52 protein-coding genes and 1 pseudogene (1 of these 53 only partly in view) are annotated in these 56,412 nt (G+C 71.4%); 15 read left to right on the top strand and 38 right to left on the bottom strand.

Translation table 11 applies throughout. The features are described from left to right. On the bottom strand, positions 1–67 hold the 5' end (the start) of the coding sequence (locus ABZ154_RS23185; RefSeq protein WP_356835507.1) for a GDP-L-fucose synthase. It extends 917 nt beyond the left edge of the window; the window shows 67 of its 984 coding nt (coding positions 1–67); the start codon lies at positions 65–67; its stop codon lies off the left edge, out of view. A gap of 116 nt (positions 68–183) precedes the next feature. Between ABZ154_RS23185 and gmd the strand changes: the two genes are divergently transcribed. The 5 genes from gmd to ABZ154_RS23160 are packed head-to-tail and all read left to right on the top strand — an operon-like array spanning position 184 to position 7,843. After that, positions 184–1,197, top strand: coding sequence for a GDP-mannose 4,6-dehydratase (gene gmd, locus ABZ154_RS23180; RefSeq protein WP_356835505.1), 1,014 nt, complete (start codon positions 184–186; stop codon positions 1,195–1,197). Then, the gene (locus ABZ154_RS23175) at positions 1,194–4,010 is read left to right on the top strand and encodes a LamG-like jellyroll fold domain-containing protein (RefSeq protein ID WP_356835503.1); all 2,817 of its coding nucleotides are present in this window, start codon (positions 1,194–1,196) and stop codon (positions 4,008–4,010) included. The genes gmd and ABZ154_RS23175 overlap by 4 nt, the downstream gene beginning before the upstream one ends. Next, on the top strand, positions 4,007–6,262 hold the full coding sequence (locus tag ABZ154_RS23170; RefSeq protein ID WP_356835501.1) for a LamG-like jellyroll fold domain-containing protein: 2,256 nt from the start codon (positions 4,007–4,009) through the stop codon (positions 6,260–6,262). Before ABZ154_RS23175 ends, ABZ154_RS23170 begins: the two co-directional genes overlap by 4 nt. A gap of 4 nt (positions 6,263–6,266) precedes the next feature. Beyond that, positions 6,267–7,007 carry a hypothetical protein gene (locus ABZ154_RS23165; RefSeq protein ID WP_356835499.1) on the top strand — a complete coding sequence of 247 codons (741 nt, stop codon included), beginning with the start codon at positions 6,267–6,269 and terminating at the stop codon, positions 7,005–7,007. Next, positions 7,004–7,843, top strand: coding sequence for a glycosyltransferase family 2 protein (locus tag ABZ154_RS23160; protein ID WP_356835497.1), 840 nt, complete (start codon positions 7,004–7,006; stop codon positions 7,841–7,843). Before ABZ154_RS23165 ends, ABZ154_RS23160 begins: the two co-directional genes overlap by 4 nt. A gap of 12 nt (positions 7,844–7,855) precedes the next feature. Here ABZ154_RS23160 and ABZ154_RS23155 read toward each other — a convergent pair whose 3' ends face one another. Beyond that, the gene (locus tag ABZ154_RS23155) at positions 7,856–9,019 is read right to left on the bottom strand and encodes a glycosyltransferase (RefSeq protein WP_356835495.1); all 1,164 of its coding nucleotides are present in this window, start codon (positions 9,017–9,019) and stop codon (positions 7,856–7,858) included. Positions 9,020–9,131: 112 nt separating this feature from the next. Between ABZ154_RS23155 and ABZ154_RS23150 the strand changes: the two genes are divergently transcribed. Further along, positions 9,132–10,706: a hypothetical protein gene (locus ABZ154_RS23150; RefSeq protein WP_356835493.1), complete on the top strand. Its 1,575-nt coding sequence runs from the start codon at positions 9,132–9,134 to the stop codon at positions 10,704–10,706. On the opposite strand, the gene ABZ154_RS23145 is transcribed toward ABZ154_RS23150, so the two are convergent. From ABZ154_RS23145 to ABZ154_RS23135, 3 genes are read right to left on the bottom strand one after another with little or no spacing between them, the layout of a single operon-like run. Continuing rightward, the gene (locus tag ABZ154_RS23145) at positions 10,675–11,919 is read right to left on the bottom strand and encodes a hypothetical protein (protein WP_356835491.1); all 1,245 of its coding nucleotides are present in this window, start codon (positions 11,917–11,919) and stop codon (positions 10,675–10,677) included. The genes ABZ154_RS23150 and ABZ154_RS23145 overlap by 32 nt on opposite strands. Beyond that, positions 11,916–13,607: a CpsD/CapB family tyrosine-protein kinase gene (locus ABZ154_RS23140; protein ID WP_356835489.1), complete on the bottom strand. Its 1,692-nt coding sequence runs from the start codon at positions 13,605–13,607 to the stop codon at positions 11,916–11,918. The genes ABZ154_RS23145 and ABZ154_RS23140 overlap by 4 nt, the downstream gene beginning before the upstream one ends. Next, positions 13,604–14,866 (bottom strand): glycosyltransferase, encoded by a 1,263-nt coding sequence (locus ABZ154_RS23135; protein WP_356835487.1) that lies wholly within the window; start codon positions 14,864–14,866, stop codon positions 13,604–13,606. Before ABZ154_RS23135 ends, ABZ154_RS23140 begins: the two co-directional genes overlap by 4 nt. Before the next feature lie 150 nt (positions 14,867–15,016). On the opposite strand from ABZ154_RS23135, the gene ABZ154_RS23130 reads away from it, so the two are divergent. Further along, a complete protein-coding gene (locus ABZ154_RS23130; protein WP_015612087.1) occupies positions 15,017–15,466 on the top strand; it encodes an adenylyltransferase/cytidyltransferase family protein in 450 nt (149 codons plus the stop codon). On the opposite strand, the gene ABZ154_RS23125 is transcribed toward ABZ154_RS23130, so the two are convergent. The 9 genes from ABZ154_RS23125 to ABZ154_RS23085 all read right to left on the bottom strand — a co-directional run bounded on the left by ABZ154_RS23125 (position 15,435) and on the right by ABZ154_RS23085 (position 24,767). Beyond that, complete coding sequence (locus ABZ154_RS23125) at positions 15,435–16,181, bottom strand: CDP-alcohol phosphatidyltransferase family protein (protein WP_356835485.1); 747 nt, start codon at positions 16,179–16,181, stop codon at positions 15,435–15,437. The genes ABZ154_RS23130 and ABZ154_RS23125 overlap by 32 nt on opposite strands. Positions 16,182–16,421: 240 nt before the next feature. Then, positions 16,422–16,775 (bottom strand): monovalent cation/H(+) antiporter subunit G, encoded by a 354-nt coding sequence (gene mnhG / locus ABZ154_RS23120; RefSeq protein ID WP_356835483.1) that lies wholly within the window; start codon positions 16,773–16,775, stop codon positions 16,422–16,424. Further along, on the bottom strand, positions 16,772–17,119 hold the full coding sequence (locus tag ABZ154_RS23115; protein ID WP_356835481.1) for a monovalent cation/H+ antiporter complex subunit F: 348 nt from the start codon (positions 17,117–17,119) through the stop codon (positions 16,772–16,774). Before ABZ154_RS23115 ends, mnhG begins: the two co-directional genes overlap by 4 nt. After that, positions 17,116–17,742 carry a Na+/H+ antiporter subunit E gene (locus ABZ154_RS23110; protein WP_356835479.1) on the bottom strand — a complete coding sequence of 209 codons (627 nt, stop codon included), beginning with the start codon at positions 17,740–17,742 and terminating at the stop codon, positions 17,116–17,118. The genes ABZ154_RS23115 and ABZ154_RS23110 overlap by 4 nt, the downstream gene beginning before the upstream one ends. Continuing rightward, the gene (locus tag ABZ154_RS23105) at positions 17,739–19,391 is read right to left on the bottom strand and encodes a Na+/H+ antiporter subunit D (RefSeq protein WP_356835477.1); all 1,653 of its coding nucleotides are present in this window, start codon (positions 19,389–19,391) and stop codon (positions 17,739–17,741) included. Before ABZ154_RS23105 ends, ABZ154_RS23110 begins: the two co-directional genes overlap by 4 nt. Next, positions 19,388–20,008, bottom strand: a complete 621-nt coding sequence (locus ABZ154_RS23100) for a Na(+)/H(+) antiporter subunit C (RefSeq protein ID WP_356835475.1) — start codon at positions 20,006–20,008, stop codon at positions 19,388–19,390. Before ABZ154_RS23100 ends, ABZ154_RS23105 begins: the two co-directional genes overlap by 4 nt. Further along, positions 20,005–22,908 (bottom strand): Na+/H+ antiporter subunit A, encoded by a 2,904-nt coding sequence (locus ABZ154_RS23095; RefSeq protein ID WP_356835473.1) that lies wholly within the window; start codon positions 22,906–22,908, stop codon positions 20,005–20,007. Before ABZ154_RS23095 ends, ABZ154_RS23100 begins: the two co-directional genes overlap by 4 nt. Before the next feature lie 300 nt (positions 22,909–23,208). Further along, entirely contained in the window at positions 23,209–23,610 is a 402-nt protein-coding gene (locus ABZ154_RS23090; RefSeq protein WP_356835471.1) for a RidA family protein, read from the bottom strand. Next, a complete protein-coding gene (locus ABZ154_RS23085) occupies positions 23,607–24,767 on the bottom strand; it encodes an acyl-CoA dehydrogenase (RefSeq protein WP_356835469.1) in 1,161 nt (386 codons plus the stop codon). The genes ABZ154_RS23090 and ABZ154_RS23085 overlap by 4 nt, the downstream gene beginning before the upstream one ends. A gap of 114 nt (positions 24,768–24,881) precedes the next feature. On the opposite strand from ABZ154_RS23085, the gene ABZ154_RS23080 reads away from it, so the two are divergent. Together ABZ154_RS23080 and ABZ154_RS23075 are read left to right on the top strand one after the other, a co-directional pair. After that, entirely contained in the window at positions 24,882–26,561 is a 1,680-nt protein-coding gene (locus tag ABZ154_RS23080) for an AMP-binding protein (RefSeq protein ID WP_356835467.1), read from the top strand. A 9-nt stretch (positions 26,562–26,570) separates the two neighbouring features. Continuing rightward, positions 26,571–27,398, top strand: coding sequence for a PaaX family transcriptional regulator C-terminal domain-containing protein (locus tag ABZ154_RS23075; protein ID WP_356835465.1), 828 nt, complete (start codon positions 26,571–26,573; stop codon positions 27,396–27,398). Here the strand turns inward: ABZ154_RS23075 and ABZ154_RS23070 are convergent. The 5 genes from ABZ154_RS23070 to ABZ154_RS23050 all read right to left on the bottom strand — a co-directional run bounded on the left by ABZ154_RS23070 (position 27,388) and on the right by ABZ154_RS23050 (position 32,680). Then, positions 27,388–28,296, bottom strand: a complete 909-nt coding sequence (locus ABZ154_RS23070; RefSeq protein ID WP_356835463.1) for a transporter substrate-binding domain-containing protein — start codon at positions 28,294–28,296, stop codon at positions 27,388–27,390. The genes ABZ154_RS23075 and ABZ154_RS23070 overlap by 11 nt on opposite strands. 9 nt (positions 28,297–28,305) lie before the next feature. Beyond that, on the bottom strand, positions 28,306–29,040 hold the full coding sequence (locus ABZ154_RS23065) for a hypothetical protein (RefSeq protein ID WP_356835461.1): 735 nt from the start codon (positions 29,038–29,040) through the stop codon (positions 28,306–28,308). Continuing rightward, positions 29,037–29,483, bottom strand: a complete 447-nt coding sequence (locus ABZ154_RS23060; RefSeq protein ID WP_356835459.1) for a hypothetical protein — start codon at positions 29,481–29,483, stop codon at positions 29,037–29,039. Before ABZ154_RS23060 ends, ABZ154_RS23065 begins: the two co-directional genes overlap by 4 nt. 81 nt (positions 29,484–29,564) lie before the next feature. After that, positions 29,565–31,847: a bifunctional salicylyl-CoA 5-hydroxylase/oxidoreductase gene (locus ABZ154_RS23055; protein ID WP_356835457.1), complete on the bottom strand. Its 2,283-nt coding sequence runs from the start codon at positions 31,845–31,847 to the stop codon at positions 29,565–29,567. Positions 31,848–31,852: 5 nt separating this feature from the next. Next, a complete protein-coding gene (locus ABZ154_RS23050; protein WP_356835455.1) occupies positions 31,853–32,680 on the bottom strand; it encodes an enoyl-CoA hydratase family protein in 828 nt (275 codons plus the stop codon). A 360-nt stretch (positions 32,681–33,040) separates the two neighbouring features. On the opposite strand from ABZ154_RS23050, the gene ABZ154_RS23045 reads away from it, so the two are divergent. Next, positions 33,041–33,490, top strand: coding sequence for an ATP-binding protein (locus tag ABZ154_RS23045; RefSeq protein WP_030572598.1), 450 nt, complete (start codon positions 33,041–33,043; stop codon positions 33,488–33,490). On the opposite strand, the gene ABZ154_RS23040 is transcribed toward ABZ154_RS23045, so the two are convergent. The 11 genes from ABZ154_RS23040 to ABZ154_RS22990 form a co-directional block, all read right to left on the bottom strand. Next, positions 33,441–34,928: an amino acid permease gene (locus ABZ154_RS23040; protein WP_356835453.1), complete on the bottom strand. Its 1,488-nt coding sequence runs from the start codon at positions 34,926–34,928 to the stop codon at positions 33,441–33,443. The genes ABZ154_RS23045 and ABZ154_RS23040 overlap by 50 nt on opposite strands. Positions 34,929–35,109: 181 nt before the next feature. Further along, a complete protein-coding gene (gene argF / locus ABZ154_RS23035; RefSeq protein WP_356835451.1) occupies positions 35,110–36,114 on the bottom strand; it encodes an ornithine carbamoyltransferase in 1,005 nt (334 codons plus the stop codon). A gap of 135 nt (positions 36,115–36,249) precedes the next feature. Continuing rightward, complete coding sequence (locus ABZ154_RS23030) at positions 36,250–37,482, bottom strand: arginine deiminase (protein WP_356835449.1); 1,233 nt, start codon at positions 37,480–37,482, stop codon at positions 36,250–36,252. Between the two features lie 80 nt (positions 37,483–37,562). Then, positions 37,563–40,142 carry a polynucleotide kinase-phosphatase gene (locus ABZ154_RS23025; protein ID WP_356835447.1) on the bottom strand — a complete coding sequence of 860 codons (2,580 nt, stop codon included), beginning with the start codon at positions 40,140–40,142 and terminating at the stop codon, positions 37,563–37,565. Then, positions 40,139–41,629: a 3' terminal RNA ribose 2'-O-methyltransferase Hen1 gene (locus tag ABZ154_RS23020; RefSeq protein WP_356835526.1), complete on the bottom strand. Its 1,491-nt coding sequence runs from the start codon at positions 41,627–41,629 to the stop codon at positions 40,139–40,141. Before ABZ154_RS23020 ends, ABZ154_RS23025 begins: the two co-directional genes overlap by 4 nt. A 77-nt stretch (positions 41,630–41,706) precedes the next feature. Further along, on the bottom strand, positions 41,707–42,630 hold the full coding sequence (gene mmuM, locus ABZ154_RS23015) for a homocysteine S-methyltransferase (protein WP_356835445.1): 924 nt from the start codon (positions 42,628–42,630) through the stop codon (positions 41,707–41,709). A 70-nt stretch (positions 42,631–42,700) separates the two neighbouring features. Further along, the gene (locus ABZ154_RS23010; protein WP_356835443.1) at positions 42,701–43,624 is read right to left on the bottom strand and encodes an LLM class F420-dependent oxidoreductase; all 924 of its coding nucleotides are present in this window, start codon (positions 43,622–43,624) and stop codon (positions 42,701–42,703) included. Between the two features lie 34 nt (positions 43,625–43,658). Further along, positions 43,659–44,159: a DUF6099 family protein gene (locus tag ABZ154_RS23005; protein WP_356835441.1), complete on the bottom strand. Its 501-nt coding sequence runs from the start codon at positions 44,157–44,159 to the stop codon at positions 43,659–43,661. Positions 44,160–44,283: 124 nt separating this feature from the next. Then, complete coding sequence (locus ABZ154_RS23000; RefSeq protein WP_356835439.1) at positions 44,284–44,643, bottom strand: nucleotide pyrophosphohydrolase; 360 nt, start codon at positions 44,641–44,643, stop codon at positions 44,284–44,286. A 130-nt stretch (positions 44,644–44,773) separates the two neighbouring features. After that, complete coding sequence (locus tag ABZ154_RS22995) at positions 44,774–45,178, bottom strand: cell division protein SepF (protein WP_030572629.1); 405 nt, start codon at positions 45,176–45,178, stop codon at positions 44,774–44,776. Positions 45,179–45,394: 216 nt separating this feature from the next. Next, positions 45,395–46,192, bottom strand: a complete 798-nt coding sequence (locus tag ABZ154_RS22990) for a DeoR/GlpR family DNA-binding transcription regulator (RefSeq protein ID WP_356835437.1) — start codon at positions 46,190–46,192, stop codon at positions 45,395–45,397. A 285-nt stretch (positions 46,193–46,477) separates the two neighbouring features. Between ABZ154_RS22990 and ABZ154_RS22985 the strand changes: the two are divergent. Next, positions 46,478–47,133: pseudogene (locus tag ABZ154_RS22985) on the top strand (DedA family protein). After that, entirely contained in the window at positions 47,130–47,282 is a 153-nt protein-coding gene (locus ABZ154_RS22980) for a hypothetical protein (RefSeq protein WP_356835435.1), read from the top strand. Before ABZ154_RS22985 ends, ABZ154_RS22980 begins: the two are co-directional and overlap by 4 nt. On the opposite strand, the gene ABZ154_RS22975 is transcribed toward ABZ154_RS22980, so the two are convergent. From ABZ154_RS22975 to ABZ154_RS22960, 4 genes are all read right to left on the bottom strand, one after another. Beyond that, complete coding sequence (locus ABZ154_RS22975) at positions 47,264–47,779, bottom strand: hypothetical protein (protein ID WP_356835433.1); 516 nt, start codon at positions 47,777–47,779, stop codon at positions 47,264–47,266. The genes ABZ154_RS22980 and ABZ154_RS22975 overlap by 19 nt on opposite strands. Before the next feature lie 67 nt (positions 47,780–47,846). Then, a complete protein-coding gene (locus ABZ154_RS22970; protein WP_356835431.1) occupies positions 47,847–48,914 on the bottom strand; it encodes an iron chelate uptake ABC transporter family permease subunit in 1,068 nt (355 codons plus the stop codon). Continuing rightward, a complete protein-coding gene (locus ABZ154_RS22965) occupies positions 48,911–49,948 on the bottom strand; it encodes an iron chelate uptake ABC transporter family permease subunit (RefSeq protein ID WP_356835429.1) in 1,038 nt (345 codons plus the stop codon). Before ABZ154_RS22965 ends, ABZ154_RS22970 begins: the two co-directional genes overlap by 4 nt. 50 nt (positions 49,949–49,998) lie before the next feature. Beyond that, positions 49,999–51,048 carry an iron-siderophore ABC transporter substrate-binding protein gene (locus ABZ154_RS22960; RefSeq protein ID WP_356835427.1) on the bottom strand — a complete coding sequence of 350 codons (1,050 nt, stop codon included), beginning with the start codon at positions 51,046–51,048 and terminating at the stop codon, positions 49,999–50,001. Between the two features lie 316 nt (positions 51,049–51,364). Here ABZ154_RS22960 and ABZ154_RS22955 point away from each other — a divergent pair, with 316 nt between their 5' ends. After that, positions 51,365–51,859: a MarR family transcriptional regulator gene (locus ABZ154_RS22955; protein ID WP_356835425.1), complete on the top strand. Its 495-nt coding sequence runs from the start codon at positions 51,365–51,367 to the stop codon at positions 51,857–51,859. A 320-nt stretch (positions 51,860–52,179) separates the two neighbouring features. Here ABZ154_RS22955 and ABZ154_RS22950 read toward each other — a convergent pair whose 3' ends face one another. Both ABZ154_RS22950 and ABZ154_RS22945 read right to left on the bottom strand, forming a co-directional pair. Then, the gene (locus ABZ154_RS22950) at positions 52,180–52,389 is read right to left on the bottom strand and encodes a DUF397 domain-containing protein (protein WP_356835423.1); all 210 of its coding nucleotides are present in this window, start codon (positions 52,387–52,389) and stop codon (positions 52,180–52,182) included. After that, a complete protein-coding gene (locus tag ABZ154_RS22945) occupies positions 52,376–53,212 on the bottom strand; it encodes a helix-turn-helix transcriptional regulator (RefSeq protein ID WP_356835421.1) in 837 nt (278 codons plus the stop codon). Before ABZ154_RS22945 ends, ABZ154_RS22950 begins: the two co-directional genes overlap by 14 nt. A gap of 175 nt (positions 53,213–53,387) precedes the next feature. On the opposite strand from ABZ154_RS22945, the gene ABZ154_RS22940 reads away from it, so the two are divergent. Both ABZ154_RS22940 and ABZ154_RS22935 read left to right on the top strand, forming a co-directional pair. Beyond that, positions 53,388–53,723 carry a hypothetical protein gene (locus ABZ154_RS22940; protein ID WP_356835419.1) on the top strand — a complete coding sequence of 112 codons (336 nt, stop codon included), beginning with the start codon at positions 53,388–53,390 and terminating at the stop codon, positions 53,721–53,723. Then, a complete protein-coding gene (locus ABZ154_RS22935; protein WP_356835417.1) occupies positions 53,720–53,944 on the top strand; it encodes a hypothetical protein in 225 nt (74 codons plus the stop codon). The genes ABZ154_RS22940 and ABZ154_RS22935 overlap by 4 nt, the downstream gene beginning before the upstream one ends. A 2-nt stretch (positions 53,945–53,946) precedes the next feature. Here ABZ154_RS22935 and ABZ154_RS22930 read toward each other — a convergent pair whose 3' ends face one another. Then, complete coding sequence (locus ABZ154_RS22930; protein WP_356835415.1) at positions 53,947–54,990, bottom strand: LuxR C-terminal-related transcriptional regulator; 1,044 nt, start codon at positions 54,988–54,990, stop codon at positions 53,947–53,949. A gap of 464 nt (positions 54,991–55,454) precedes the next feature. Next, positions 55,455–56,412: PLP-dependent aminotransferase family protein (locus tag ABZ154_RS22925; RefSeq protein ID WP_356835413.1), on the bottom strand; the 958-nt coding region annotated here is incomplete at its 5' end.

Genomic DNA, 56,412 nt, shown 5'->3' with positions numbered 1-56,412 from the left:
TGCGGGAGCCCGGGCTCAGTAGGGGACGTGCGGATTCCTGGGGTGGGACGGGGAGTTCGGTCGTCATGGCTCGGATTGTGCCAGCAGTAAGGGACTGTGGTGATGTTTTGCCGCAGAACGCTCCAATTCCGATATATCGGTGACTTGTTCGTCGCACAGGCGGACAGCAGAGAAGGGGGAATCGTGGCGAAGACCGCGCTCATCACGGGAGTGACCGGCCAGGACGGCTCGTACCTGGCGGAGTTGCTGCTCGACAAGGGGTACACGGTTCACGGCCTGATACGCCGCTCGTCGAGCTTCAACACCGAGCGGATCGACCACATCTACCAGGGCCCCGAGGAGCCGGAGCGCTCTTTCATCCTGCACCACGCGGATCTGACCGACGGTGTGACGCTGGTGAACCTGTTGCGCGACATCCAGCCCGACGAGGTCTACAACCTGGGCGCCCAGTCCCATGTGCGGGTCTCCTTCGACGCCCCGCTCTACACCGGTGACGTCACCGGGCTCGGCACCATCCGGCTCCTGGAGGCGGTCCGGGCCAGCGGCATCCAGACCCGGATCTACCAGGCCTCGTCCTCCGAGATGTTCGGCGCCAGCCCGCCGCCGCAGAACGAGAAGACCCCGTTCCACCCGCGCAGCCCCTACAGCGTGGCGAAGGTCTACGCGTACTGGGCGACGGTCAACTACCGCGAGGCGTACGGCATGTTCGCCGTCAACGGGATCCTTTTCAACCACGAGTCTCCGCGCCGCGGTGAGACCTTCGTGACCCGGAAGATCACGCGGGGGGTCGCCCGGATCAAGGCCGGGCTGCAGGACCGGCTGCACCTGGGCAACCTGGACGCGGTCCGGGACTGGGGGTACGCGCCGGAGTACGTGGACGCCATGTGGCGGATGCTCCAGTGCGACACCCCGGACGACTACGTCGTCGCGACCGGCGAGGGGGTCAGCGTCCGGCAGTTCCTGGAGTTCGCCTTCGAGCAGGCGGGCCTCGACTGGGCCGAGCATGTGCGGTACGACCCGAAGTACGAACGCCCCAGCGAGGTCGACGCGTTGATCGGTGACGCCTCGAAGGCGGAGGAGCTGCTGGGCTGGAAGCCCGAGGTGAAGTCCAAGGAGCTGGCCCGGATCATGGTCGACGCGGACATCCGCCTGCTCTCGGACCAGCTGAGCGGGGCCGCCGTGCGGGTGGACAGATGAGGGGGGCGGGAGACCCCCCGGGACGCACCGGCGCGGGGGGCTTGAGCCGTCCGCGCGGCCGGGTCCTCACCGCCGTTCTCGCGCTGGCCGCCGGGGTGCTCGCCCCGGTGGCCGCCGCGCCCCCGGCGGCCGCGCTGACCGACCCGGTCGGCTTCACCGCCGACCACCTGCCCACCTACCAGACCAACGGGATCGTATGGTCGCTGGCCGAGGCGAACGGGGTCGTCTACGCGGGCGGCACCTTCTCCACCGTCCGCCCGGCCGGTACGCCCTCCGGCGGCGCGTCCACGTCCGCCGTCAACTTCGCGGCGTTCAACGCGGCGACGGGCGCTCCGGCCGGCTGCTCGCTCTCCTTCACCCGGAGCAGCGGCACCGCCACCGTACGGGCGCTCGCCGTGTCACCGGACAGGTCGACGCTGTACGTGGGCGGCTACTTCAACGCGGTCAACGGGACCAGCGCCAACGGACTGGTCGCCGTCGACACCGCCACCTGCACGCGGCGGGCGGGGTTCGCGCCGAACTTCTCGGCGACGGTCCGCGCGCTGGACGTGGCGGCGAACGGCACGGTGTACGCGGGCGGCGACTTCCAGTCCGTCAACGGGCAGCCCCGGCGCTACTTCGGCGCGGTGACCCCGACGGGGGCGGTGACCGGGTGGAACCCGGACGCGGACGCCCCGGGCCGGACCCTGAGGGTGACACCGGACAGGCAGTCGGTGCTGATCGGCGGTGACTTCTTCACCGTGGGCGGGGCCAACTCCCATGCGATCGCGGTGACGAGCGCCGGCACCGGAGCCCTCACCCGGGGCTATCCGGACAACTTCATCCCGTCCACCGCCGTCATCAAGGACATCGTCACGGACTCCGCGTCCGGCGGCTGGTACGCGGCCGGCGAGGGCCGGGGCGGCAACTCGTTCGACGGCCGCCTCGCGATGGAGCTGGACGGCTTCGGCCAGCGCTGGCGCGACACCTGCCAGGGCGCGACCCAGGCGCTGCGGGTGTACAAGTCCGTGCTCTACGCGGCGAGCCATGTGCACGACTGCTCGACCATGGGCGGCTTCCCCAACCAGGCGCGCAAGCACCTCACCGCGCAGAGGGTCGACGACCCGGCGCTGCTGGGCTGGCTGCCCGACACGAACGACGGGATCGGGGAGCCGGTCGGGCCGCGCGCGCTGACGGTCTCCACCCGCGACGGCCGTGACTTCCTATGGGTGGGCGGGGAGTTCACCACGGTCAACGGGATGCAGCAGCAGGCGCTGACCCGTTTCGCCAGCACCCCGGACACCGGCGCGCCGAGCCTGCCCGCCGCCAGTGTGTCGGCGCCGCGCGCGGGTGAGGTGCGGGTGAGCTGGCGGAGCTCGCTGGACCTGGACGACAGCCTGCTGACGTACCGGGTGTACCGCAACGGGGGCGCGACGCCGGTGCACACGGCGACCGGCTCGTCCCTCTTCTTCAGCCGCCCCCAACTGACGTTCACGGACCGGAACGTGGTCGCCGGGCAGATGTACTCCTACCGGATCACGGCGACCGACGGCGCCGGCAACACCAGCGCGCTCTCCCCCGCCTCCTCCGTGACCGCCACCTCCTCCGCCTCCCCCTACCAGGAGCGGGTGCGAGCCGACGGGGCGGATCTGTACTGGCGGTACGACGAGCCCGGCGGGGCGTTCGCGGCGGACGCGTCGGACAGCCGGAACGGCGGCGTGTACGTGAACACCCCCACGTACCGGGCCACGCCCTCGGCCGTCGCCGGTTCGGCCGCGCTGTCACTGAACGGCAGCGACGAGTACGTGTACAGCGACCGGCTGCACCGCTACGTCTCGCCCACCCCGTACTCCATCGAGACGTGGTTCCGTACGACGTCGACGAGCGGCGGGCGGATCGTCGGGTTCGGCAACAACATCGGTACGGCGCAAGGCCGCACGAGCTCCATCTCCGACAAACTGCTCTACCTGACGGACAACGGCCGGCTCGCCTTCGGCGTCCAGGTCGGCAACACCAACGGCCGTCCCACCCTGACGAGTTCGGCGAGCTACAACGACGGCCGGTGGCATCACGCCGTCGCCACCCAGGACCCCGGCGGCATGACGCTGTACGTGGACGGGGTACGGGTCGTCTCCAACACCACCGCGGGCAACCGGTCGTACAACGGGTACTGGCGGGTCGGCGGTGACGCGATGAACAACGCCTGGCCGAACCGGCCGTCCAGCACCTATTTCGCGGGGCAGGTCGACGAGACGGCGATCTACCCCTCGGCGCTGACCGCCGCCCAGGTCGCCGCCCACCACCAGCTGGCCCAGGCGCCGGCTCCGCCCGGCGACACCACGGTGAGCCTCCTGCCCTCCGAGGACGCGTACGTGAACGGCGTGGCGGCCAACGCGAACTATGACGACCAGCAGCTGGCCTCCCGGGGCTCCACGCCCTACCTCAGCTATCTGCGCTTCACCCTGCCCGCCGCCCCGGCCGGGCAGGTCCTCAAGAGGGCCCGGCTCCAGTTCCGTACGTCGTCGGATCCGACGGCGGGCTCCACCGACAGCCACACCGTGGCGCCGGTCACCGGCGCCTGGACCGAGTCGACGGTCACCTACAACTCCCGGCCGGCGCTCTCCGCGTCCGCGCTGGGCAGCATCACCGGCGCAACCGCCGTCTCCACCGACTACTCGGTGGAGCTCACCGCGCCGGCACTGGGCGGGGCCCTCGGCTCCGCCTACTCACTCGCCCTGACCAGCAGCGGGACCGACAGTCTGCGCATCTGGTCGAGCGAGGCAGGATCGGCGGCCGTCAGGCCGCAGCTCGTTCTCACCTTCGGAGCTGAATGATGAACGGAAGTACGGGGCAAAGAATGGGAGGTCGCGGCCGTTTTCGGGCCGCCTCCGCCGCTCTCTGCCTGCTGGCCGCAGCCCTGACCGCCACGGCGGTCGGGGGTTCCCCGGCAACGGCGCTGACCCCTCCGGTGGCCATCACCGCGGACGACCTCTCCACCTGGCAGACCAACGGCATCGTCTGGTCGATGGCGGCCGGCGACGGCGTCGTCTACGCGGGCGGCACCTTCTCCACCCTTCGGCCGCCCAAGGCCGCACCCGGGACCAGTGAGCAGCCCGCGGTGAACTTCGCCGCCTTCGACGCGGCGACCGGGGCGCCCACCGACTGCTCGCTGTCGTTCACGATCTCCTCGGGGACCGCGACCGTACGCTCGTTGGCGCTCTCCCCCGACGGGGAAACGCTCTACGCGGGCGGCCAGTTCGGGGCGGTGAACGGGGTCGGGGTCAGCAACATCGCTGCCATCGACACCGCCACCTGCACCGTCCGCAACAACTTCAAGATCGCCGTCTCGGCCACCGTACGAGGGCTCGCCGTCACGTCCGACACGGTCTATCTGGCCGGTGACTTCACCAGTGTCGGCGGCCAGAGCCGGAGCCACTTCGCCGCCGTCTCCACCGCCGGAGCCGCGCTCCTGCCGTTCACGGCCAACGCCGACGAGGTGGCCCGGGCGATCGAGGTGACCCCGGACGGGCAGAACGTGCTGCTCGGCGGGGACTTCTTCCGGATCAACGGCACCACCACCCACGCCCTGGCCGTGGTGAACGCCGCCACCGGGCAACTCACCAAGAGCTACCCGGGGTTCATCCACAACAACTCCACGGTCCAGGACATCACCACCGACGCCACCGGTTTCTACACCGCCAACGAGGGCAGCGGCGGCGGGGTGTTCGACGGCCGGATCGCCCTGAACCTGAACGACTTCCAGCAGCGCTGGCGTGACACCTGCCTGGGCGCCACCCAGGCCGTGGCGGTCTACTCCGGTGTCCTCTACAGCGGCAGCCACGCCCACGACTGCGCCTCCATGGGCGCCTTCCCGGACCAGCCGCGCAAGCACCTGCTGGCCCAGTCGGTCGACGACCCGAAGCTGCTGCCCTGGTTCCCGGACACCAACGACGGCATCGGGGAGCCGGTCGGTCCGCGGGTGATGGCGCAGACCGGCAAGGGTGACCGCCACTACCTCTGGGTCGGGGGCGAGTTCACCACCGTCAACAGCGCCCCCCAGCAGGGGCTGACCCGGTTCGCGGACGGCCCGGACACCGGGGTCCCCTGGGTGCCCAACGTCAGCCTGTCCACGCTGAATCCGGGGACGATCGAGGTGAACTGGCAGACCAGCTTCGACACCGACGACGGTGAGCTGACCTACCGGATCTACAAGGACGGGTCGAACACCCCCGTCCACACCACCACCGGCTACTCGGTCTTCTGGAACCGGCCGCAGCTGAGCTGGACGGACACCGACGTCGTGGCGGGCCAGACCTACTCGTACCGGATCACCGCGAGCGACGGCATCAACACCAGCACCAAGTCCCCCGCCCAGTCCGCCACCGTGGCGACCGCGGCCGAGGCGTACCCCGCGCGGGTCAAGGCCGACGGGGCCGCCCTCTACTGGCGCTACGACGAGGGCACCTCCACCTTCGCCCACGACAGCAGCGGCAACCTCAACAACGGGTTCCTGCGCAACGCCCCCGCCTACCGCCAGACCCCGGCGGCCGTCGCGGGGCCGTCCACCGCGATCGGGTTCAACGGCACCGACGAGTACGCGTACGGCAACCGGCTCCACCCGGCGCCGCCCCGGTTCTCCGTAGAGACCTGGATCAAGACCACCACCACCCGGGGCGGCAAGATCATCGGCTTCGGGAATCTGACCCAGCAGAACAGCACCCGCCACGACAAGCACGTCTACATGCGCGACGACGGACGCCTCACCTTCGGTGTCCGCAGCGGCTCCATCCGGACCATCGCCACCACGGGCGCCTACAACGACGGACAGTGGCACCATGTCGTCGCCACCCAGGGGCCCGGCGGGATGGCGCTCTACGTCGACGGACAGCTGCGCGCGTCGAGCATCCTGTACTCCACCAACGAGAACACCCCGGGGTACTGGCGGATCGGCGGGGACAACCTCGCCGGCTGGCCGAACCGTCCGACGAGCAACTTCTTCGCCGGGCAGATCGACGAGACCGCCGTCTATCCGACCGCGCTGACCACCTCCCAGATCAGCGCCCACTACTCCCTGAGGAACAGCTGATCCGATGAGGAATCCGTTCCTGGCCGGCGCCGCCGTCGTCATGACGGTGGCGGCGCTGGCCGCCTGCGGCTCGTCCGCGGACGGGAACGACCCGGAGGCCGCGGGCGCCCAGCGCCCCGCGGCCTCCGGGCCCACCGTCCCCGGCCCGACCGCCACCACACCCACCACGCCCGCCGCGCCCACGGCACCCGCCATCAAGGAGCCGGCCGTCCCCGGACCGTCCGCTCCCGCCGCGACCGCCGAGGGCCCGAAGACACCCTCCGAAGAGATCACCCCGGCCACCGGGACCTTCACCAGGAAGCAGAAGGAGTATCTGGAGGACCGGGTGCCCAAGGGCATGGACCCGGCCGCCGTGCTCCAGACCGGCCAGGAGACCTGCGACAAGCTGCGCTACCTGGTCAAGGCCGACCGGGACACCGCCGTGGGCGCGATCGCGACGGAGGAGATCCCCGACGCACCGGCCGCGGTGGCGGGGCTCTGCCCGCAGCACCAGGACCTGGTCGACGAGGCCGCGTACGCCTACGTCGACGGCACCCACACGGGCAAGGCCCTGCGGCCCGGCGTCTACCGCTCCGCCTCCCCCACCACGCACTGCTCGTGGCAGATCGAGGGGGTGGGCGGGAAGGAGCTGGGCTCCGGCACCTCCGACACCGGCACCTCCCGGAAGATCACCGTCCCGAAGTCCGCCCGTACGTTCACCTCCACAGGCTGCTACGCCTGGCTGGCCGAAGGAGCCAAAGGATGACCGCTGGTAAGACCAGGCTCCCCATAGCCGTGGCGATCCCGACGAAGAACGAGGGACTGAACATCGCCGAGGCGGTGAAGTCGGTGCTCGGCCACTTCGAGGCGGTCGTCGTGGTGGACTCCCACAGCACCGACGACACGGTGAAGATCGCCGAGGAGTGCGGGGCCGAGGTGGTCACGTACACCTGGGACGGGGGGCATCCGCGGAAGAAGCAGTGGTGCCTGGAGAACGTCCGCACCGATCTGGACTGGATCCTGCTGCTGGACGGCGACGAACGCCTCAGCCCCGGGCTGCTGGCCGAGCTGCGGGAGACCTTCCGGGATCCGGCGGCGCCGAAGCCCGCCGCGTACGACATCCCGCTCGGATACTGGTTCTCGGGGAAGCGGCTGCGGCACGGATACACCATCCGCAAGCGGTCGTTGACCGACCGCACCCGCTCGTACTACCCGGAGGTCGGGGACCTGGACGCGCCGGGCATCGGTGAGGTGGAGGGGCACTACCAGCCCGTCGCCGCGACGGTGGGAACGTTGAACAACCCCATCGAGCACCAGGACCTCGACCCCGTCACCGCCTGGTTCGAGCGCCACAACCGGTACTCCGACTGGGAGGCGTGGCTGGAGCACCATCCCCAGGTGAAGGAACAGGTGCGCCAGGTCAAGTCACGCCAGGGGCAGTTGTTCCACAAGGCACCGTTCAAGCCGGTGGTGTCGTTCGCGTACATGTACCTCTACCGGCGCGGCTTCCTGGACGGCCGGGCCGGGTTCGACTTCGCGCTGGCCATGAGCTTCTACCGCTGGCAGATCGCGCTCAAGTCCCGGGAGAAGCCCGTACGTTGATCTGAGAACCGCTCACCCTCGCCTCCGGCGTACCACGTCCTCGTAGGTCCGCCGGAGGGTGGCCGTGACGACCTCGATGGTGAACTGGTCGTTGACCAGGTCCCAGGCGGCCTTGCCCGCCTGCTCGGCGGCCTCCGGCTCCAGCAGCTCCAGGATCGCGTCGGCGACCTTGCGGGCGTTGGCCGCGTCCTCGCCGACCCGGCTGTCGATGACCCGGCCCGCTCCGGCCGCCGCCACATCGGGGGCCTGCCCGCAGGTGCGGGTGATGACGACGGGGGTGCCGACCGACATCGCCTCCAGGACCGAGACCGGGAACGGTTCCTCGATCGCCGGCAGCACGTACACGTCGGCCTCGCGTCCGGCGGTGAGCACCTCGTCGTGCTCCAGCGGGCCCACATGGTCCAGGGAGTCCGTGACGCCCAGCTTCCGGGCGAGGGCGAGGGTGCCGGGCAGCGAGCCGGTGTCAGGTCCGGCCAGGACGAAGCGGGCGTCGGGGTGACGGGCGAGGACGTGCGGCATCGCGGCGATGAAGTCCTCGGGCCGCTTGCGCTTCTGGATCCGGGCGAGGTAGAGCACGGTCGGCGGCCGGCCCGGGTCGCGGGCGGGCTTGCGCTCCTGGGGGCGGACGCCGTTGACCAGGCGTACGGTGCGGGCGAGCGGGACGGGGGCGGCGACGGCGTTCACATCGAGCCGCTCCATCTCGGTGAGGTGCAGGACGGCGTCCGCGCTGCGCAGCACCTTGCGCACCCCGAGCAGGTCGGTGAGCTGGGCGACCTTCTTCTCGGTCGGGTCGATCATGCCGTGGGTCTGGACGACCAGGGGCGTACGGGTCGCGAGCGCGAGGAGTGCGGCGGGCAGGGTCACCAGGTCCCGCATCAGATGGACGTGTACGAGGTCGGCGCCGCGCATCATGCGGCGTGCGGTGCGCAGCAGTGCGGCGGAGGTGATGCCGCTGACCTCGAACATCGGGAGCAGGTGCCGGGCCTGGAAGAGGTGGACCGGGACTCCCTCGACATGGCTGGGCAGGTCCCCGCCCGGAAAGCCGTCGCCGAGGGCCATGATGCGGGCGTCGTCCCCGGCGGCACGCTGGACCTTGGACAGGTTGAGCGCCACCCGGGTCGGACCGCCGAAGGCGTGGTCCGGGGTGTGGAGCGTGACGACGTGCAGGATTTTCACCAGAGTTCCCCTCGACTACGGCCACTTGTTCACAGGGTAGTCATCGGCCCTCCCCAAGTGGGCTGATTCGTTAGAGTGTTCAGTGATTCACTGATCCCGGGGGGGGGGGCGCATGGCGTCGGTGCACACGTCGGCGCACGGACCGGCCGACGACACGGCCGCCGACGCGGCTGACGACGGGCCTGACGACGGGGCCGCGCGTCCGGAGCGGCCCAGAGCCCGGGGCGGCCCTTTCGAGCCCCCCGAGCGGCCGATCGCCTGGGCGATGTTGTCGCGGGCCGTGTCGGTGCCGCTCATCCTGGGTCTCGTCTGCTTCCTGCCAGCGGTGATCGCCGCGCAGCCGGGCAACGGCGTTCGGGACGCCGCGTACTGGCTCCAGCTCGTCCTGACCTGCTACGCGGGCGCCCGGCTCGCGACGATGATCCTCTCCACCCGGCGGCGGCTGCTCCAGGGCGTCATCTGGATGTTCGTGTACATCGCGATGGGCGTGGCCCCGTTCGCCCAGGTCGTGATCGGGCAGACGCCGACCCCGATGGTGGGGCCGCGCCAGGACCTGGTCACGGCGGTCGCGATGGTCCTGGTGGGGTGTGCCGCCTTCGACCTGGGGGCGCTGCTGGCCTCGCGGCGCCCGCTGCGGCGGCGTACGCCCTCCGCGCGGTCCGCCGTCGGGGCCGCCGTGGCGCATCCCCTGCGGCTGCGGCTGCTGGTGCTGGTGGCGTTCGCGGCGAGCGCGTTCTACGTGATGAAGCTGGGCGGGCCCGCGGTCTTCTTCTCCAGCCGGCAGGAGATCAGCGAGACCGTGGCGGCGAGCGGGGTCGTCTCGGAGGGGTCCAATGTGGGCTCGGCGTTCCTCAAGGGCTTCGGCCAGGTCCCGGCGCTGCTGGCGCTGCTCTTCTACACCCGCCGCCTGGCGACCTCCTACCGGGCCCGCCGCACCCCGTCGACGGTGCTGGTATGGGTGGCGCTGGGGGCGCTGAACCTGGTGGTGAACAACCCGATCTCCAACGCCCGTTACTGGTTCCTGACGGTGCTGATGGCGTTCGTCTTCACTGCGATGCCGAGCAGTGCGGCGGTCTACCGCACGGTGCTGGCGACGGGGGTGGTGGGGGCGCTGGTGGTGTTCCCGTACGCGGACAAGTTCCGGTACGACGACGAAGGGCAGCGGCCCGCGCAGTCGGCCTCGGTCTTCGAGCCGCTGGTTACCAAGGACTACGACCAGATGGTGATGTTCGCCAACACCATCTCGTGGGTCGACACCCGGGGCCACACCTACGGCCGCCAGCTGACGGGCTCGGCCCTGTTCTTCGTGCCGCGCGCGGTGTGGAGCGGGAAGCCGGAGGACACCGGGGTCCGGGTCGGCCAGTGGATGGGGCTGCGGATGACCAACCTGTCGGCCCCACTGTGGACCGAGTTCTGGGTCGACTTCGGCGCGACCGGGATGGCCGGCGGGATGGCGCTGATCGGCTACGCGGCGGCCCGTACCGACCGCCGGTACGCGCGGGCCGTCACGCGGGCGGGACCCGGCCCCGGAAGCGTGCTGGCCGTCGCCGCGCCGCTGATCGCCGGATACACCTTCATCCTGCTGCGCGGCCCACTGCTCCAGGCGGCGGGGAAGCTGGCCATCGCCGCGCTGTGTCTGCTGCTGATCAGCACGTTCAGGGAGCAGAGGGCAAAGCGTCGGCGGTGACGGTCTCCTGCGCGGACGGGGTGCGGCGGCGCAGCCGGGCCACCCTGATCCAGGTGGCGGCTGCCTTGCAGAGCGAGCCGAGGAAGAGCCCCCAGGCGGCGCCCAGGACGCCTCCGACGACGTAACCGCCCGCGAGGAACGCCACGGTGGTGAGGGAGAAGACCACCTGGATGGCGAGCGTGGTGCGCGGGTCCAGCATCCGCAGGGCGAGCAGTCCGCAGGTGCCGACGGCCATCGCCGCGTACTGGCTGCCGGTCGCGGGCAGCAGGGCGGCGGCCACGGGCCAGGTGTCGCCGAGGAGTTGGCGCCCGGCGCGGTCGGAGAGCAGGGCGAGGACGGTGGCCCAGAGCCCTGCGGTGGTGGCGAGTACGGCGGCGAGGACGGCGGTGGCCCGCACCCGGCGGTGCTCGTCGGTGATGCGGCCGAGCAGCGGGGGGCCGAAGGAGGTGGCGGAGGTGAACAGCACGTTCAGCGGTCCGAACAGGGTGGTCGCCCCGCGCAGGGCGCCGACCAGGAGCGGATTGCCGACCGTGCCGAGGCCGAGGACGGAGAGCTGGCTCGTGGCGTTGCCCACGCCGAACTCGACGGTGAACCGCTGCCCGAGGTGCCCGCGCCGGAGCATCGGCCGCAGCAGCAGCGGGGCACCGGCGGTGGAGCGGTGGAGCAGGGCGGCGGAGAGCAGGAGGGCGGGCAGGGCGGAGAGGCCCCAGAGGGTGATCAGGCGGGCGGGAGAGGCCCCGTACACCTGTGTCCCGAGCGCGCCGAGGACACAGGCGAGCCGCAACAGGTCCGACAACAGGGCGAGATGGGGCTGCTGAAGGGAGGAGAAGGCGTACCGTACGGCGTCCTGGCCCAGCACCGCCGGCAGGACGAGGCCGAGCATCACCAGCGCCTGGGCCGTGCCCCCGGGGGCGAGGAGGCAGACGGCGGCCAGGAGCGTGCCGAGCGCGGCCGCGGCGAGCACGGTGAAGGCGACGGCGGAGCGGCAGGCACCCCGCGTCTCCTCCCCTGCCCCGCGCTTGAGGACGAGGGGCTGCCCGGTGTACGCGCCCGAGACGCCGAGCAGCACCGTGAAGACCAGGTAGACCGCGGAGAAGCGGGCGAAGTCGGCGACGGTGGAGAGCCGGGCGGCGGCCACCAGCACCAGGATGTTGGTGAGCGCCGCCACGCCCTGGTCCGCGACCGAGCAGAGGACGGCCGTGCGGGCTCTCACCGCCGCGCCGCCGGAAGGGTCAAGGAGCGCAGGCCGAGGGTTTCGGTCGGGTCGCCGGTGATCTCGGGCGCTTCCGGCTCGGCGGTGGGGGTGGGGCCTGTGCCGCCACCGCTCCGGCGCCGGGTGGACTTCGGGTGGCGCTCGGACCAGGTCAGCCGCCGTCTGCCCGGGTGGAGCAGGGCGCCGAGGACGGAGCCGCCGGAGGCGCCGATGATCTCGCGGATGCGCTCCAGGTCGCTGCGGTGCACCGCGCGCGGGTCGCAGACGACCATCACGCCCTCCACCCGGTCCACCAGGGCGACCGCGTCCGCATAGGAGAGGACGGGCGGGGCGAGGACGATGACGACGCTGCCGGGGCGGTCGGCCTCGGCGACGATGCGGCCGACCGGGGTGGAGGTGAGGGCGCGCGGGACGTTGTCGACGGTGGTGCCCGGGATCAGCGCGAAGGCTCCGGAGCCGGGGACGTCCACGTTGGAGCGGCCGCCGGTGGGCCAGCTGCCGTCGCCCTCCTCGGCGGCCCAGCGCGGCGGGCGGACCTCGTGCGCGGCCGGCCCCAGGGCGCGGGCGAGGGAGGGGGTGCGCAGGTCGGCCTCGACCAGGAGGACATCGCGGCCCATCTCGGCGAAGGCTGCGGCCAGGTTGGCGGCGGCGGCCGCCGCCTCCTCGTTGTCGCCGCGCGGGGCGGTGACCAGCAGGCGGCGGCTCTCGGCGAAGGAGGGGTCGTAGGCGAGCCGGAAGGCGACGGCCCGGTACTCCTCGGCGAGCCGGGAGCCGCTGCGGCCGATGGCGAGCACCGCCCCGGCGGCTTGGCGTTCGCGGGGCAGGGTGCCGAGCAGCGGGGCGCCGAGTGAGCGGACCAGCTCGCGGGTGGAGCGTACGGCGGGGTCGAAGACGAGCCGCACCCAGGAGAGCAGCAGCCCAAGCGCGAGACCGACGACAGCGCCGAGGCCGAGCAGCAGCGGCAGGCCGGGGCCGGTGGGCGAGGTGGGGGCGACGGGCTTCTTGTTGAGGTAGCCGGGGGTGGTGTCCAGTGCCTTGAGCTCGGAGATCTTCCGGCTGAGCTCTGAGATGGAGACGATGATGTTGGCCCGGGCGCTGGTGACGTCGTCGGCCGAGCCCGAGCCGGTCTGCCTCTCCAGCAGGTCGCGCTTCTCCTCCAGCGGATCGAGCTGGGCCCGGTAGCCGTCGGACATGTTCTTGATGGATTCCTCGGTGCGCGCCTTGCGGTGGGCCAGATAGGCGTTGGCCAGGGCTTCGGCGCGGGCCCGGGACTGCTCGGGGGTGGCGCCCGTGTAGGCGAAGCGGAGGGTGAGGGTGTTGGGCGGGTTGGTGACCTGGAGCCCGGCGAGCAGCTCGCGGGCGGCGACGTCGTCGCCCTTCTTGAGCAAGGTGCCCGCCGCCAGGGTGCCGACGGTGTCGCTGACTGCGGTCTGGCGCTCGGAGCCGATGTTGATGCCCTTGTCGGCGGTGGCCCCGCTGGCGAAGGGGTCGGAGATGGCGGAACGGACCAGCACCTCGCCGGTGGCGGTGTAGGTGTCCTCGCCGCTGAGGGCGAGGTAGCCGCCGCCGAGCAGCCCGATGACGACGCCGACCGCCAGCAGCGCCCGGTAGCGCAGGAGTTGGCGGAACTGGTCGCGCAGGAGCGCCGGTTCGTCCTGGTCGTCCAGGACACGGTTCACGGGGGTCATCGGCTCGGGCTCCCTTGTCCGTCCTGCAAGGCCTCGGCGAGCAGGTCGTCGAAACGGGCGAGCCCCGCCTCCCGGCTCAGGTGGCGCGCCACGTACTTCGGGCCCTCGGCCCCCAGGGTGTCGGCCGCGGCCGGGTCGGCGGCCAGCTTCCGCACCGCCTCCAGCAGGGCGGCCGGGTCCTCGGGGGCGACGAGCACCCCGGCGCCCGAGCGGCGCACCTCGTCGGCGGTGCCGCCCTCGTCGGCGACGGAGGCGATGACCGGGCGGCCGGAGACGAAGTACGAGGTGAGCTTGGAGGGGACGCTCATGTCGAGGACGGAGGCCCGCTGGGTCACCGCGAGGACATCGGCGGCGGCGAGGACGTCGGTGAACTCCCCGGCCCCCGCCGGCTCCAGGAAGTCCACGTTGGCCAGCCCCTCGGCGCGGGCGCGCAGGGCGTCGCGCTGGTTGCCGTCGCCCATCAGGACGACCCGGACGTCCGGGGCGAGGCGGGCGGTGCCGATCAGGACGTCGAGGCCCTGCTTGAGGCCCATGTTGCCGGAGTGCAGCAGGACGGGGGTCGCCGGGTCCCAGCCGAGCCGGGCCCGGGTGGCGGCCCGGTCGGCGGTGGGCCCTTGCACATGGGTCCAGTTGGGGACGAGCCGGATGCGGCCGGGGTCGACGCCGAGGGCGGTGACGCCGGGGACGAAGCTCTCGTGGATGACGCCGACGAGGGTGGCGCCGCCCAGGGCGTACCGCTCGGCCGCCGCGGCGACGGCTGCCGCCCGGCCGCCGCCCCGTATGCCGCTCTGCGCGGCGGCGGCGCCCATCAGGTCCTGGACGACGGGTATGTACGGGACGCGGTGGCGGCGGGCGAGGCGGGCGCCGATCACTCCGCCGGCGAGGCTGGGCATCTGCGAGATCACGGCGTCCGGTCTTCCCGGTGGCGGCGCGAACAGCCCGGTGGCGAGGACGGACGCCTCGAACGCCGCACGCCTCACGGCAGTCTGGCGCGGCGGCACGTAGTGCCTGCGCCGGTGCACGCCGACGCCGCCGCGTATCTCCACCGTCCGCCACACGCTCCGGTACGCCTCGTCCAGCCGCCAGGACGGATAGTGCGGCATCCCGGTGAGCGCCCGGACCCGCGCACCCGACGCCGCCCAGTGCTCGGCGAGTTGAGTGGCGTACGGACCGATGCCCGTGACCTCTGGTGCATAGTTCGTCGAGACCACCAGAAGGCGGCGGTTCAGAAACGGCCTGTGCCGTTCGACATCGGACATCGGACGATCGCCTTCCCCCCACAGCAGCCGCTGCTCCCTGCGGGAACAGCCCCTACCGAGCTTATCCGTTCACGGCTTGCACAAGTGTTCTTCACAGTAAGGTCGTTGGAACATCACCGGATCACGTTGACCGTGGGGGGAGAGATACGGATGGTGCAGCACAGGGTGGGGTACGCACCCGGGGTGTACGACCTGTTCCATGTGGGACACCTCAACATCCTGCGGCATGCCCGCAGTCAGTGCGACTACCTGGTCGCGGGGGTCGTGTCGGACGAGATGGCCGCCCTCGCCAAGGGCCACACGCCCGTCATCCCGTTGCGCGAACGGCTGGAGATCGTCCGCAGTGTGCGGTTCGTCGACGCCGCGTTCGTGGAGACCGTGCCGGACAAGGTCGAGACCTGGCAGCAGGTCCGGTTCGACGTGATCTTCAAGGGCGACGACTGGCGGGGCACGGAGAAGGGGAAGAAGCTGGAGCGCGACTTCGCCGAGGTCGGCGTGGAGGTCGTCTACTTCCCGTACACCGTGCACACGTCCAGCACCCAGCTGCGCCGGGCGCTGGACGTGCTCGTCAGCCGGGACGGAGCGCTCTCAGCTCCCTGAACCACTTGGCGAGGAAGGCCGCCAGGAAGAGCGTGTGGACCACCGCGAGCACGGCGTACCCGGCCCGGAAGGCCCCGGGTGCGCCGAGCAGCAGGAACACCAGGCAGAACACCCCGTAGTCGGCGGGCAGCAGGGCGACCGCCCGCACCCGGGAGACCGGTGCGGCGAGTGCCGCCGGTGCGGCCGGCGTGGCAGCCGCCTGTGCGGTGGCCGCCGCCTTTCCGAGCTGTTCGCGCAGCAGCCCCGCGCAGAAGATCACCACGGCGGCCAGCTGGAAGCCCAGCGGCAGCAACAGCCACGCGTCCGACGGCAGTTCACCGAAGCGGTAGAAGGAGATCAGTACGGCGGCGTGGACGAGCACCAGCTTGCCGCAGTCCACGACGTGGTCCAGCCACTCCCCGTCGGGCCCGCCCCGACCGGTGAGCCGGGCGAGCTGACCGTCGGCGGAGTCGAAGGCGAAGCCGACGGCGAGCGCCGCGTAGACGGCGAGCCCCAGCGTCCAGGACGGTTCGACGAGTGCGACCGCCGCGAGCGCGCCGTAGGTGAACCCCGCGCTGACCAGAGTGACTTGGTTGGGCGTCAGTCCGCCCCGGTACGCGCCCGCCGCGAGCACCCGCCCGGCCGGGCGGTTCACGTACCGCGAGTAGAGCGAGACGCCCTTGGCGCTCTTCTGTGCGCCGCGCAGTTCGCGCAGCACTGTGCCCGTGCTTCCCATACGCCCCCCAGCGTCCGGCATTGCCCGCATCATGGCATGCGGACACCGGGGCCGTGGCGTGATTGGCCGGGCCTGAACATCACGATCGGGTGGAGAGGCGCGGGAGATCCGGTCACGGAGCGGCCTCTGCTGCGCCCCGCCGCCTCCCGCGAGGTGGCCTGCCGCTTCCCCGGTGTCTGACGGGAGCCCGCGGAAGGGGAAGGGCCCAAAGACGGAGCCTGAGTTCGAGGAGTGAGCGGGTTACCTCTCGTCGGTGAGCTGCTCGTCCAGTTCGTCGAAGAGCAGTTCCTCGTGCTCGACCTGTCCGGTGCGGTACGCGGAGCGGGCGACCAGGTGCGAGGCGACCGGGCCGGTGAGCATCTGGAAGAAGGCGATGAGCGCGAGCGTGGCGAGGTCCATGCCGGTGCGCAGCCGGAGGGCGACCCCGGCAAGGACCAGGATGATGCCGAGAGTCTGGGGCTTGGTCGCGGCGTGGCTGCGGGAGAGGACGTCGGGCAGCCGGAGCATGCCGATCACCCCGAGCAGGCAGATCGCGGCGCCGAGGAGGACGAGCAGGGCCCCGGCCGTGTCGAGGATCTGGAGCCAGACGTTCACTGCGGGCCCTCCTTGGTCTCGTCGGGGTCCGGTCCCGGGGCCCGGGACGGGACGGTGGCGGCGGGCCGGTCGCGTACGGCGATGAAGCGGGCGATGCCCACCGATCCGGTGAAGCCCAGGAAGGCGAGCACCATCATGATCGGGAAGTAGAACGAGTCCAGCGCGACGGCGGACTTCGCTCCGAGGCCGGCGATGATCAGGGCGGCGATCACGTCCAGCGAGATCGCCCGGTCCAGCATGGAGGGGCCCCGCCAGATCCGGACCAGCAGCAGAAGGCCGGCCACCAGGACCAGGACGATGGCGGCGGTCAGCAGAATACGGTCGACCTGTTCGGGAACGCTCATGGTGCGGGCCTTCCGGCAGGAAGCTGCGGCGGTGGGGGCGGTTCGGCGACACGTGCGATCTCGTCCCGGGTGCCGAAGGCCCGTACGGTCAGTTCCTCCAGCCGCCAGACCTGCCGCCGGGCGGCTTCCAGCTTCTTGGGCCGGTCCGCGTCCAGGACGTGCAGGAAGACGGTGGCGGTGGCCCGGCGCACCTCGATGACGGAGCCGCCCGGCACGTTGGAGACGGCCACCGCGACGGCGGCGAGCATCAGGTCGCCGCGGCAGCGCAGGGGCACGCCGATGACGGCGGCCTGGTGCGGTGTACCGCTGAAGATCTGCCGGGTGACCCGCACGCCCGAGGTGTACATGTCGTAGAGCAGATACGCAGCGAGGCGGATGATGCCCCACGGGTGGAGCCGGAGCCCGAGGTCGACCGGCGGCAGCGGGAAGGCCAGGCAGACCGCGCTCGCGACGACGACGCCCGTGATGATGTTGGCCAGGTTGAAGGTGGACCAGAGCAGCACCCAGATGAGGGTGAGCCAGGCGATCAGCGGCAGGTCCAGCACTCGTCCGCGTCGGCCGACCTTGCAGCTCATCGGCGGCAGGTCGGCGTTCCGGTACGAGAACCGCGGGAGACGGCTCACTTGCCCAGCACCTCCTCGATGTAGGGCGTTCGCTCCAGCAGCTCGACGGCCGAGCGGTCGGTGAAAGCGGTGAGCGGTCCGGCGAACACGGTGAAGGACAGGGCCAGCGCGATGGTCGCGGCGGTCGCCGCCATCATGGGCCGGGGCAGCCGGCTGGTGGTGATGACGGCTCGTCCGTGCTGCGTCGCCGCGACGGTCTGACCCGCCGGGCGGTGCACCGGCTCGATGCCCTCATCACCGGTGCCGGGGATGTTGTCGGGGCCCTCGTCGGTGTCGTCGTCGGTGTCGTCCCCGGACTCCAGCAGCGTGCCCGCCTCGGCCTGTCCGGGCGGGGCCGCCCGCCAGAACGCCAGGTTCCACACCTTGGCGGTCACGTACAGCGTCAGGAGGCTGGTGACCACCGATCCCGCGACCAGGATCCAGGCCCAGGCGGAGCCCTCGGCGACGCCCGCGCGCATCAGCCCGAGCTTGCCGATGAAGCCGGAGAGCGGGGGGATGCCGGCCAGGTTCATCGCGGGGACGAAGAAGAGGAGGGCCAGTAACGGCGCGGCCTTGGCGAGTCCGCCGAGCCGGGTCAGCTCGTTGGTGCCGCCCCGGCGTTCGATCAGCCCGGCGACCAGGAACAGGGTCGTCTGCACGGTGATGTGGTGGACGACGTAGACGATGGCGCCGCCGTACGCCTCGCGGGTGGCGAGCCCGATCCCGAAGACCATGAAGCCGATGTGGCTGACCAGGGTGAAGGAGAGCAGCCGTTTGAGGTCGGTCTGGGCGACCGCGCCCAGGATGCCGATGATCATCGAGGCCAGGGCGACGGCCATGAGCAGGTCGCCGATCCGGTTGCCGGGGAAGAGCAGGGTCTCGGTCCGCATCATGCAGTAGACGCCGACCTTGGTGAGAAGTCCGGCGAAGACGGCGGTGACCGGCGCGGGCGCCGTCGGATAGGAGTCGGGGAGCCAGGCGGCGACCGGAAACGCGGCGGCCTTGATGGCGAAGACGGTGATCAGCATCGCTTCGATCAGGGTCTGCACACCGAGCGGGAGTCCGGGCAGCCGCTCGGCGAGCTGCGCGAAGTTGACGGTGCCGAGGGCCGCGTACGTCATGGCGATGGCGATGAGGAAGACCATCGACGAGAACAGCGAGATGATCACGTAGGTGGAGCCGGCCCGCATCCGGGGCCCGGTGCCGCCGAGGGTGAGCAGCACGAAGCTGGCCACCAGCATGATCTCGAAGCTGACGAAGAGGTTGACGAGGTCACCCGCGAGGAAGGTGCAGGAGACCCCGGCGACGAGGATCAGATAGGCCGGGTGGAAGACCGCAACCGGGGTCTCCTTGTCCCGGTCGGTCATGCCCTGCCCGATGGAGTAGATCAGCACGCAGAGCGTGACGGCCGAGGAGACGGTGAGCATCAGCCCGGTGAGACGGTCGGCGACGAGGGTGATGCCGAGCGGCGGGGCGAAGTCGCCGAGGTGGACGGAGAGCGGGCCGTGGCGGTCGGCGGCGATCATCAGGATGATCGAGAGCGCCAGGACGGCGGTGAGTACGGCGACGCTGACGAAACGCTGGAAGCGCTGCATCCTGGTGCCGAAGGTGAGGCTGAGGCCGGTGGCGCACAGCGGCAGGAGCACCGGCAGCGGGACGAGCGCGTTCATCCGGTGGCTCCTCGTTCGTCGCGGGGATTGCGGTCGTCGGCCTCGGTGTCGCCGTCGCGCTCGTAGTCCTCGGGGTCGGCACCGATGACGTCGTTCCAGAGGTCGCCCGAGGCGTCACGGCCACGGGCCTGGCGGGCGCGGTCGGCGCGCAGCCGGTCGCGGAGTCTGCGGCGCTCCTCCCGGTAGCGTTCGCGCTCGTCCGCGGTGGGCTCCGAACCCGAGCGGAACTCCTCGCGCAGCTGGGCGCGCTCCGAGAACACTTCGGCGCGGAGCACGATGCGCCGGTCCTCCAGGTCGTCGTGCACCTCGTCGGTGCCGGTGATCTGGTGGCTGCGGTAGGCCATGGCGAGCAGGAACGCGGTGGTGCCGAGGGTGATGACGATCGCGGTGAGGGCGATGGCCTGCGGCAGCGGGTCGGTGACCCGGCGCAGGTCGACCCCGTAGAGGAGGGGTGCGGCGCCGGCGGTACCGGTCGAGGCGAGGATCAGCAGGTTGACCCCGTTGCTCAGGATGACGGCGCCGAGCAGGATGCGGGTCAGCGGGCGGGTCAGCATGAGGATGGCGCCCACGGCGCAGAGCACCATGGCCGTGAGGAGGAGTGAGGCGCTGACGGTCATCGGGGGTTCCCTTCCGCCGTCGTGCTGTCGGAGGCGGCGAGGGCGCCGGCGGCCCGTTCGATCTGCCGGTCGATCTTGGCGCCGAGGGCCCGGACGATGTCCAGGACGACGCCGAGCACCAGCAGGTACACGCCGAAGTCGAAGAGGACCGGCGTACTCATGTGGAAGTCGCCGAAGAACGGCAGGTGCCCGTGGTAGGTGAAGGCGTGCAGCACGGTGCCGTCCACGAGGCCCAGGAGCCCCACCCCGGTCGAGATGAACAGGCCGAGTCCGGTGAAGAGCCCCGGTTGCAGGGGCGCGGCCTGGGCCAGTTCGAATCGGCCGCCGGCCAGATAGCGGGTGATGAGGGCGACTCCGGCGACGAGCCCTGCGACGAAGCCGCCGCCGGGCATGTTCTCGGCGCAGAACAGCAGGTAGACCGAGAGAATCAGGATCGGGTGGAAAAGCAGCCGGGCCACCACTTCGAAGACGATCGAGCGGTGCTCGGGGGCGAGGGTGGAGCCGGCGGCCAGCCAGCCGCGCTCGGGCGCCGCCTCGTCGCCCTGCGGCAGGCGCGCGGTGTGCTGTGCCGCGATCGACCAGGCGGTGCGGCCCTTCAGTTCCTCCGGGAGCATCGGACCGTCGCTGCGGCGGTGCAGGTAGATGAGGCTGGTGACACCGATCGCGGCGGTGGCCAGCACGGCGGACTCCCCCATGGTGTCCCAGGCGCGCAGGTCGACGAGGATCGTGGCGACGACGTCCTTGTACCCGTGGTCGGCGACCTCCTCGACCATGGCGGCGCCTGCGGGTTCGGCGGTCCGCGCGGCGGCGGCCACCCAGACGGCGACGCCGACGGTGCCGGCCGCGAGGAGGGCCACCGGAATATGGATAGCGCGCCGCCAGGGGGAGACGGTCTCCTCGAAGTGGACCGGCATCCGGCGCAGCACGAGGACGAAGACGATCATCGCCACGGTCTCGACGCAGAACTGGGTGAGCGCCAGGTCCGGTGCGCCCTGGACGACGAAGAGCAGGGCGGTGCCGTAGCCGATCAGGCCGCTGAGGACGACCGCCTTCATGCGGCGGCGTACGGTCAGGCAGAGCAGCGCCGCGATGCAGGTGAGCAGGGCCACGCCGCCCTGGAGCCCGTTGTCCCAGAGCCGGGGGGGCGGAGCGCCCTGCCAGGGCTGGTCGGTGGCGAGCACGGCGAGCTGCCCGCCGGCCATGACGAGCAGCGTGGTCGCCAGGTAGACCGAGAGGGAACCGCGCTGGATGAAGCCGGTGATCTGGAGGGCGAGCCGTTCCTGACCGAGCAGCAGATGGCCGAAGACACTGTCGGCGGTGGGCCAGGCGATGCGGCGGGAGACCTTGGTCACGGTGTCGCGCCCGGCGAAGAGGACGGCACCGGCCGCCCAGGCGAGCGCCGACAGGAGCAGCGCGACGCCGAACCCGTGCCAGAGCGCGAGGTGGTAGGGGTCGGCGGGGACCGGATAGGTGTCGGCGTAGGCGCTGAACAGCCGGTCGGTCAGACCGACGCCGGGGCCGAGCACCAGGCCGAGGACGGCGAGCAGGGCGGGCGGGGCGAGGAAGGACCAGCCCACGCGGTGTACGGGGGTGTCGGGGACGCCGGGCTTGCGGGCGAAGGCTCCCCAGACGAAGCGGAGGGTGTACGCGGTCGTCAGCGCCGAGCCCAGCACGACGACGGCCAGCGCCCAGCGGTCGGCGGCCGAGCCGTGCAGCAGCGCCTCGAACGCGGCCTCCTTGGCGGCGAAGCCGAGGAGCGGCGGCAGGGCGGCCATGGAGGCGGCGGCGAGGACGGCGACGGCGGCGACGTACGGCAGGGACCGGCCGATACCGGAGAGGTTCCGCAGGTCGCGGGTGCCGGTGGAGTGGTCGACGATGCCGGTCACGAGGAAGAGCGGCGCCTTGAACAGGGCATGCCCGAGGATCATGGCGACGGCGGCGAGGGCCGCGTTCCGGTTTCCGGTCCCGGCGAGCAGGGTGAGGAAGCCGAGCTGGCTGACGGTCCCGTAGGCGAGGACGAGCTTGAGGTCGTTGAGGCGCAGCGCACGCCAGCCGCCGAGCAGCATGGTCGCTCCGCCGAGGACCAGGATGACGGGCTTCCAGACGGGTACGTCGGCGAAGGCCGGGGAGAGCCGGGCGACCAGGTAGACACCGGCCTTGACCATCGCGGCCGCGTGCAGATAGGCGCTGACCGGGGTGGGCGCGTCCATGGCGTTCGGCAGCCACATGGAGAACGGCCAGATCGCGGACTTCGACAGTGCCCCGGACAGGACCAGCACGAGGGCGACGGAGATGGCGAGGCTCGTCTCCGGGGGATCGGCGACGATCTCGGAGATCCGGTAGGTGCCGGCGGCCTGACCGACGATCAGGAAGCCGACCAGCATGGCGAGGCCGCCGAGTGTGGTGACCGTGAGCGCCTGGAGCGCGGAGCGCCTGCTGTGGCGGTTTTCGCTGCCGTGGCCGATCAGCAGGAAGGAGAAGACCGTGGTCAGCTCCCAGAAGACGTACAGCGTGATCAGGTCGTCGGCGAGGACGAGGGCGAGCATCGCCCCCGCGAAGGCGAGCAGGTTCCCGGCGAACCGGGCCAGCTGCGGCGTGTCGTCGCGGAAGTAGGAGGCGCAGTAGACGAGGACGAGGGCGCCGACGCCCGCGGCCATCAGGGCCATCAGCTCGGAGAGCGCGTCCAGGCGGAGGTCGGCGGAGACGTCGTAGTCCGCGATCCACTGCCAGGACCAGGTGACGGCCTCACCGGAGGCGGCGGTGTTCCACTGGGTGAGTGCCCAGACGGTGGCGGCGACGGGAGGCAGCGCCAGCACGAGGAAGGCGCGCCTGCCGAGCCGGTGGACCAGCGGCCCCGCGAAGGCGGCCAGGACTAAGTGGCCGATGATGAGCCCGATCACAGCGTGGCGTCCGGGTCGAGCGGCGAGACAACCGAGATAGAGGGCACCAAATACAGATATATCGCCCCAGTGGATTCATCGGACCGGCACGCCGCACGCGATCCGGCACACCGAGGCCCGCGTCGGGCCCGAGGAAGCGTCAGCCGGGGACGCGGGGGCCGCTGTGAACGCAGGTGAAGGCGTTCCATGTGGTGCCACACTCGGAGAGTCCGGTAGCGACTGTCTTGACGCGATACTGAGGAAGAGTGTGGTTTCGGGTCCTGTGCGCGCATGCGGCATGACGTCGGGGCCGCCGCCGGCTCAGGGCAGCACGGCGATCCCGTCGATCTCGACCATCGCCTGTTCGTCCCAGAGCCGGGCCACCCCGATGACGGCCATCGCCGGGTAGTCGCGCCCGGCCGACCGGCGCCAGATCCGGCCGAGTTCGGCGGCGTGGGACCGGTAGTCGGCCACATCCGTGGCGTACACCGTGACGCGGGCCAGGTCGGCGGGGGCGCCGCCCGCCGCGTGCAGGGCGGTCAGCAGATTGGTGAGGGCGGTGGCGAACTGTTCGGGCAGGGTGGCGCCGACGACCTTGCCTTCCGGGTCGAGGGAGGTCTGCCCGGCCAGGAAGACCAGGTGGCCCCCAGTGGCGACGACGGCGTGCGAGAAGCCGGTGGGCGGCGGGAGTTCGGGCGGATTGATCCGGTGGGACGGGCTCATACGGGCGGCTCCTGAGTCTCCTCGGCCGCCGGCTGCCGGGCGGCGGCGGACGCGTACAGCTCCTTGGCGATGATGGCGCGCTGGACCTCGCTCGCACCCTCGTAGATCCGGGGCGCGCGGACCTCTCGGTAGAGGTGTTCGAGCAGATGGCCGCGGCGCAGGGCCCGGGCGCCGTGCAGCTGGACGGCGGTGTCGACGACGTACTGCGCGGTCTCCGTGGCGTACAGCTTGGCCATGGCGGCGCGGCGCGGCACGCCGCTCTCCCCCGCGTCGTAGGCCGCGGCCGCCGCGTACACCAGGAGGCGGGCGGCCTCGGTGCGGACGGCCATCTCGGCGACCTGGTGGGAGACGGCCTGGAGGTCGCTCAGGGGGCCGCCGAACGCGGTGCGGCGGGCGGTGTGGTCCACGGTGGCGTCGAGGGCGGCGCGGGCCATCCCGACGGCGAAGGCGCCGACGCTGGGGCGGAAGAGGTTGAGGGTGTCCATCGCGACCCGGAAGCCCCGGTCCCGCTCGCCGAGGACGTCGTCGGCGGTGACCGGAACGCCGTCGAACTCCAGGGTGCCGATGGGGTGCGGGGAGAGCATGTCGAGGGCGGAACCGGTCAGTCCGGGGCGGTCGGAGGGGACGAGGAACGCGGTGATCCCGCGTGAGCCGGCGCCGGGGGTGGTGCGGGCGAAGACGGTGGCGAAGTCGGCCTCGGGGGCGTTGGAGATCCAGCACTTCTCGCCGGTGAGCCGCCAGCCGCCGGGGGTGGGTTCGGCGGCCAGGCTCAGGGCCCCGGCGTCGGACCCCGCGCCCGGCTCGCTCAGCGCGAACGCCGCGACCGCCCGCCCCGCCCGGACCCCGGGGAGCCAGCGTGCGCGGTGGGCGGGGGTGCCCGCCTGGACGATCGGCGTGGTGCCCAGGCCCTGGAGGGCGAGCGCGGTCTCGGCCTCGGTGCAGCCCCGGGCCAGGGACTCCCGCAGCAGACACAGGTCCAGCGCGCCGGAGGAGAACAGCCGCTCCAGCAGGCCCAGCTCACCGAGGGCGGCCAGCAGGGGGCGGTTGACGCGCCCGGCCTCTCCTTTCTCCGCCAGCGGGCGCAGCTGCTGTTCGGCGAGGGTGCGCAGCTCCTCGCACCAGGCGGTTTGTTCCGGTTCGAGGGAGAATGCCGTCATGGCGACGCCTCTCTTGTCGCGTCTGTTGCTCTGTCGCATCCCTGGCTTATCGCGAACTGTTGACTACCGTCACCCAAACGATACGCTCCGAAGGCGACAAGGGGGCGATCCTTCATGGAGCCGAATTCCTCGCCGAACACGCCCACAGCCGCCGCCGACGCGTCCGTACGCGTCCCCGGTGCGCACACCGACACGTTCGCACGCGACCATCTGCCACCGCCGGAGCAGTGGCCGGAGCTCCTCCTGGACGATCCCGGGCCGCGTTACCCCGACCGGCTCAACTGCGGGTACGAGCTGCTGGACCGCACGGTGCAGGAGCGGGGCCCGGGCCGTCCCGCGCTGCGCTCCGGTGACGGGGGCGTCTGGAGCTACGGCGAGCTGCGGGAGACGGTGGACCGCATCGCCCACGTGCTCACCGCCGACCTGGGCGTGGTGCCCGGCAATCGGGTGCTGCTGCGCGGGCCCACCACGCCCTGGCTGGCCGCGTGCTGGCTCGCCGTCATGAAGGCGGGCGCGGTCGCGGTGACCGTACTGGCGCAGGCGCGGGCGGGTGAACTGGCCACCATCTGCTCGCTGGCCCGGGTGAGCCACGCGCTGTGCGACATCCGTTCGGCCGAGGACCTGGAGGAGGCGGCGGGCCCTGCAGGGGCGGACGTGGGCGGTCTGCGGACGACCCTGTTCGGCGGCGACGGCCCCGGCGACCTGACCCGGCTGGCGGCCGCGCACGCCGGTTCCGGCCCGTACAGGGCGGTCGACACGGCCGCCGACGAGGTCGCCCTCATCGCGTTCACCTCGGGGACCACCGGGCGCCCCAAGGGCTGTATGCACCTCCACCGGGACCTGCTCGCCATCGCCGACACCTTCTCCCGCCAGGTGCTGCGACCGCTCCCCGACGACGTGTTCGCGGGCAGCCCGCCGCTCGGCTTCACCTTCGGCCTCGGCGGGCTGCTGGTCTTCCCGCTGCGGGCCGGGGCCTCGACGCTGCTGCTGGAGCAGGCGGGACCGCAGCACCTGCTGCCCGCGCTGGTCCGGCACCGGGTCTCGGTCCTCTTCACCGCGCCGACCGCCTACCGCACGATGCTCGGCCGGCTCGACGGCCATGACCTCTCCGCCCTGCGCCGCTGCGTGTCGGCCGGGGAGAACCTGCCCGCGGCGACCTGGCAGTCCTGGTTCGAGGCGACCGGGCTGCGCATCATCAACGGCATCGGGGCCACCGAGCTGCTGCACATCTTCATCTCCGCCGCCGACGACGCCATCCGCCCCGGCACCGTCGGCGTCCCCGTGCCGGGCTGGCAGGCAAAGGTGGTCGACGAGCACGGCGAGGAACTGCCAGACGGCGAGGCGGGGCTCCTCGCCGTGCTCGGCCCGGTCGGCTGCCGCTATCTGGCCGACCCCCGGCAGACGGAGTACGTCCGGCACGGCTGGAACATGACCGGCGACACGTTCGTCCGCGAACCGGACGGCTACTTCCGCTACGTGGCCCGCGCCGACGACATGATCATCTCCTCCGGCTACAACATCGCGGGCCCCGAGGTGGAGGACGCCCTGCTAGGCCATCCGGAGGTCGCGGAGGCGGCCGTGGTGGGCCGGGCGGACGAACTGCGCGGGGAGATCGTGGTGGCGCACGTGGTGCTGACGGAGGGCTCGGAGCAGACGGCCGACTCGCTGCGCGCTCATATGAAGGCCTGCCTGGCCCCGCACAAGTGCCCGCGCGCCTTCGTCTTCGAACAGTCCCTGCCACGCACCGCGACCGGCAAGCTCCAGCGGTTCCTGCTCCGGGACCGGCACCTCTAGAGTGATCACGTGGCCGAGCTGCGCACCCCCCGTTCCCTGATCATCACGCTCTACGGCGCATACGGCCGTCCGGCGGACGGCTCACCCTTCGCGGTGGCCGAGCTGATCCGCCTGCTGCACGCCGTGGGCGTCGACGCCCCTTCCGTACGCTCCTGCGTCTCGCGGCTGAAGCGGCGCGGGCTGCTGGTCGCCGCGCGGGCGGCGGACGGCTCGGCGGGGTACGCCCTCTCGCCGGACGCCCGCCAGCTCCTCGACGACGGCGACGGGCGCATCTACGGCCGCCCGGCGCACCGGCTGGAGGACGGCTGGGTGCTCGCGGTCTTCACCGTCCCCGAGGCCGAACGCGCCAAGCGCCATCTGCTGCGCTCCCGGCTGGCCCGCCTCGGCTTCGGCACGGCGGCCCCCGGGGTGTGGATCGCCCCCGCCGGCCTCTACGAGGAGACCCGGCACACCTTGGAGCGGCTCGAACTCACCCCGTACGTCGACCTGTTCCGGGGCGACCACCTGGGCTTCGCCGCGACCCGCGCGTCGGTGGCCCGCTGGTGGGACCTGGACGCGGTGGCCCGCCTCCACCTGGACTTCCTGGACCTGCACGAACCGGTGCTCCGCGAGTGGGAGGCGACCTGGGAGACCGAGGAGGGCGCCCGCCCGCAGGAGGCCTACCGGGACTATCTGCTGGCTCTGGACTCCTGGCGCCAACTCCCTTACGCGGACCCCGGACTGCCGGAGGAGCTGCTACCGAAGGGCTGGCCGGGCGGGCGCTCGGCGGAGGTGTTCGGCAAGCTGCACGGGAGGCTGCGGGACGCCGGGGAGCGGTTCGTGCGGGTCAGGGACTGATGCTGTCGCGGCACGACCGCGCCTCGATCTCGGCGGCGCTCGGCTTGTGGCTGCTGATCCAGCCCGCATCCTCTTCGATGAGTGCCGGGAGGGACGTCTCGACATCCCTGATCCAACTGCTGGTCCCCACGTGCTTCTTGAGCCAGGACTCCAGCCTGCGGCAGTCCGCGGTGTGTCCCTTCGGCAGACCGATGCCGTAGTGCTGAGGAGCTCCTATCGTCACGTCCGGCACCACGCGCAGGCCCTCCTTCTCGTACTGCCGGGCGAAGCCGTAGAGGATGGCCTGGTCGGTGGAGACCGCCTTCACCTGACCGCCGATGAGCCGCTCGATGCAGTCCGACGCATCGGTCAGGGTGACCGGATCGGCGCCGGTGGTCTCCCTGATGCCGTCCAGGGCTTGGACCGAGGTGGTTCCCTGCCAGGTGCAAATCTGGCTGCCCCGCAGATCGGCCAGCCGCTCCACATCGGCGCCGTCCGGGCCGACGAGGAAGCCCTGCCGGGTCTTGAGGTAGGGCCCGACGAAGTCGATCTCGTCCATCCGTTCGGCGGTGATGGAGAACGACGCGATGGTCATGTCGGCCTTTCGCTGGAGCAGCTGGGTGACCCGGTCCCCCGAGGAGACGTCGACAGGCTCGCTGAAGTCGACGTCGATCTCCTCCTCGATGTGCTGGAACATGATGAAGTCCAGTCCGGAACGGTCGTAGTTCGAGGAGTACGACAGGCCGGGCAGGTCGTTGTGCATCGCGACCGTGATGCGCTTCACGCCGAGGAACTCCCGCTCCGGCTCCTTGGAGGAGCAGGCGGCAAGGCCCGCCAGCAGGACCAGCGTGGCGACGATGCCGAGCAGCCGGCCGGGCAGGGGCCGCGCCGAGCGCACGGCCGTGGAGGTGGGGGCCACGGTGTCCTCTCAGTCGTGAAGTACGGCGTCCGCGACGAACAGGTTCATCAGGCAGCCTTCTTCGGTCAGCAGCGTGATCTCCACGTCGATCGCGCCCTGCAGTCCGCCCAGGGGCAGATCGATCGTCTGGCCGCTGCGCACATCGTCGACGCGGGTACTGGCGTTCCCCAGCAGTTGGGCGGAGTAGCGGGTCTCCGGCGCGCAGAACTGAGCGGCCTTGGCGGCGTCCCGGACGGTGAGGGACAGCCGCAGCCGTGAGCGGTCGGCGGGGCTGTCGACCACGAGCCGCAGCTGGGAGCCGTCGGTGACCGTGCCGCCGCTGATGCGGCTCCGCCCGGTGACGTCGATCTCACCGTGGTCCGCAAGGTGATCCATGCCGACCACGCCGGCGAACGAGCAGATCAAGGCCGCCGCCGACATCAGGACGCGCCGGTGGGCCCGGGTGCCCCTCGCCGGCAGGACCAGCCGGACCAGCGCCAGGGCGACCGCGGTGCCGAGAGCGAGGTGGACCCAGAGGAACTGGCGCACAGGTCCGTCGGGGGCATGGATCAGCGCGTAGGCGCCGAGCGAGACGACCAGCAGGAAGGGCGGCCAGTTCCAGACGCTCCAGCGTTTCGCCTGGTCCGTGAAGTCGACGAAGTCTCCGAGGAACACGCTGAGGAACAGCTTGCCGACGAAGCCGATCGCCGGTGAGTTGGGCCCATGCGTGACGGTGTCGCCCCGCGCCGGCGGCTCGGCCGTCAAGCGGTTCCGCCGTCCGGGCCGCGGTTGAAGTGGAAGGTCGCCGTGCCCAGATGGCCGATCGCCGGGGAACTGTCCCCGTACGACGCAACGTATGTCCGGTCGCCCGCTCGGTACTCGCTGTGTACGGTCCTGATGGAGTGCGCCAGGGACCGGGTGCTCAGGTCGCCGCCGTCGGCCAGCCATTCCCCTATGGCACTCTCCAGGATCTCCCGCTCCCGCCGCGGCAGCTCCTCGATGGCCGTGGCCGCGGCGGCGTCCTGGCCGGTGAGGGGCGGGTCTCCGCTCCCCCGGTGCAGCACCACGCCGAGCAGTCTTCGCCCCCGCTCCACCGCACTGTCGGCGATGCGATCCCGAGCGGAGTCGACAACGGCCCCTGCCAAGGATGTGGCGGCGGCGCTCACGAACGGTGCGATGACAGCGGTGGCCGCCAGTAGTTCAGACATCTGCTCTCCCCCGAGTAGGAGACCTATTTTACTCGGATTTCCGTTCTGCAGAAGGGAATTGGCCCCACCGCACACCCTTCCTCACCCCAGCGCGAGCCGGGGCTTCGGTGCGTCCGGGCGGCCCGTGGGCGGGGGACGGCTGCCCGCGACGTACGGGAGGGGCCAGGGCGCGGCCGGGCCTGCGTAGCCCTGCTCGGCCGCAGCGTGCAGGGTCCAGTTCGGGTCGAATAGGTGCGGGCGGCCCAGGGCGCATAGGTCGGCGCGGCCCGCAAGGAGCAGGGAGTTGACGTCGTCCCAGGAGGAGATGGCGCCGACCGCGATGACCGGGACGTCCACCGTGTTGCGGATCCGGTCCGCGAACGGGGTCTGGTACGAGCGGCCGAACTCCGGGCGCTCCTCGGGCACCACCTGGCCGGTGGAGACGTCGATGGCATCGGCCCCGTGAGCGGCGAAGGCGCGGGCGATCTCCACGGCGTCCTGCGCGTCGGTGCCGCCCTCGGCCCAGTCGGTGGCCGAGATCCGGACGGTCATCGGGCTGCCCGTGGGCCAGACTTCGCGGACGGCGTCGAAGACTTCGAGGGGGAAGCGGAGCCGGTTCTCCAGCGGGCCGCCGTAGGCGTCGGTGCGGTGGTTGGTGAGCGGGGAGAGGAAGCCGGAGAGCAGGTAGCCGTGGGCGCAGTGGAGTTCGAGGAGGTCGAAGCCGGAGTCGGCGGCTCGGCGGGCGGCTTGCGTGAACTGCGCACGGATGTCGACTAGTTGAGCCACGTCGAGTGCCTGCGGCACCTGGCTGACGCCCGGTGTGTACGCGAGCGGGGAGGCGGCTTTCAACGGCCAGTTGCCGGTCTCCAGGGGCTGGTCGATGCCCTCCCACATCAGCCGGGTGGAGCCCTTGCGGCCGGAGTGACCGAGCTGGACGCCGATGGCCGCACCGGGGGCGGAGGCGTGGACGAAGTCGGTGATCCGGCGCCAGGCGGTGGCCTGTTCGTCGGTCCACAGACCCGTGCAACCGGGGGTGATACGGCCTTCGGGGCTGACGCAGACCATCTCGGTCATGGTGAGTCCGGCCCCGCCGAGCGCACGGGCGCCGAGGTGGACGAGGTGGAAGTCGCCGGGGAACCCCTCGGTGGCCGAGTACATGTCCATGGGGGAGACGACGACGCGGTTGCGCAGTTCGAGGCCGCGCAGCCGGAGCGGGGTGAACATCGGCGGAGTGGCGGGCGGGCAGCCGAACTCCGCCTCGACGGCGGCGGTGAAGGAGGCGTCGCGCAGCCGCAGGTTGTCATGAGTGACCCTGCGGCTGCGGGTGAGCAGGTTGAACGCGAAGCGGCGGGGCGGCTGGTCGACATAGGTGGCCAGCTCCTCGAACCAGCGCAGACTGGCCGCCGCCGCCCGCTGGGTGGAGGCGACGACCGGGCGCCGCTCGGCCTCGTACGCGGCCAGCGCGGCGGTCAGGTCCGGCTGTTCCCCGATGGAGGCGGCCAGGGCGAGGGCGTCCTCGACGGCGAGCTTGGTGCCTGAGCCGATGGAGAAGTGCGCGGTGTGGGCGGCGTCGCCGATGAGGACGGTTTTCCCGTGCGACCAGCGGGAGTTGGTGACCGTACGGAAGGTGAGCCAGCTGGACCTGTTAGCGCGCAGGGGGCGGCCGTCCAGGGCCTCGGTGAAGAACTTGGCGCAGCGGGCGGTGGATTCGGCCACGTCAGAGGTGTCGAGCCCGGCGGCCCGCCATACCTCGTCGCGCATCTCGACGATGACGGTGGAGGCGTCGGCGGCGTACGGGTAGCCGTGCAGCTGCATGACGCCGTGCGGGGTTTCGGCGATCTCGAAGCGGAAGGCGTCGAGTGCGAAGTCGGCGGCGAGCCAGATGTAGCGGTTGCGGTGTTCGGTGAGGGACGGGCCGAAGACCTCGGGGTGCGCCTGGCGGGTCGCGCTGTGTACGCCGTCGGCGGCGATGACCAGGTCGTGGTGGGCGGCCAGCTCGTCGGCAGGTGGGGCCGCGGCCCGGAAGCGGAGGTCGATGCCCAGGGCGGCGCAGCGCTCGTGCAGGATCTCCAGCAGCCGACGGCGCCCGAGGGCGGCGAAGCCGTGGCCGCCGGAGGTGTGGGTCCGGCCGCGGTGGACGATGTCGATGGTGTCCCAGCGGACGAACTCAGCTCTCAGTGCGCGGTAGACCTCGGGGTCGGCGTGTTCGATGCCGCCGAGGGTCTCGTCGGAGAGGACGACACCGAAGCCGAAGGTGTCGTCGGGGGCGTTGCGCTCGTACACGGTGATCTCGCGGGCCGGGTCGAGCCGCTTGAGGAGAGCGGCGGCGTAGAGACCGCCGGGGCCGCCGCCGATGACCGCGATGCGCCGCACAGGGGCCGGCATGGCCGCTACCGCCCCCGCCATTTCGGCGGCCGCTTCTCGGTGAAGGCGGCGTGGAACTCCGCGTAGTCCTCGCCGTGCATCAGCAGCGCCTGGGTGTTGGCGTCCAGCTCGACGGAGGCGGCGAGCGGCATGTCCAGCTCGGCGGTGAGCAGCGCCTTGGTCTGGGCGAGGGCGAGGGCGGGGCCGTCGGCGAGGCGTCGGGCCAGCTCGGCGGCGCGGGCGTCGGCCTGCCCCTCCTCGGCCAGCTCGCTGATCAGCCCGATCCGCTCCGCCTCGGGGGCCCGGACCGCGTCCCCGAGCATCAGCAGCCGGGTGGCGTGGCCGAGGCCGACCACCCGGGGGAGCAGATAGGCGGCGCCCATGTCGCCGCCGGAGAGACCGACCCGGGTGAAGAGGAAGGCGAAGCGGGCGGAGGGGTCCGCGACCCGGAAGTCGGCGGCGAGGGCGAGGACGGCCCCGGCTCCGGCGGCGGCCCCGTGGACGGCGGCGACGACCGGGAAGGGGCACTCGCGCAGGGCCCGTACGACCTGGCCGGTCATCCGGTTGAACTCCAGGATCGCGGCGGTGTCCATGGCGAGGGTGGCGCCGATGATCTCGTCGACGTCGCCGCCGGAGCAGAAGCCGCGCCCCTCACCGGCGAGCACGAGGGCGCGCGCGGAGCGTTCCCGGGTCAGCTCGGCGAGCAGGTCGCGCAGATCGGCGTAGGCACCGAAGGTGAGGGCGTTGAGTTTCTCGGGGCGGTTCAGTGTGACGGTCACCACACCGTCGTCCCGGGAGATCCGGAGATGGCGCCACTCCTCCACGCGCGGGGCGGAGCTGGGAAACGAGCTCATGAAGGGGTTCCCTTCAGCATTCGGGCGGGTTGCCGACCGTGCGCTGGTCGCGTTCCACCGCCGAATTTATCACTCGTATGTGACTGTCGTCACGAGGTCGCGATACGCCAACCGTGAGACCGTTATGGCGAAAGTCCTGTTTGCACCGGTCGACCGCCTCTATGGCCAGGGCCGCGCGGTTCGTAAGGTTGACCCCAGGAAGTCTCGATTCGCGATGCCGATGAGCCGAGTGGGTCGAGTACACCGGCGAGGAGGCGAGAGAAGGCTCCGAGACGGGAGAGTCCGATGAGGAGTCGAGAAGCCCCGACGAGCCGAGAAGTCCCGCTACAAGGAAGTCCCGCTCCCGAACGGAACCCCGCCGTGCCGCCCGATGTCCCTGTTCCCGCCTCCTGGCGGATCGCCCTGCCGCACTCCACGGCAGCCGTGCCGATCGCCCGCGCCCTCGTCCGTACCGCCCTGTCGGACATCCACGCCCCGGCGGACAGCGACACCGCCGAGCTGCTCACCGCCGAGCTGGTCGCGAACGCGGTCGAGCACACGGTGAGCAGCGAGCCGATCGAGCTGGTCGTGGAGCTGCTGCCCACCGGCTGCCAGGTCGAGGTGCACGACCACGACCCCGCCCCGCCCGGTGACCTGTCCCGGCCGCAGCCCGGTTACGAGGTCGATCCCTGGCAGGAGCACGGGCGCGGACTGCTGCTGATCCGGACCCTCAGCTCCGCCTGCGGTCACCGCACCACGGAGCACGGCAAGGCCGTCTGGTTCACGCTTCCGGCGATACCGTCCCAGCCGGGTCCGTCCCCGGAGAGCTGACCAGCCGGGACCGCCGCCGCCCGTAGCAGGCGTAGAGCAGCGAACCGGCGGCGAGGAAGACTGCGAACTGGACCCAGGTCGTCCAGCCGGTCCCGTACATCAGATACAGGCAGAACACGACGCCGAGCACCGGGCTCACCGGGTAGAGCGGCACCCGGAAGGTGCGCTGCAGCTCGGGGTTGCGGCGGCGGAGCACCACGACGGCCACATTGACGGCGACCATGGTGGCGAGCGTGCCGATGGTCGTCAGGTTGACGACGACGTCCAGCGAGGCGAAGGCGGCCGGGACGGCGAAGACGCAGGCCACGATCCAGGTGTTGGCGACCGGGGTGTGGGTCTTGGGCGAGACGCGCTCGAAGACGCGCGGGATCAGCCCGTCGCGGGACATCGACATCAGGATGCGGGTCTGCCCGTACATCACGGCGAGCACCACCGAAGCGATGGCGACGACCGCGCCGAAGGCGATGATGCCGCCGCCCAGCGCGGAGTCGGTGACCTGGTTGACGACCAGCGAGAGGGCCGCGGGCTTGTCGGAGACGGCGTCCGCGCCGAGCGCGCCGATGGCCGAGAGCGCCACCGCGCAGTAGAGCAGCGTGACGACGCCGATGCAGATCAGGATGGCGATCGGAATGTTCCGGCGGGGGTTCTTGACCTCTTCGCCGGCGGTGGTGATCGCGTCGAAGCCGATGTAGGAGAAGAACGCCAGCGAGGCGCCCGCCGTGATCCCGCCGAGTCCGTGGCCCGCGAACGGCACGAGGTTGTCGTCCTGGTAGGCGGTGAACGCGATCGCGCAGAACGCCAGCAGGATGCCGATCTTCAGGACCGCCATGGCGGCCGTCGCGTTCGCGCTCTCCCGGACGCCGCGCACCAGCAGGGTGGCGGCCATCGCGATCACGACGATCGCCGGGAGGTTGATCACGCCGCCGTCGCCGGGTCCCGCGGACACGGCGGCGGGCAGCTGCCAGCCGACGAGGCTGTTCAGCAGCTCGTTGACGTACTGGCTCCAGCCCACCGCGACCGCGGAGACCGAGACGCCGTACTCCAGCATCAGGCACCAGCCGACGAGGAACGCCGTGCGCTCGCCGAGGGCGGCGTACGCGAAGGAGTACGAGCTCCCCGAAACCGGGATCGCGCTGCCCAGCTCCGCGAAGGAGAAGGCGGTGAAGATGCAGGTGATCGCCGCCAGGATGAACGAGATGACGACGGCGGGTCCGGCCTCCGCGACGGTGTCGGAGAGACCGACGAAGATGCCGGTGCCGACGATGGCCCCGACGCCGAAGCAGACGAGCTGGAAGAGGCCCATCGTCCGCTTGAGGCCGTGGCCCTCCAGGTCGCCGCCGGACTCGGCGATGAGCTGGTCGGGGCTCTTGCGGCGCGGTCCGGGCCGGGAGATACGGGGGTGCTTCGGGGTGCCGGGGGCCGGCAGGCCGGGGCTCATGCGGGACGTTCTCTTCTCTGGTGGCGCAGTGGGGGGACGGTCCCGTGCGCGCTTGGCGGCACGGGAAAGGGGCCCGGGCACGTCAGAGCCCGAACCCCACCAAGAGGCGACATCGTAGCCACCACCTCGCATGTTCACCCAATCGGGCGAATGGCCATGCGAACCCCGCCCGCAGAGGCGGCTACACCCCCGCCAGTGTCGCCACCAGCACGGCCTTGATCGTGTGCATCCGGTTCTCCGCCTGGTCGAAGACGACCGAGTGCGCCGACTCGAAGACCTCGTCGGTGACCTCCAGCTCGGTGAGGCCGTGGGCGGCGTGGACGTCCCGGCCGACCTGGGTGCCGAGGTCGTGGAAGGCGGGCAGGCAGTGCAGGAACTTCACGTCCGGGTTGCCGGTGGCCCGCAGGACGTCCATCGTCACGGCGTACGGCGCGAGCGCGGCGATGCGCTCGTCCCAGACCTCCTTGGGCTCCCCCATCGAGACCCATACGTCCGTGGCGACGAAGTCGGCGCCGCCGACGCCCTCGGTGATGTCCGCGGTGAGCGTGACCTTCGCGCCGCTGACCGCGGCGAGCTTCTCCGCCTGCTCCACGACGGAGGGGGCCGGCCAGTACATCTCGGGTGCGACGATCCGGATGTCCAGGCCGAGCAGGGCGCCGGTGATCAGGTAGGAGTTGCCCATGTTGAAGCGGGCGTCGCCGAGGTAGGCGAAGGCCAGCTCCGTGACGGGCTTGTCGCTGTGCTCCGTCATGGTCAGCACGTCGGCGAGCATCTGCGTGGGGTGCCAGTCGTCGGTGAGCCCGTTGAAGACGGGGACACCGCCGTACGCGGCGAGTTCCTCGACCACCTGCTGGCTGTCGCCCCGGTACTCGATCCCGTCGAACATCCGGCCGAGCACCCGGGCGGTGTCCTTCACCGACTCCTTGTGGCCCATCTGGGAGCCCGAGGGGTCCAGACAGGTGGTGGAGGCGCCCTGGTCGGCGGCGGCGACCTCGAACGCGCAGCGCGTACGGGTCGAGGTCTTCTCGAAGATCAGCGCGATGTTCTTCCGGCGCAGCCGCTGGACCTCGGCCCCGGCCTTCTTGGCCGCCTTCAGCTCACCGGCCAGCGCGACCAGGCCGAGGATCTCCTCGGCGGTGAAGTCCAGCTCCTTGAGGAAGGGGCGGCCGGTGAGGTCGATGGCCATGGTGACGGCTCCAGGGTGGGACGGGGCAGGGCGGAACAGGGATCGGCGTGCAGTCTGGAAGTCTATACGACCATGCGCATTCCTATACAGCCCCCTGGTCCGGAAACCGCCGCTCCTGTCTCGAAGGCGCTGGTACTACACAGGGTCCCGCACCACCGGACAGCTCATGCAGCGCGGTCCGCCCCTCCCTCGGCCCAGCTCGCTGCCCCGGATCTCGATGACCTCGATGCCCTGCTTGCGCAGATAGGTGTTGGTGGTCGCGTTCCGCTCGTACGCCACGACGACGCCCGGTTCGACCGCCAGGACGTTGCAGCCGTCGTCCCACTGCTCCCGCTCCGCCGCGTGCACGTCCTGAGTCGCGGTGAGCACCCGGATCGAGTCGAGGCCCAGCGCGGCGGCGATGGCGCGGTGCATGTGCTCGGGCGGGTGGTCGGTGACCTTCAGCTCGCGGGGGCCGCTGCCCGGCTCGATCGTGTACGAGCGGAGCATGCCGAGCCCGGCGTACTGGGTGAACGTATCGCCGTCGACCATCGTCATCACCGTGTCCAGGTGCATGAACGCGCGGCCCTTGGGCATGTCGAGCGCCACGATCGTGCGGGCCGAACCGGCGTCGAAGAGGCCCCGGGCCAGCATCTCCACCGCCTGCGGGGTGGTGCGCTCGCTCATCCCGATCAGGACCGCCCCCTGCCCGATGACCAGGACGTCACCGCCCTCGATCGTGGACGGGTAGTCGTCCTGCCCCTCCGACCAGTGGTGGAAGACGCCCGCCTCCGGTCCGGTGAAGAGCGGGTGGTGGCGGTAGATCGCCTCGAAGTGGACGGTCTCGCGCTGCCGGGCGGGCCAGCGCATCGCGTTGATGGACACCCCGTCGTAGATCCAGGCGGAGGTGTCGCGGGTGAAGAGGTGGTTGGGCAGCGGGCCCAGCAGGAAGTCGTCCAGGTCCATCACATGGAAGCGGACCGAGGTCGGCTCGCTGTGCCGCTCGAGGAACTCGCGCTTGGTCATCCCGCCGACCAGCGCCTCCGCGAGCTCGGACGAGGGCAGCTCCTCGAAGGCGGCGCGCAGGTGCTCGGTGGCGAGCGGCCCGTACTCCTTCTCGTCGAAGACCCGGTCGAGCACGAGCCGCCGGGCGACGGGGATGTCCAGGGACTCCCGGAGGAGGTCGCCGAAGAGGTGGACCTCCACTCCCCGGTCACGCAGGACGTCGGCGAACCCGTCGTGCTCCTGCCGGGCCCGGCGCACCCACAGCACGTCGTCGAAGAGGAGCGCGTCCTTGTTGCGGGGGGTCAGCCGCTTCAGTTCCAGATCGGGGCGGTGCAGTATGACGCGGCGCAGCCGCCCGGCTTCGGAGTCGACATGGAATCCCATGTCTTCATCCTCACCGGGCGGAGCACCGTTCACCCCGCGAATCGCCCACCGTTCGGAGCTGCTCTCGGAGCCGGGCCGGACTAGAGCCGGGGGTCCACCGGCTCCGACTCCAGGGCCAGAACGGCGAAGACCGCCTCGTGGACCCGCCACAGCGGCTCGCCCTCCGCCAGCCGGTCCAGCGCCTCCAGGCCGAGCGCGTACTCCCGCAGCGCGAGCGAGCGCTTGTGGCCGAGGAAACGGGAGCGCAGGCGCTCCAGGTTCTCCGGGCGGGTGTACTCGGGACCGTAGATGATGCGGAGATACTCCCGGCCGCGCACCTTGATGCCGGGCTGGACCAGGCGGCCCCTGGCGTCCCGGACGAGGGCGCCGAGCGGCTTGACGACCATGCCCTCTCCACCGCGCCCGGTCATCTCCAGCCACCAGTCGACGCCCGCGCGGACGGACGCCTCGTCGGCGGGGTCCACGACGAGCCGGCGGGTGACCTGGAGCAGCCCCGTCGGGTCGTGCTCGACGAGGCGGTCCAGCCAGGCCAGCTGCTCGTCGTGCGGGACGGCGGCGAGCGAGCGGCCTTGGACGGCGAGGATCTGGAACGGTGCGAGACGCACCCCGTCCAGCCCTTCGGTGGACCAGCAGTAGCGCCGGTACGCATCGGTGAACGCGGCCGCGTCCTCGGCCCGGCCGTGCTGCCGCCCGGCGAGGTCGCCGAGGTCGACGCCACGGGCGGTGGCCTTCTGCAGGGCGGCGAGGGCGGAGGGGAACACCGCGCCGGAGGCCGCGCCGACCGCGGCGTACTGCGAGCGCAGCAGTCCGCCGGCCTTGAGCGACCACGGCATCAGCTCGGCGTCCAGGAGCACCCAGTCGGTGCCCCACTCCTCCCAGAGCCCGGCCGCGGTGACGGCCGCACGCAGTCGGCCGAGGATCACCTCGGTCAGGGCCCTGTCGTCCAGGAAGGGGCGCCCGGTACGGGTGTGGAGGGCGCCGGTCGGACCGGCCGTGCCGAAGCGGGCGGTCGCGGCGGCGGCGTCCTTGCAGACCAGGGCGACGGCTCGGGAGCCCATGTGCTTCTCCTCGCACACCACCCGCTCCACGCCGTCCGCGCGGTACTGCGCGAACGCCTCGGCCGGGTGCTCAAGGAAACCCTCGTCCCGGGAGGTGGCGGTGGGCGCCATGGTCGGCGGGAGGTAGGCGAGGAGCTGCGGGTCGACGGCGAACCGGCTCATCACTTCGAGCGCGGCCGCCGCGTTCTCCTCGCGCACGGCGACGCGGCCCATGTGCCGGGTCTCCACGATCCGGCGGCCCTGGACATCGGCCAGGTCCAGCGGCCTGCCCTCCCGGCCCCCGGGCGCCTCGGTGGTCAGCGGCCTGGTGGGCTCGTACCAGACCTTCTCGGCCGGTACGTCGACGAGTTCGCGCTCCGGCCAGCGCAGCGCGGTCATCTTCCCGCCGAAGACCACGCCGGTGTCCAGGCAGATGGTGTTGTTGATCCAGGAGGTGGCGGGCACCGGGGTGTGGCCGTAGACCACGGCGGCGCGGCCCCGGTAGTCCTCGGCCCACGGGTAGCGCACGGGCAGGCCGAACTCGTCGGTCTCGCCGGTGGTGTCCCCGTACAGCGCGTGCGAACGGACCCGGCCCGAGTTGCGGCCGTGGTACTTCTCCGGCAGACCGGCGTGGCAGACCACCAGGTTGCCGCCGTCCAGCACGTAGTGGCTGACCAGACCGTCGATGAACTCCCGCACCTGCTGCCGGAACTCGGGGTGCGCGGCGTCCTCGCGCTCCAGCTGCTCGACGGTCTCGGCGAGGCCGTGGGTCTGCTGGACCTTGCGGCCCGCGAGATAGCGGCCGAGCTTGTTCTCGTGGTTGCCCGGCACGCACAGCGCGTTGCCCGCCGCGACCATGGACATGACGCGGCGCAGCACGCCCGGGCTGTCGGGGCCCCGGTCGACGAGGTCGCCGACGAAGACGGCCGTACGCCCTTCGGGGTGGGCGCCGTCCACGTAACCGAGTTTGCCGAGCAGGGTGTCCAGCTCGGAGCGGCAGCCGTGGATGTCGCCGATGATGTCGAAGGGGCCGGTGACGTGGCGCAGGTCGTTGTAGCGGCGCTCCAGCACCACTTCGGCCCTCTCGGCCTCCTCTTCGGTGCGCAGGACGTGCACCTTGCGGAAGCCCTCGCGCTCCAGGCCGCGCAGCGAGCGCCGCAGCTCGCGGCGGTGGCGCTGGATGACATGGCGGGGCATGGAGGCGCGGTCGGGGCGGGCCGCGTTGCGGGCGGCGCAGACCTCTTCGGGAAGGTCGAGCACGATGGCGATGGGCAGCACGTCGTGCTCGCGGGCCAGCCGGACGAGCTGCTTGCGGCTCTCGGACTGGACGCTGGTGGCGTCGATGACGGTGAGCCGTCCGGCGGCCAGGCGCTTGCCGGCGATGTAGTGGAGCACGTCGAAGGCGTCGCCGCTGGCGCTCTGGTCGTTCTCGTCGTCGGCGACGAGGCCCCGGCAGAAGTCCGAGGAGACGATCTCGGTGGGCTTGAAGTGCTTGCGGGCGAAGGTGGACTTGCCCGATCCGCTGGCGCCGATGAGGACGACGAGGGAGAGGTCGGTCACCGGCAGGGTGCGGGCGGCGGTGCCGGTGGTGGTGTCGGTGCTGGTGCTGTCGTCGTTCATCATGCGGCTTCCGCCTCCTTCTTCTTCCCGGGCTTGTTCTCGGTGGCTTCCGTGCTCAGGGTGAAGACGGCCAGCTGGGTGGGCGGGCCGACCTCCGGGTCGTCCGGGCCGACGGGCAGATGGGCGACGGTGTACCCGTGGCGTTCGGCCACCTCCCCCGCCCACTCCCGGAATTCGGCCCTCGTCCACTCGAAGCGGTGGTCCCCGTGGCGCACATGCCCGGCCGGGAGGCTCTCCCAGCGGGGGTTGTACTCCACGTTCGGCGTGGTCACGAGCACCGTGCCCGGCCGCGCCGAGCCGAAGACCGCGTACTCCAGCGCGGGCAGCCGGTCCAGGTCCAGGTGCTCGATGACCTCGCTGAGCACGGCGGCGTCGTAGCCCTTGAGCCGCTTGTCCGTGTAGGTGAGGGAGCCCTGCTGGAGGGTGACCCGGTCCGCCTGCTGCTCCCCCATCCGGTCCAGCTTCAGCCGGCGGGAGGCGATGGTGAGGGCGCGCATCGACACGTCGACGCCGACGATCTCGGTGAAGCGCACGTCCTTGAGGAGCGCCCGCACCAACTGGCCCTGGCCGCAGCCCAGGTCGAGCACCCGGTGCGCCCCGGCCCCGCGCAGCGCTTCGAGGATCGCGGTGCGCCGGTGCTCGGCGAGCGGGACCGGCTTCTCCTCGGTGTCGGTGCTCTCGTCCACCGCGTTGTCGACGCTGTCCACGTCGAGGTCGTCCGACTCCGCGAGCCGGACCAGCTCCAGGGCCTGGTCGGCCCGGCGGGTCAGCCCCCAGCGGTGGGCGAGATAGCGCCGGGTGATGAGGGGGCGCTCGGGGTGGTCGGCCAGCCAGCCCTCACCGGCCCGCAGCAGCTTGTCCACCTCGTCGGGCGCGACCCAGTAGTGCTTGGCGTCGTCGAGGACCGGCAGCAGGACGTAGAGCTGGCGCAGGGCGTCGGCGAGCCGCAGCTCCCCCTCCAGCACCAGGCGTACGTAGCGCGACGCACCCCACGCGGGGAACTGCTCGTCCAGCGCCACCTCCGCCACCTCGACCCGCTCCCAGCCGAGCGGGACGAACAGCTTGCGCACCAGCTCCGCACCGCCCCGGGCGGGCAGCGCGGGCACCTCGATCCGCAGCGGCAGAGGCGCCCCGGCCCGCTCGGGCAGGGCGCGGCATACACCGCCCAGCGCGGACTTGAACACCGTGGCGAGGGCGACCGAGAGCAGCGAGGAGGCCGCGTAGGGGCGGTCGTTGACGTACTGCGCGAGCGCCGCGTCGGGCGCACCGCCCCGGCCCCTCCCCTTGCCGCGCCGCACCAGTGCCACCGGATCCACCTCCAGCAGGAGTGCGGCCGTGCAGCGCTCGGCGGACGCCTCGGGGTAGAACACGTGCGCGGTGCCGTGCGAGGTGGAGAACGCCTGCGCCCGGTCGGGGTGCTTGTGCAGCAGGAAGCCGAGCTCCGTGGCGGGGCGGTCGGGAGTGCCGGTCGTACTGATTGTCAGGAACACCTGTCCGAGTATGGTCCCCATCCCGCGCCCCTCACCAAGCATTTTCAGGGCCCCGGCAGCCCAGCTCCGTTTCTCCTTCAGAGCTCCAGCAGCCCAGCCAGCTCCTTGATCCGGTCCGGCCCCACCCGGCAGCAACCGCCGACGAGCCGCGCCCCGGCCCCGGTCCAGGCCCGTACCCGCCCCGGGTCGAAGGTGCTCGCCCCGGTCCATCCCCTCCCTTCGGCGTCCCAGCCCTCCCCGCTGTTCGGGTAGACCACGGCCGGCTTGCCCGTGACCTCCACCGCCACCCGCACCGCTTCCTCCGCCTCGGCGGGGTCGCAGCAGTTGACTCCGACGGCCACCACCCGCTCCCGCCCGGCGGCCACCGCGAACGCCTCCTCCAACGGCTGCCCGGCCCGGGTCCGCCCGCCCGCCACGCTGTACGAGAGCCAGATCGGCAGCCCGGTCTCCTCGGCCACCCGCACCACCGCCTCGGCCTCGTCCACGTCGGGCACCGTCTCCAGCGCCAGGACGTCGGGGCCCGCCTCGGCGAGCGCCGCCACCCGGGGGCGGTGGAAGCGCTCCAGTTCCGGGACGGTGAGCCCGTACCGCCCCCGGTACTCACTGCCGTCCGCGAGCATCGCCCCGTACGGGCCGACCGAGGCGGCGACCCAGACCTCCCGCCCGGGGTCGGCCCGGCGGGCCGCGCCGGCCGCCCGCCGGGCCAGCTCCACACTGCGGGCGAGGAGCGCCCCGGTCCGCTCGGGACCGATCCCGTGGCGCCCGAACCCCTCGAAGGTGGCCTGGTAGCTGGCCGTGATGAGGACCTGCGCTCCGGCGCGCAGATACGCCAGGTGGGCGGCCTCGACCTGCTCCGGGGCATCGGCCAGCAGCCGGGCCGACCACAGGGCGTCGGCGAGGTCGCACCCCTGTGCTTCCAGCTGGTTGGAGAGGCCGCCGTCCAGCAGGACGGGTCCTTCCGCCAGCGCTTCGGCGAGCGTACGGCCAAAGTTCACGGCCATCTCCTCCTCGTCCGTATCCGTCCGTCTGCCGAGCAGACGCGGGTCAGGTCGGTCAGGTCCGTCAGGTCGGTCAGGTCAGCTGGGACTGGATCTGCGAGGAGATCAGTTCCAGGTGGTCCAGGTCGCCCAGGTCGAGGGCCTGGAGGTAGATCCGGGAGCAGCCGATCGCCGCATACCGACCGATCTTGTCGACCACCTCGGCGGGCGAGCCGGCCAGTCCGTTGGCCTTCAGCTCCTCCACGTCCCGGCCGATGGCCGCTGCCCGCCGGGCCACCTCGGCGTCGTCCTTGCCGGTGCAGACGACCAGGGCGTTGGAGTACACCAGGTCGTCCGGATCGCGCCCGAACGCCTTCGCCGCGGCCCTGACCCGGCCGAACTGCTTCTCGCTGTCCTCCAGCGAGGCGAAGGGGATGTTGAACTCGTCCGCGTACTGCGCGGCGAGGCGCGGGGTGCGGGTCGCGCCGTGGCCGCCGATCAGGACGGGCACCTTGGCCTGGGCAGGCTTCGGCAGCGCGGGCGAGTCGGTGAGCTGGTAATAGGTGCCGTCGTAGCTGAAGGTCTTGCCGACCTCCGTCGCCCACAGACCGGTGACGATCGCCAGCTGCTCCTCCAGCCGGCCGAACTTCTCCTTCGGGAACGGGATGCCGTAGGCCCGGTGCTCCTCCTCGAACCAGCCCGCCCCCAGGCCCAGTTCGACCCGGCCGCCGGACATCTGGTCGACTTGGGCCACCTGGATGGCGAGCACGCCGGGCAGCCGGAAGGTGCCCGCCGTCATCAGCGTGCCGAGCCGGATCCGGTTGGTCTCGCGAGCGAGGCCGGCCAGCGTGATCCAGGCGTCGGTCGGGCCGGGCAGACCGTCGCCGGAGCCCATGCGGAGGTAGTGGTCGGAGCGGTAGAAGGCGTCGAAGCCGAGGTCCTCGGTGGCCTTGGCGACGGTGAGCAGGGTGTCGTAGTCGGCCCCTTGCTGGGGCTCGGTGAAGATTCGAAGATCCATGCACCCATCCTGCCCCTTCGGCGGCGCCTCTTCCTCAGGGCCCCGCCGCCGAGGGGGCGGGGCCCCGTATCCCGCCGTAGGGGCCATCGCGCTCCCGCTCCCGCTCGGCCAGCCGTCTCAGCAGCCCGTGCACCCGGTCCAGCGACTCGTCGGCGGCGTCCATGGCTTCGATGCACTGCCAGTAGAGCCCGTCCTCCCCCGTGTCGCAGGCCACCGAGACCAACGCGATCCCGGCCTCGCCGAGGAGCAGCGCCAGGCCCGTCAGGGCCGCCCGCACATCGGCGATCCCGGAGAGCTGCGCCGCCCGTGTGCCCCGGGAGAGGACCGCCGGGTGGTCCGGCGCCGCGCACCCGCCGCCGATCTCACCGAGGGCCCGTGCCTCGCCCCGTAACTCCATCGGGCCGAACAGCGCCAGTCGGCTGCCGACCGTCCTCGCGAGGGCCTGGGCCTGCCAGGCCTCCGCCACCACGTCCAGCGCGCCCCGGCTCTCGGCCAGCGCCCGCCGACCCGTCTCGATGAGTCGCTCCGCTTCCATGTGTTTCCCCCGTCATCACGAAAACCCGCTCACCTCTTTCATTACCCACAGTGAGGTAAATGGCACCGGAAGGCCAGAGGAAATCGGAAATCTGTGGACACAAAATCGATTGCGGATAAGTCGATCACTCCGAAGAGTGACGATCCTGGGGTTCCGAGGGGCTCGGCGCGGGGAAGCGCTTCTCGTTCCGGTCCATCTTGGCCGCCAGCGCCTGCAGCGGATCGATGCCCAGCACCTCGCAGAACTGGAGGAGATAGGCGAGTACGTCGGCGACCTCGTCGGCCACGCGGTGGGCCGCTTCGGGCTCGTCCATGATCCGGGCGGACTGTTCGGGCGTCAGCCACTGGAAGATCTCGACCAGTTCGGACGCCTCGACGCTGAGGGCGGCCACCAGATTCTTCGGGGTGTGGTACTGCCCCCAGTCCCGCACCGCAGCGAACGCGGCCAGCCGTCGCTGGAGTTCTGCCACATCGAGTTCTGTCACGGCCCCAGGTCTACCACCGCCGCCCCGGCCACCGCCGTCCCGGGCCGCCGTCCCGGACAACGCCGCCCCGGACGCCCCCCGAGGGGCGTCCGGCGGCGAGGCCGACGAGGAGGGGCGGAAGGAGGGAGGACTACGACTGGGCGAGCCCGGCCGGAGTGACCCCCTCGACCTCCATGCCCTCCGGAGCCAGCAGGAAGACGTTCCGGTCGACGCGGTGCATACCGCTGCCGAGCCCGAAGACCACGCCGCTGCTGAAGTCGAGGATCCGCTTGGCGACGTCCGTCTCCGCCGCCGTCAGGTCGAGCAGCACCGGAACCTGGGCGACCAGGTACTCCGCGACCTCGCGGGCGTCCGCGAAGACCTGCACCCGCAGCACCACGAGGCGGCGCTGTTCGGCCACCCGCTCGTCCGGGACCGTGCGGTGGTCGATCCGGGACGGCCACTCGTCGCGGCCGCGCAGGGGTACGACCTGGGCGAGCCCCTCCCACTGTTCGTCGGTGGCGTCATACCTGTCGTACCTGTCGTACCTGCTCACAGGGCCACCCCGTCGTCAAGCCGGTCGAATTCGCGCCGGCTGCGCTCACTGTTCATCGGGCAATCCTCTCGTCCCTCACTCGTTCGGCGTACCAACGACACGGCGAAGGGCCGGATCGAGTCGCTCTCACACCGTGCTGAGCCCGCTCACCATGCTGGACTCTCACACCGTGCTGGACTCTCACACCGTGCTGGACTCTCACACCGTGATGGACTCTCACACCGTGATGACCTGGACCCCCGCCTCGCCGAACCGGTCCCTCGCCTCCGCCGTGATGTGCGCGTCGGTGACCAGCACATCGACAAGGCCGAGGTCGCAGACCCGGGCGAAGGCCCGCCTGCCGATCTTCGAGGAGTCGGCGGCGACCACCACCCTCTGCGCCCGCTCCGCCAGGAGCCGGTTGACGCTGGCCTCGCCCTCGTGGTGGACGTAGGCGCCGCGTTCGATGTCGATGGCGTTCACCCCGAGGACGGCGACGTCGAGCGTGATCTCGTTCATCACGCCGACGGCCAGCGGGCCGGTCAGTTCGTACGACTGCGGCCGGGCCACGCCGCCCGTGACGACCATCTTGATCTGCGGCCGGATCGCCAGCTCGCTCGCGATGTTCAGCGCGTTGGTCACGACGGTGAGCGTCGGCTGCCCGCCCGCCACCGTGGTCTCGCCGACGATGTCGGGGCGGACCGCCAGCGCGCGGGCCACCTCGGTCACCGTCGTACCGCCGGTCAGGCCGACCACCTCGCCGACAGCGACCAGGCCGGAGACCGCACGGCCGATGGCCTGCTTCTCGGGGGCGTGGCGGCCGGTCTTGTAGCGGAGCGCCAGCTCGTAGGAGACGCCGTGCGCGACCGCTCCGCCCCGGGTGCGGGTGAGCAGGTGCTGTTCGGCGAGCTGGTCCAGGTCGCGGCGGATGGTCGCGGCCGATACGGCGAGCGCGGCCGCCGCCTCCTCGACCTCCACCCTGCCGTGCTTGCCGACCAGTTCCAGCAGCGCGTCCCACCGGGCGTCCCTGGCCACGTGCGTCTCCTTCACCGTCCGGTGCCGGGCTCCGCGCTTCCCGGGAACGCGGTCGCCGGTGGCCGGACCGCCGCAAGCGTCGCACAGGAGCCCGGCGCTCACCCAGTTCCGGTCCCGTCCGGGGCCGCACGCCGAGGTCCGGGTCGGGAGGCGGAGCGGGGGCCCGACCCGGAGCGCCCCGCCACCTGCCCGGCCGGTGGTGCCGGCCCAGACCTGAGGAACGATGGAGGGCAGGAGGCGGCCGACGCCCCTCCGGGCACCCGGCGCCCCACGCGGAGGGCCTTCATGCACCTCGCACTGTCAGTCGCTGCCGAGGGGCCGAAGGGCGGCGTCTCGGGCTGGGCCACCGGACTGGTCGAGACGTTCGGCGGGCCGGGCGCCGGGACGGCCATCGCCCTGGAGAACCTGTTCCCTCCGCTGCCGAGCGAGATCATCCTCCCGCTGGCCGGGTCCCCCGTGTCGCAGGGCGTGCTCGCCTGGCCTCAGCGCTGTTCTGGACGACGCTCGGCTCGGTCGTCGGGGCGGTGGCGCTGTACGGGCTCGGAGCCGTCTTCGGCCGGGAGCGGATGCACGCCCTCCGGGCCAAGCTGCCGCTGGTCAAGCCTTCGGACCTGGTGCGCACGGAGGATTGGTTCGCGCGGCACGGCACCAAGGTGATCCTGCTGGGCCGCACGGTGCCGGTCTTCCGGAGCCTGATCTCGGTACCCGCGGGTGTGGAGCGCATGCCGCTGCCGTTGTTCGTCGGGCTGACGACCGCGGGCAGCTCGGTGAGGAACACCGTGCTGGTGCCGGCGGGTCACTGGCCCGGCGGCAGCTGGGACGTCGACGGGACGTACGTCGGGCTCATGTCCAAGGTCGTAGTCGGGGTGGCAGTGCTGGCGCTGACCTGGTACGTCGTGACGCGCGTCCGGGGCCGCGAGGACTCCCGGCGCGGCGAGTGACGGACGACGCCGGCCCGTACGCCATCGCCTTCCGGCACCGCCCACCCCCGGACACCGCCCGGCGCTCCCGGACGCCGTGGCGCCGGGAGTACCGCTACCGCTCGGCGGTGGCCGGGGCGCGGCCGCCGGCTCAGGACTCCTCGAAGTAGGCGTCCAGCACTGCGTCCAGCTCAGCCGGCCACTCCTTGAGCTGCGCCCGGCTCGCCGCCTCGACCTCGGCGTTGAACCAGCGGCGGGTCGACAGGTGCACGGTCACGGTGAACCGGCGGCCGAAGCGGGCGGGATGCATCTCCACCGCGCCGATCTCGGACCAGTCGAAGTCGGCCTCCTGGTCGTCCAGCGTGAACCGGACGCCTGCCCGGGCCACCCGGATCGAGCCGCGCCGGTCGCTGATCTCGAACACCGGGCCGTCCTCGGGCTCTTCCGCTTCCGCTTCCCCGTCGGTCCCGGCGTCGGTCGCCGCATCCGCCACTTCGGGCGACTCAGGCGCTTCGTCGGTCTCCGGGTCCCTCTGCGGTGCGGCCTCCGATTCCGGTTCGGTCTTCCGGGTCGCGACAGGTGCCGCCAGGCCGGGGAGGGGGATGAACGCCGGGTCGGTGCCTGCGGCGAACTCGGGCTTCTTGTTCGACTCTATGCTCTGCTCCACGGCGGGCAGTATGGTCGACGAACCTGTACGTGACCAGTCGGCGCCGTCGCGGCGCGGTGCCGGACCGTCAGAGCACCCCCCGGCGCCACTCCCGTATCAGCAGGTAGCCGAGGTACACACCGCCGATCGCCATGGTGTAGATCCCGACCGGCAGGTCCTCGAAGACCGGCAGCTGCTGGGCGCAGAGGTCGGCGGCCACCAGCAACAGGCCGCCGGTGAGGCCGGAGAGCAGCAGGTGGGGGCCGGATCCGCGGCTGAGGCGCTTGGCGATCTGCGGGGCCGTCAGGGCGATGAAGGCGATGGGTCCCGAGACGCTGACGGCGGCCGCCGAGAGGGCGATGGCGAGGACCACGGCGAGGGTCTTGGCCTTCCTCGGTTCGGAGCCGAGTCCTTCCGCGATGTCGTCGCCCATCTCGCCGATGTCGAGCCGCCGGGAGATCAGCGCGGTCAGCGGGGCGGCAGCGAGCAGGACCAGCCAGATGGTGGTGGCGTCGGTCCAGGAGCGGGCGGTGAGGCTGCCGTTGACGTAGGCGGTGAGGACGGATGCCTTGTCGCGTTCCAGGGCGTAGACGACGTACTGGGTGACGGCGGCGCCCATCGCGGCGACCCCGATACCGGCGATGACGAGCCGGGCGGGGTTGCGGAAGCCGGTGCCGGTGGAGACGTACACGAGGGCCATCGCGAGGACCGCGCCGAGGAGCGCGCCGACGGCGACGGGAAGGGTGTCGGGGAACATCAGCGCGCAGATCGCGGCGCCCGCACCTGCTCCGGCGGAGAGGCCGATGACGTCGGGGCTGCCGAGCGGGTTGCGGGTGACGGACTGGAAGAGCGCGCCGGAGAGGCCGAGCGCGGCGCCGACCCCGATGGCGACGGTGAGGCGGGGCCCGCGCAGCCGGTTGAAGACGAGGCGGTCCTTGCCCTCGGCGTCCCCGAGGAGGGCCGCCGGCAGGTCGGCGAGGTCCAGGCCGAGGCGTCCCCAGGTGAGCGTGGCCACGGCGGCTACGAGGAGGAGGACGAGGAGCCCGGCGCCCGCGAGGACGGAGGCGCGGCGCATCGGCAGGGCGACGGTGCGGCCGACGACCAGGTAGCCGCGGGGGGCCTTGACAGGCTCTCGAAGGGGTTCGGTGACGGTCATGTCGTGCCCCGCATCCTGCGTACGGCGATGAGCAGCGCGGGTGCGCCGATGAACGCGGTGACGACGCCGACCATGAGTTCGGTGGGGCGCATGACGACCCGGCCCACCACGTCGGCGAGGAGCAGCAAGGTGGGCCCCAGCAGCGCGGAGAAGAGCATCTGGACGCGGAAGTCGACGCCGACCAGGGCCCGCACGACGTGCGGAACGGCGAGGCCGACGAAGGCGATCGGGCCGACGGCTGCGGTCGCGGCGGCGCTGAGCAGGGTGGCGGCGAGAAGCCCGCCGCCCCGGGTGCGCGCGGGGTGCGAGCCGAGGGCGACGGCGGTCGCGTCGCCGAGGGCCAGGGCGTTGAGGCCGGGGCCGAGGGCGAGGGCGAGAAGAAAACCGGCGGCGGCGAAGGGCAGGACGGACCAGAACACGTCGAAGTCCCGGCCGCCGAGAGCCCCGACGACCCAGTAGCGGTAGCTGTCGAACACCTGCGGCTTGCTGAGGGTCACCGCCTGGATGAACGCCATCAGGACGGCGGTGAGCACGGCCCCGGCGAGCACCAGGCGCACCACGCTCGTACCCGTACCGGCGGAGCCGATGACATGGACGAGCACCCCGGCGACCAGTGCACCGGGCAGTGCCCACCACATGGTGTCGGTGGCCCCGGAGGCGCCGAACCAGGCGGTCGCGGCGACGATGCTCGCGGAGGCGCCCGCGTTGATGCCGAGGAGGCCCGGTTCGGCCAGCGGGTTGCGCGAGACGCCCTGCATGAGCGTTCCGGCGACCGCGAGGCAGAGTCCGGCGAGGACGCCGAGGACGGTGCGGGGGTAGCGGCTCTCGATGATGGCGGTGACGTTGGCGTCCGCGCTGCCTCCGAGCACGCCGAGGACATCACCGAACGAGGTGCTGCGACTGCCGAACATGACACTCGCGCAGAGCGCGACCGCCAGCGCGGCGACCGCCGCGAACAGGAGGAACGCCGTCCGAGCGGCGCCGGTACGGGAGGTACCGGCGCCGCTCGGCGGTGCGGCCGTGGTGGTTGCCATGGGAGTGAAGTGTGCCTGGTGACCTCTGCGGTCCGGATACCCGGCCGGGGTTACTTGCCGGCCTTCTTGACGGCCTCGTCGATGATCGGCAGGTAGCGCTCGATCGTCCACGGCACGGTCAGCGGGTTGATGATCGAGGAGGCGGTGACGAAGGAGTTGTCGTTGCTCGCGACGACGGCGCCCTTCTTGATCGCGGGGATCGCGCCGTACAGCTTCTGGCCCTCGATCTCCTTGCGGTTCTTCGCGTCCGTGTAGAACGTGAAGACCAGGTCGCTGTCCTTCAGCTTCTCGGCGTTCTCCAGGCCGATGAGGGCCGAGTCGGTGCCGGGGGTCTCCTTGAAGCCGTTGACGACCGGATCGACCTTCAGGCCGAGCGAGGAGACCATCTTGACGCGCTGCTCCTCGGGCTTGAAGACGCCGAGGGTGCCGGGACCGGAGTTGTAGATGTAGGAGAAGGTGACGTCCTTGTAGTTCGGCCGGGTGGCCGCGGCGTCGGCGAGCTGCTTCTCGATCTTCTTCTTGAGGCCGTCGGTGTCCTTGGTCCGGCCGAGCGCCTTGCCGATGATGTCGATCTGCTGGTCCCAGTCGGTGCTCCACGCCTGGTCCGGGTAGGCGACCGTGGGGGCGATGTCCTTGAGGACGTCGTACTGCTTCTGCGTGATGCCCGACCAGGGGGCGAGGATGACGTCCGGCTCCAGCTCGGTGATGGCCTCGAAGTCGATCTCCTCGCCGCCCGCGAACTGCTTGGGCAGCTTGTCCCCGGACTTCTTCACGGCTTCGTTGATCCACGGGAGGTAGCCGGACTTGTCGCTGCCCCACGGGTAGCTCTCGATGCCGACCGGCGTCTGGCCGAGGGCTATCGCGGTCTCGGCGGAACCCTGGCCGAGGGTGACGATGCGCTCGGGCTTCGCGTCGATCTTCGCGGTGCCGAGCGAGCTCCTGATCGAGACGGGGAAGGCTCCGCCGCTCTTCCCTGTGTCCTTCGCCGAGTCCTCGCCGCTGTCACCGTCCGAGGAGCAGCCGGCCAGGACGACGGCGAGGGCCACGGCGGTGGCCGAAGCGGCAAGGGTGTGACGACGCACGCGGGTGAAGCCGAGCATGGGTGTTCCTCATGGTTGGACGAACGAGTGAGAGTTAGGCAAGCCTAAGCTAAACCTACAGGGAGTCTCGATGGGCCCCTCCCTCACCCTCCCGAAAGGCGCCGCCGGAGAGGTCACCCTCCCGCATCAGCCGCCCGTGGTCGACGGCGAGGGTCGCCGGGGTGGCCGACCGCCCGGCGGGATTTCCGCCACGGTCCGCCCCACCGGTGCGGCGCTAGGCTGATGGCGGAAACGGCGGGCGGAAGCGTTCTGGAGCCGGACCATCTCGCAATGCCAAAGGGGCCGGTACGCCGTCCTGGACCCAGGAGGAGCAGTCATGGCCGCCGCACAGCCGTCCCGCCTCACCTCGCGCAACCGGGAGCCTGAGGCCGGCGGCCGTGATCGGTACTTCTCCAAGCTGGTGCAGGAACGGCCCGACATCGCCCTGTGCCGGGCGACGACGCTGGTGACCCGCACCATCGACGAGGAGCTGGCCGGGCGGCGGCTCACCATGGCCCAGCACCTGGTGCTGAAGATGCTGAGCGACGGCGGCCCCTGTTCCCAGCAGGAGCTCAGCGAGGAGTTGCGGATCGACCGCAGCGTGATGGTGGGGTGCATCGACGGGCTGGAGGACTCCGGTCTCGTACGGCGTGAGCGCCATCCCCGGGACCGCCGGGCCTACGCGGTCACGCCGACGTCGGAGGCCGGGCCGGCGCTGGAGGAGGCGGAGGGCGGCGTGCCGCATCTGCTGGACCGGGCCTTCGGCGCCCTCACGGCGACCGAGCGCCGGACCCTGACCCGGCTGATGGGCAAGATCCTCGACGTGACCTGAGGGCAGGAGGGACGCGGCGGGCGGGGTCTCCGCACCGTCAGCGGCCGCCGGGGCCGTAGCGTCCACCGGGACCTGCGGGGACTGCGGGGACGGCGGGGACGGCTCACCCGGGACGGGGGTGGGGGGAGAGGGTGGGTGGGGATGGCTGAGCGAGCCCCTACGTGTTCATGTACTTGACGCAGCCACGCTAGGTGCTGCGCAACAGTGCGATCTCACACAGCACTAGGTTTGAGGAGGTGCCCGGCGTGACTTTCGGCGGGCGGGTACGCGATGGCCTCCGCTGAACGTGTCAGCGGAGGCCATCGCGTACCGGCGTCGGATCAGACGCTCAGGTCGTTGCCCTTCACAGCGGCGACGAACGACGACCAGCGGGCGGCTGTGAACGTGAGAACTGGGCCGTTAGGGTTCTTGCTGTCCCGGACCGGAACGACCGGGGCGAAGTCGTCGGCAACCTCAAGGCACTGGCCACCGTCCTGGTTGCTGTAGCTGCTCTTGCGCCAAGTGGCTGCGGTCAGATCAAGGGCTCGCACGTACTTCCTCCAGGATGCGCAGAATGAACCTCCGCGACTCGGCTGGCGAAAGAGCCAGGTCGCGTACCGAATCGTACGCACGTTGCAGCCGCTCAACCGTTACAGAGTCCTCGATGAGTTCGCCCCTGTACCCGTTCTCGGCATACGCCACGGTACGCCCATCGGGCAAGCGGAGGAACATGACGTCAGCGTTGGTGAGGCCGTGCAGGCCCGCACTGAACGGTGCCACCTGCAGGATCACGTCATCCCGCTCGCCGACCTCCAACAGATACTCCAACTGCTGCTGCCACACCTGCGGATCGCGCAGCGACGTCCGCAACACCGCCTCCGAGAGGATGGTCCGGAACTGTGGCGCATCCTCGCCGGCAAGCAGCTCTCGCCGCCCCATCCGCGCGTCAACCTGCTGGTCCAGCGCCTCTCCCTTGAGTCCACCGGCCGACAACACCTCCCGCGCATACGCAGGCGTCTGCAACAACCCCGGCAGCACGCTCACCGCGAAGTGCCACAGGCTCACCGCCTCGGCCTCCAGCGCCATGTACCGCCGGTACCGCTCCTTGAACTGCGTCTTGTCGCTGACGGCCAACTCCCAGAGCGCCAGCAGCAGCCCCGGCGTCCCGTAATGGACGTCCAGCGCCTGGACCACCTCCGGGCCGCCGACCGTCTCTCCCTTCTCCATCTTGCCGAAGAGCGACCAGTCCCAGCCCAGTCGGTCGCCCAGCTGCCGCAGGCTGTGGCCGCGTGCCGTGCGCAGCAGCCGCAGCTCCTCCGCGAAACGTGCGCGTGGTTCCCTGCTGCGGCCCGTGACCGCTCGCCTCGTCGGCATCGCGTCCTCCGTGGAACGTGTGGAACGTGGTTCTCCTGGCCGGGAAGCTGTGCCCGGCTTCGGCGGGACGGCACTCCTGGCCAGGCCATTGTCGTAATGAGCCCCTCACGCACGGTAGTTCAGGACGCGTGGCCGGGGCGCCGGTTCCGTGCAACATCAGCCGAAGGAGGACGCCATGCCGTCCAAGCCGCCTCTCCCCCGCCGTACACCGCAGAGCGCCTCTCTCAACTCCGGGGCCGCCCAGGTGAAGGAGGCGATGGATGCGCGGGACGCGTTGGCCACCGCCCTCACCCGGGCCGGTATCCAACTGCCCGCCATGGATGTCCGTACGCCGTGGGCCGACACCGTTCGCGAGGACGACGAGGACGGCCCGGGCGCCGGGCCGGGCGACAAGGGCGCCGCCTCGGAGCATTCGGGCGAGATTCGGTACGCCCTCGTCCACCTCGGGGTCTGCTCCGCCCCTGTGGCCCACGCGTTGGCGACCGCCATCACGAACGGGCTGGCCGGGTGACGGAGGGCGGTGCCCCGGATGTCGGGGCGGCCGTCCATGACGCCGGGTGCGACCGGGTGGGAGTGGTGCTCGGACACCGGGGCGCCTTCCTCCGGCTCGGCCCGCTCGGGGGCGGGCGCGCCTGGGAGGCTGACCCGGCGAACGTACGGCCCCTCAGCCGTGCCGAACGGCTGAGCGCACAGCTAGCCGAGGTGAACGCCCGCAGCCGGCAGCCGCGCTGACGTCAGCCGCAGGACTCCCGCGTGTTCGGGCGGCGTTGACGAGCCGGGGAACCGGGGGCCTCCCCGGGGAGAGCGCCGCCCTGTTCGAGCAACCGCCGCTGCGAGAGGAGATAGCCCAGCTCCGCCCTGCTGCGGCTGCCCAGCGCTTCGGAGACCTTCCGGATGTGGGTGGATACCGTGCGAGCGCTCATGCCCAGCCGGGACGCGATGGATTCGTCCGTGTGGCCGGTCACGACCATGCGGAGCACGGTCCTGCGGACGGAGCTGGTGAGCAGGTCGGGGCGGTGCCGTTCGACGGTGATGGCGACGGGCTCCGCGCGTTCCCACGCGTGGTCGAACATCTTGGCCAGGAACTCGACCACCCCAGGATGGCGGAGAGCCAGCGCGGTGCTCTTGCGCTCCGTGGTCCCCGGGATGAAGGCGATGGCACGGTCGCAGACGATGACGCGCTCGAAGATCTCATCCACGGTTCGGACCCGGGCACCCTCGGCGAGGACCTGTTCGATGTAGGCGAGGGTGGGCGCGTGTGACCGGACGCTGTGCTGGTAGAGGGTGCGCTGCCGTACGCCTTTCCGCAGCAGCTCGAGATCGCGGGGTAAGGCCTCGGCGAGCAGCGTGGGTGACCGGCCGCCGCCGGGCTGCGCGGTCAGCAACTCCTCCTTGCAGGACCCGACGGCCTTCCGCAACGCCTCACCGATCACCTCTTCGCCGTTCAGGGACTCGACGGGCGGCTCGGCCCGGCGCTGGACCTTTCGGTAGACGGCTTCCGCCGCGAGAAAGGATGAATGCAGGACTTCCAGGGATTTCCGGCGCTCTTCTATGTCGCGCTCGACATGGCGTGCGAGCAGCGATTCGGCGATTCCCGGGGGAACGGGCACGTACACGTCCCGCCGGCCGGGCAGCGGCCTGAGCAGACCGGAGCGTACGAGGGACCCGGGCACTTCACCGGATATCGTGCCCGCCTCCAGCGCCTCGCGGTAGCGCCGCAGCACCTCCTCGCTCAGGCGCACCTCACTAAGGGACGTTTTGTCAGGTTCTGAGGCCATCTGCTCATCCTTCGTGTTGCCGCAATGCGTGGTCGGGACGACAGGCAGGCTCGCACCGTCACCGGAATATGCATAAGGATGGCCGTGACGCAAACAATGCGCCCGAAAAGGAACGACAGGGATACCACCACCCGGGTTATCCACAGGAACGCGCCCGGGAAATTTCACAAACGGGAAACACCCTCCGTGAAACATGGAAACAATCACATCGATAAGGTGATGGTATGTATCGGACCGTCAGCGCTGCGCCTACTTGCTTTGCAGAACCCACGCGCCACGTAAAACGGGCACGAAAAGACTCGGCCTGGGGCTGATGCACGAAAAGCGCAAACAGCGTCATTCCCTATTCGGCCGATTTCGCCTCGAAATTGACGGAGAACTGTCTCACGCTCTGAGACGGCCGAGGCGGTGAGTGCGCCCGCACCGAGTCCGGGCCGGCTCCCGCCGCGCCCCGCCCCGTCCTCTCAGTCGTGGGCGAGATCGTCCGGCGTGGACCGGGCGAGGTCGCCCAGGGTCGCGAGAGCCCGGGAGAGCGTCTCCTCGCCGGGCGAGGCGAGGCCGAGCCGGATCGCGTGCGATCCGCGGTGGCGGCCTACGGAGAACGCGGCGGCCGGAGTGACCGCGATGCCGTGCCGCGCCGCGGCGGCGACGAAGGTGTCGGCACGCCACGGACGCGGCAGCTCCCACCAGCGGTAGTACGACCCCGGCGCGCTGCGGGTCACGAAATCCCCGAGGTGGCGCTGCGCGATCTCCTGTCGCTCAACGGCCTGTCGCTGCTTGGCCCGTACGAGCGTTTCCACGACGCCGTCCGCCTGCCACTGGGCCATCGCCTGCAACGGAAAACCCATGGGCGTCCAGCCCCCCGAGCGCAGAGCGGCCGCCACCCCGCCCGACACGCCGGCGGGGGCCACCGCGAACCCGAGGGAGAGCCCCGGGGACAGCCGCTTGGACAGGCTGTCGACGAGGACCGTCCGCTCGGGCGCACGCGACGCGAGGGGCGGAGAATCATCCCGGAGGAAGGCCCAGACGGCGTCCTCGATCGCATGGATCCCGCACGTCAGCAGCACATCGGCCAAGCGGTCCAGCCTGTCCGCGGGCATGGTCAGCGACAGCGGATTGTGCAGGACGGGCTGCACGTAGACGGCGTGCAGCGGCCCCGCCCGGTGCGCCTCCTCCACCGCCTCCGGGATCAGCCCGGCCTCGTCCATGGCGAGCGGCACAAGGGTGACGCCCAGCCGGGTGGCGATCGCCTTGAGCACCGGATACGTCAACTCCTCGACGCCCAGCCGCGCGCCCGGCCGCGTCACCGCCGCGACGACCGCCGAGATCGCCTGCCGCCCGCTGCCGGCGAACAGGATCCGCGCCGGATCGGTGTGATGTCCGGTTCGCCGGAGACCACGACCGGTGGCCGGGCGCTGAAGT

The sequence above is a fragment of the Streptomyces sp. NPDC006261 genome, assembly GCF_040613515.1.
Lineage (GTDB): Bacteria > Actinomycetota > Actinomycetes > Streptomycetales > Streptomycetaceae > Streptomyces.
The sequence above is the reverse complement of the archived record's forward strand: the minus strand, read 5'-3'. Positions and strand labels throughout refer to the sequence as shown.

Coding starts and splice junctions, on each gene's coding strand:
- ABZ154_RS23175 (WP_356835503.1), top strand. CDS start 1,194: ATGAGGGGGGCGGGAGACCCCCCGGGACGCACCGGCGCGGGGGGCTTG.
- ABZ154_RS23170 (WP_356835501.1), top strand. CDS start 4,007: ATGATGAACGGAAGTACGGGGCAAAGAATGGGAGGTCGCGGCCGTTTT.
- ABZ154_RS23165 (WP_356835499.1), top strand. CDS start 6,267: ATGAGGAATCCGTTCCTGGCCGGCGCCGCCGTCGTCATGACGGTGGCG.
- ABZ154_RS23160 (WP_356835497.1), top strand. CDS start 7,004: ATGACCGCTGGTAAGACCAGGCTCCCCATAGCCGTGGCGATCCCGACG.
- ABZ154_RS23150 (WP_356835493.1), top strand. CDS start 9,132: ATGGCGTCGGTGCACACGTCGGCGCACGGACCGGCCGACGACACGGCC.
- ABZ154_RS23140 (WP_356835489.1), bottom strand. CDS start 13,607: ATGACCCCCGTGAACCGTGTCCTGGACGACCAGGACGAACCGGCGCTC.
- ABZ154_RS23135 (WP_356835487.1), bottom strand. CDS start 14,866: ATGTCCGATGTCGAACGGCACAGGCCGTTTCTGAACCGCCGCCTTCTG.
- ABZ154_RS23130 (WP_015612087.1), top strand. CDS start 15,017: ATGGTGCAGCACAGGGTGGGGTACGCACCCGGGGTGTACGACCTGTTC.
- ABZ154_RS23125 (WP_356835485.1), bottom strand. CDS start 16,181: ATGGGAAGCACGGGCACAGTGCTGCGCGAACTGCGCGGCGCACAGAAG.
- ABZ154_RS23115 (WP_356835481.1), bottom strand. CDS start 17,119: ATGAGCGTTCCCGAACAGGTCGACCGTATTCTGCTGACCGCCGCCATC.
- ABZ154_RS23105 (WP_356835477.1), bottom strand. CDS start 19,391: ATGAACGCGCTCGTCCCGCTGCCGGTGCTCCTGCCGCTGTGCGCCACC.
- ABZ154_RS23100 (WP_356835475.1), bottom strand. CDS start 20,008: ATGACCGTCAGCGCCTCACTCCTCCTCACGGCCATGGTGCTCTGCGCC.
- ABZ154_RS23090 (WP_356835471.1), bottom strand. CDS start 23,610: ATGAGCCCGTCCCACCGGATCAATCCGCCCGAACTCCCGCCGCCCACC.
- ABZ154_RS23085 (WP_356835469.1), bottom strand. CDS start 24,767: ATGACGGCATTCTCCCTCGAACCGGAACAAACCGCCTGGTGCGAGGAG.
- ABZ154_RS23080 (WP_356835467.1), top strand. CDS start 24,882: ATGGAGCCGAATTCCTCGCCGAACACGCCCACAGCCGCCGCCGACGCG.
- ABZ154_RS23060 (WP_356835459.1), bottom strand. CDS start 29,483: ATGTCTGAACTACTGGCGGCCACCGCTGTCATCGCACCGTTCGTGAGC.
- ABZ154_RS23055 (WP_356835457.1), bottom strand. CDS start 31,847: ATGCCGGCCCCTGTGCGGCGCATCGCGGTCATCGGCGGCGGCCCCGGC.
- ABZ154_RS23050 (WP_356835455.1), bottom strand. CDS start 32,680: ATGAGCTCGTTTCCCAGCTCCGCCCCGCGCGTGGAGGAGTGGCGCCAT.
- ABZ154_RS23040 (WP_356835453.1), bottom strand. CDS start 34,928: ATGAGCCCCGGCCTGCCGGCCCCCGGCACCCCGAAGCACCCCCGTATC.
- argF (WP_356835451.1), bottom strand. CDS start 36,114: ATGGCCATCGACCTCACCGGCCGCCCCTTCCTCAAGGAGCTGGACTTC.
- ABZ154_RS23030 (WP_356835449.1), bottom strand. CDS start 37,482: ATGGGATTCCATGTCGACTCCGAAGCCGGGCGGCTGCGCCGCGTCATA.
- ABZ154_RS23025 (WP_356835447.1), bottom strand. CDS start 40,142: ATGATGAACGACGACAGCACCAGCACCGACACCACCACCGGCACCGCC.
- mmuM (WP_356835445.1), bottom strand. CDS start 42,630: ATGGCCGTGAACTTTGGCCGTACGCTCGCCGAAGCGCTGGCGGAAGGA.
- ABZ154_RS23010 (WP_356835443.1), bottom strand. CDS start 43,624: ATGGATCTTCGAATCTTCACCGAGCCCCAGCAAGGGGCCGACTACGAC.
- ABZ154_RS23005 (WP_356835441.1), bottom strand. CDS start 44,159: ATGGAAGCGGAGCGACTCATCGAGACGGGTCGGCGGGCGCTGGCCGAG.
- ABZ154_RS22970 (WP_356835431.1), bottom strand. CDS start 48,914: ATGACCGTCACCGAACCCCTTCGAGAGCCTGTCAAGGCCCCCCGCGGC.
- ABZ154_RS22965 (WP_356835429.1), bottom strand. CDS start 49,948: ATGGCAACCACCACGGCCGCACCGCCGAGCGGCGCCGGTACCTCCCGT.
- ABZ154_RS22960 (WP_356835427.1), bottom strand. CDS start 51,048: ATGCTCGGCTTCACCCGCGTGCGTCGTCACACCCTTGCCGCTTCGGCC.
- ABZ154_RS22955 (WP_356835425.1), top strand. CDS start 51,365: ATGGCCGCCGCACAGCCGTCCCGCCTCACCTCGCGCAACCGGGAGCCT.
- ABZ154_RS22945 (WP_356835421.1), bottom strand. CDS start 53,212: ATGCCGACGAGGCGAGCGGTCACGGGCCGCAGCAGGGAACCACGCGCA.
- ABZ154_RS22940 (WP_356835419.1), top strand. CDS start 53,388: ATGCCGTCCAAGCCGCCTCTCCCCCGCCGTACACCGCAGAGCGCCTCT.
- ABZ154_RS22930 (WP_356835415.1), bottom strand. CDS start 54,990: ATGGCCTCAGAACCTGACAAAACGTCCCTTAGTGAGGTGCGCCTGAGC.